The sequence below is a fragment of the Hymenobacter lapidarius genome (assembly GCF_001816145.1).
GTDB classification, from domain to species: domain Bacteria; phylum Bacteroidota; class Bacteroidia; order Cytophagales; family Hymenobacteraceae; genus Hymenobacter; species Hymenobacter lapidarius.
Genome location: NZ_MDZB01000092.1, coordinates 1 through 55,130 on the forward strand (window position 1 = coordinate 1; position 55,130 = coordinate 55,130).

The following is a 55,130-nucleotide window of genomic DNA, read 5'->3' on the forward strand; positions in this document are numbered from 1 at the left end:
ACGAGGGAGGGAAAGGAGATGGGTCGCACCTCAAATTTCCCGCTTTTGTGGGAGTCTTTTCCTTTCTGCCTCGCCCTGACTACTTCCTGAACAGTTTCAATAAATGTCGTGACTGTTAACAAGAAATATATTGGATAAATTCGCGCGAACCTATTCTTCATATATTTCTTCGCCCAACCTAAGCTTGGTTCAATACGACCAGCATAGCGGATTGTTATCAAAAAGCCGCTTAAGACAAAGAAAATAGTGACACCGATATGCCACTCTAGAAAAAACTTCAAAACGATTGTGCTAATAATCTCATGACTTTCTTCTTTTTGAAAATCTTGAGCGATATGAAAAAGGACCACCATATAAGCCGCAATAGCCCTTATTCCAGTAAGCGAAGGATAATAAATAGCCTTTTGTTTAGATAAATCATTGCTAACAAAAGAATAATGATGGCTTTTCATAAAACGATTGGGGCTTAGGAAGCAAAGCGTCCTAGAGGGGCTGTTGACGAAGTAATTTAAGGAGCAATTTATAGAAGTCCTCGTAGCGATGATTGAAGCGAAATTCGGACTCTTTCAAGTGCAGCAAAAAGGTGTGTTTTGGTACGCCTTTGAACTGGTGAAGGCGGGCTTTGGCAAAGCTCCAGAAGGACTCGATGCCGTTGATGTGCGAGGCGCCCTGGACGAATTCGTCCTGGCCGTGGCGGACGCGGAAGTGGCGGTCGAAGCCCACGTCCACCAGCCCGTCGTAGCCGCGCCAGCCGTCGGTGTTGACCATCGCCGCCGCGTTGATTTTGCCGCGAATAATGGCTTGCAGCGTCTTTTTCGAGCAATCCGGGACAATTTCCGTGTACACCTGCCCGCCGCGTTTGAACAGGCCAAAGACAATGGTCTTGCCGCCCGCGCCCCGGCCCCGTTTGCCGCGCACCCGCCGCGGACCGAAGTAGCTCTCATCCAGTTCGACCGCCCCCGCCAACTCGGCCGGCACCGGGCTCCACGCCACCAACCGGTGCGCAAGCGCAGGTAGATTTCGTTGACCGCTCGCAAGCTCAAGCCCGTGAGCCGGGCCGCGTCCGAGGCCGTCAAATCCAGGGCAAAGAGCCGCAGCAAGTAGCGGAATTTGACCTCCGAAATTTTGCTGCACTTATAATAGCGATTATCTGATTGCATAACAAGAAGTTACGCCCTCTTTTCTCACTTTTGCTTCCTAAGCCCCAACGATTTTAGTACTTGGTGTTACGCACGCCCTGTGGCGGCTTGATAACATACCTAACATAGAAATGAATTTTACTTTGATTAAATGCTTTTATTTCAATCTACCACCACGCCCATACTGGCGTAGAGCTGCTTGAAACGCACTATCCAGCGCTGCCAGTTGGCGTAAGTGCAGCGCGGGTCATTAGCTTGGTCAAACACCGGACGCAGGTACTCGGGGTCGAAGTCGCGCGGGTAACCGGCCATCGCGTCGAAGCGGCGGTGCAGCCAGGCTTCATTCAGGTAATGATTGCCGGCAAAAACATCGAACTCCACGTCGGCAAAGCTGTTAGTGGCCGAGGTGATGAACGAGGTCTGCGTCAGCTCCTGCTCGGCCTTGGCAAAGCGGGCGGGCCGGCGCTTGGTCCAGGTCATAGCGCGGGCCAGCTGGTGCACCTCGTTGGCCTTTTGCTGCTCGGCGGGCCACAGGTGCAGCCAGTAGTTCTTGTCGAACATGGCCGAGGCCACCGAATACAGCCCGTAGAACGGCAGCTGGTAATAGATGCCCTCGGGCACCAGCCCCAGCCGGTGCAGCACCGACTGCGACTTGAACGTGTTGAGCAGCAGCATCCGCGTGAACCATTCCGGCCCTTTGGGCAGGGCCGGCACGTACTCGCGCAGGCCCGCCACGCCCCCGGCCAGCTTGCCTTCAAAGCTGCTTGGGTCGCCGCCCCAGTACATCTTGGCCAGCACTATCTGCCGCTCCCGCATGTAGGCCGTCATGGCATCCACATCGAAGGGCTGCGTCACCCATATGTCGTCTTCTAGCATGCAAAAGATGTCGGAGGCCTGCTTCACGCCATTCAGCCACAGCTTGGTGGGAATGATGCGCAGGCTGAACGATGCCGTGCCAGCCACGTGCGCGGCCAGTTGCGCCACTTTGGCATCATACAAGGCCGAAGGCTCGATACGTACGCTAGGGTGGCGACGCGTTATCTCATCTAGGTAAGCCGGCGGGGTCCCATCGTCGAGCACCACCACTTCGTATTCGCCCCGCACTTGGTCGGCGATGCTTTGCAGGCAGCGGTCGAGGTAGTAGGGCCGGTTGAAAGACTTGACGAGTAGCGTAGTAATGGGCATAACGAATAGGTCTGAGCCAATGGCAGTGGGTGCTGGGCTGGGCTTACTTCACAACGCGTTCGAGCAGGGCCGCGAAGCTTTGAGCATACGCCTCACGGGTATGGTATTGGCGGCCAAAGTCATACACGGCCTGGCTGCGGGCGTGTAGGTCGGCTTCGGGTAGGTCGGCCACTTCCTGGATACTCTGTACCAGCAGCGGCACAATCTCCAAGGGGTCCTGGCTGCGGATGACAATGCCGTAGGCTTCGGCCGAGCGAACTGCTGCCGACTCGGTCACCACCGGAATCAGCCCATAGTGCGTGAGTTGAGCCACCGAGCCAGCCCCTCCCTCAGTGGAGCTGGCGTACACTGTACCTGCGCAGGTATTTGCCAACTCCGCAAACTTAGCGCCCCCAACATCCATCCAGCCCATGTAGTGCAGGTTGGAATGCTTAGCCAGCAATGGTTGCAGCCAGTTCCAGAAATGAGTTTCGCGCTCAGCGTTGCCGCAGATATATAGGTGCAGGTCGGGGGTCTGAACGAAAGCTTCCACCACGACATCCAATCCTTTCAGCAGGTGCCCGTGACTACCAAGCCAAATGAAATTTTTGCGCGCTTTACCGTAATCCTTCTGACGGTAAGCTGGTTCGTAAACTGCTGATATATTGAGTAAATGCTTGGGAATCTTACGGTTGAAACGCTCAGTCTGAAAAGGCGCGCCGAAATACGTCATGTAGTCAGCCGTCTGGTCAGCGAAATTGGCGGTTATCTGCCGCTCTGGGGCCACGTATATATCATGGCGCTCATAAAATGACTCAATACGGGATAGCTCAGCGCGGTTATGAAACAGCCAGTGATTGCCGGTGCAGTAGAATATTCTGGTCAGGTCAGGACGGAGATTTCCCATTGCTCCGATGCGGTCCTGTTCGTCAATAACCAAATCGTACTGGTCCCAATCGACATGCAATACCCCAGCATTGAATGCATCGTAGTAATCCACGATATACCCGGCTTTGTTAAGCTGCCGCACCATTTCGGTTGACTCCCAGTACATGGTGTGCTCATTAAGCCGGGGAAACTTCTCGATATTTCCCGCCACATAATACGGAATAGCCCGGTGCACATAGCTGATGAGCGCCCGCTTACCCTTAGAGCCGATGCGCTCACTTCCAATGTTCAGTATTTCATTCCCATCGGGCCTAAAGATAGTATCCGCTACCGAGCGGAGGCCCTGCGCAACGCGAAACTGTAGTCCTCTGATAGTAGGCATAGAAAAATTTCAGGTATGTTTTTATCAAAAAGAAGTTAAATCAGTTCATTTCAAATGCCACGGCTGGTGAGAAGGTTTTTTCCGGCCAGTGAGGCATCACGGATATGCGCTATAGGTATGAATCGAAGCCGACGCGTACAAGTGCCAGCCGCAACGAGTAGAAAATGGCCAGCATTACACTCAGGATGAGTATAGTTCGCAGTGCAATACGGGCAATAGGCAGACGGAGCAAGTATAATATGTGAAGGTCTGTGCCAAAAGCACTTAGAAAGCTTCCCGCGCCGAAGAGCAGCATGGCTATCTTCACATCTTTAAAGTAGAGCCCAATACCAAGTCCTAACCCTCTAGCCAGCAAAGTGCTTGTATTTGAGATAAGTAAGTAGCGCTGCTTGTTAAGTACCGCATAAATACCCGAAGTAGATAGAGAAGTAAGCTTAAGTATGTAATAATAACCTAGAAAAGCAGTAAATAACCCCGCACCTTCCCATCGAGCTCCAAAAGCAAATTTAAAAATCCAATCACCGAATATGGTGATAAAGCCGAAGGGTATTACACCTAAATAGATGAGCTTGTTATATAGATCCAGCGTTATTACTGGTAACCTCGCAGGCTCATTATAGTGGACCTCTACCGCCTTTTGGGCAAAAACTGGCCCAATTGCATTACCAATCAGATTAATCGGAATTTCCATAAGGCTGACAGAGAACGAGTATAACCCGACAGCGGTGGTACCAAATCCTGTGGTAAGCGCAAATATGGGCAGTTGTGACGAAATAGTATTCAAATAATTCGCAGGCAAAACGTACAAAGGAAAATTTTTATACTCAAGGGCCATTTGCTTTATTTCCTGCCAATTAAAGCTCGTCCAAAGTTCCCTGACATTTTTCTTTATCCCACCAAAGAAAAGTGCTAGCATGGTAACAGTTCTATTGAAAAACTCCCCAAAGAGCAACCCCCCTACTGCGCCGCCTGATAATAATCCGTAGCCGATAGTAAAGATTTTGCTGGTCAGAGCCGTTGATACATCTACTCCCGCGCGTTTAGCAAATGCTTTGTCACGGGTATACCATGTAAACATAATCGCATTCAGATTAAATAAGAGCAACATAAGTGGTACTGCATACATCCACCTACCTAAACCCTCAATATTGAGAAAAGCACTGAGTGCCGGGGCTGCCACCTTTAAGGCAATACCAATTGCGATGACTGACCCGATTGTTAGTATCAGGCTTATGTGTACCAACGCTAAGAAATGTTGCCTTGAACGTGGTAGTAGCATAGCTCCTGGATACCCCAAGGTAGTAAGCGTATTTAGGTTGCTTACTAAAGCACTGAATATTGCAAATTGCCCATAGCTCGCCGGCGGATAAATGCGTGACATAAAAGGCGTAAGCACAAAGCCAATAGCAGCCACCAGTGTTGTGCCAGATAAGGTGACAGCAAAATTACGCGCAAATGAATTGCGCTGCGCCAGTGCTAAAATATTATGCTGGAAAAACTGTCGAAACCGACGCTGCATATTATTACAGGATTAAATAAGCAGTACGGTATGCGTTATATTACTGATTTCCAATTAAGCGCTTATAAATCTGTTATTGTTAAGCTACGGGTGCTGCTCGTACCTCCAGTTCACCTTGTGCTCGCCCTTCAATAGGAAAGCGTCGCGCTCAAATAACTCCACGTCGGCCCGGACCATATCTTGCACCAAGGCAAACAGGTCATACTTGGGTTCCCAGCCCAGCTTGGACTTGCATTTGCTGGGGTCGCCGATGAGCAGTTCTACTTCGGTGGAGCGGAAATAGCGCGGGTCCAAGCCTGAGTACCACTTGCCCCACGGGCACCTGGTACTCAGGCTTGGCGCAGGCCACTACTCTGTCAATCTCCTCTACGCCTTCTCTCCCGAAAGCTAATTCTATACCCACCTCGGCAAAGGCTAGGCGTACGAACTCGCGCATGGTGGTGGTGATGCCAGTGGCAATCACAAAGTCCTCGGGCTCGTCCCGTTGCAGGATGCGCCACATAGCTTCCACGTAATCTTTGGCGTAGCCCCAGTCGCGCTTGGCATCTAGGTTGCCCAGGGCAATACTGTCGTGCATTCCCAACACTATCTGGGCCACACCGCGGGTGATTTTGCGTGTCTCGAAGGTTTCGCCACGTAGTGGGCTCTCGTGGTTGAACAAGATGCCATTGCAGGCAAACATACCGTAGGCCTCATGGTATTTCACTTTAATCCAGTAGCTGTAGAGCTTGATCACGGCATAGGTCGAGCGGGGGCAGAAGGGCGCGGTTTCGGACTGCTGCACCAGCTCGGACAGCTCGGACAGCTCGGACAGCTCGGACAGCTCGGACAGCTCGGAGGTACTGGCTTGGTAAATCTTGGTTTTTTTGGTGAGGCCCAATAGGCGCACGGCTTTCAAAATGCGCAGGGCACCAATGTCATCCACGTTGGCTACGTACTCGGGCGTATCGAAGCTGACCTTAACGTGTGACATAGCTCCGAGGTTGTAAATCTCGTCGGGCCGCACTTCTTGAATGATGCGAATCAGGTTGGTCGAGTCCGAGAGGTCGCCGTAGTGGTTGGTGAGGGGCGGGTTTTTGTTGTCGTGCCCATCGGCCAGCGGGCGGTCGATGCGGTCCGTGTTAAACAGCGACGAGCGGCGCTTAATGCCGGGCACATCGTAGCCTTTTTCGAGCAGCAGTTCGGTCAAGTAGGCCCCGTCTTGGCCGGTGATTCCGGTGATGAGGGCAACTTTGGCCATAGTAGTGTGAATTCAGCTAAGAAGAAAAAATCAGGAGAACCCGCCGCTAGGCCAAGGCTTTGGTCAGGTTTTGTTGCTTGAATAAAAAATCGGTGGGGTGCGCCGCGTTGTAGGCGGCCATAAACTCGTCGGCCACTACAAAAGCGGCGGCCAGTCGGGCTGCTTCGTTGGGCGTGGCAGCGGGCGCAACGTAGCCCGTCGGCAAAGTAGCATTGCCCTGGTACTGGGGCCGTTGCAGGGCATCGAAGAGGGCACGCTTTAGCGGACGCAGCGGGCGCTTCAGCCACTCGGCGTAGGGCACGCGCTGCCGTAGCAGGCTACCCAGGTCGTTGCCATACTGCTTGTCGTAGTAGTAGCGCATCCGGTCCGATTCCTGTGTGCTGGCATCGGCCGCCTTGCCTTGGTTCATCACCCTGAAGTTACTCTGCGGGTTTTCCAGCCGGGTGCTGATGACCGCCGTGCTCCAAGCTAGGCTCACGCCCTTCAGGCTGGTAATCCGGTACGTGAATTCGGTATCAACCTGCACCACCCCGGTATGAAACAAGCCCGTAATTGCCAACGAGCTACGCCGGATAAGCAGCGGCAGCCCAATCATCCAGACCACTTCCCGCTCATTAAGCCAGCGTCGGAAGTTGTCGGCCACATCGTCATATAGCGACGCCGTTTCCAACCGCTCCATGTGAATCAGGCCGCAGTTACCCGTCAGCACATCCACCGCTGGGTTGGCTTGCATGAAGTCGCACGCCTCCCGAATGGCCGGGTAGCAAAAAGCATCGTCGTCGGTAACCAGCTTCAGCAGCTCACCCCGCGCCATTAGCATGGCCTTGTTAAAGCCGTGCGCCTCGCCCTTGTCACGCTCACTCACAAACTGCTGAATCTGACCCGCTTCAAATAGTTCCCGCAGGTACTGCGGCGTCCCGTCGTTGCTGCCCCCGTCACAGACCACAATCTCCTCGTCGGACTGCCGGGCCGCCACCAACCGCGCCACCACCTCCCGCAGATATGGCAGCTTGTTATAGGTCGTCAGAACGTAGGAAAGTTTGTAATCGGCCATCTTTTGATGCTTAGTACTTGGTACTTGATGCTTGATCAGGCGGTCATGCTGAGCTTGTCGAAGCACCGCTGCCGTGTCGTTTAACTATTGATGCAGTGTGCGATAGAGATGCTTCGGCAAGCTCAGCATGACTGTCTGACTTATTATTTAATCTAGTAAAGTATCTAATACCCCATTTTCTTCGCGTACTCCAGCATCTTCTCGCGGGGCCGCACCTTCACGGGCCGGGCAGGTACTCCCACGTACACGGTCCAGGGTTCGGTATCCTTGGTTACCAGGGAGCAGGCCCCAATTACGCAGCCCTCCCCTAGCATAACGTTGGGCATTACCACCACGCTGGTGCCGATGCCGGCGAAGCGCCCGCAGCGAATGGTGCCGAAGTCCACCGTGTCGCGGTACTCGTCGGGCGCGGTCACGCTCGTGAAGCCATCGCCCATAAACCGGTCGGAGCCGCAGATGAAACGGCTGCCCGCCGCGATGGTCACGAAATCCTCCACCACCAGCTTACTCTGCGCTCCGCCAATGATGGTGAGATAGGGCGACAAGTGCACATAATCGCCAATCTCGGCGGCCGTAGTCAGGTACACGCCCGAGTCGATGGCGACGTGGCTGCCCACGCGCACCAAATGTGGCCGACGAATTTCTACATTGGCACTAATAAACACATCATCACCGCAGCTTTGCAGCAGGGCCGTATCGTACTGCGCCGAGCGCAACGGTTGGGAAGGAGCGCCGGCCATTAGTACGGGAAAACCGATTCGTAATACTTAACCGTTTCGGCGATACCATCCTGAAAGTCCGTAAACTTGAACCTAGGGAATACCTCCCGGAACTTGGCATCGTCCATTACCTTCTTCCGGGCACCGTCGGGCTTGCTCGTGTCCCAGGTCAGACGGCCCTGGTAGTCAAACTTGTCCTGGATTATGCCGACCAGTTCCTTAACGCTCAGGCCGTTGTTCTGGGCAAGGTTGGTGGGCTGGGACAGGCCGGGGCGGTCAGGGTTTTGCAACACGTCCCAGACAAGCCGGGCGAAGTCGGGCGCATACAGCCACTCGCGGATGGCCACGCCGGTGCCCCACACGGACAGCTCGAGCTGCTGGGTATGCCTGGCCTTCACGAACTTGGCAATCAGCGCGTTTAGGGCGTGGGCTTTGTTCGGGTCGGTCGAATCATAGGGGCCGTACATATTAGGTGTAAGCAAATGAATGCTTTTCACACCGTACTGCATATCGAAACACTCGGCGGTGGCCCACAGTAAGCGACGGCTTGTACCGTAGCTCAGCACCGAGCGGTGTAGGTGACCATCCCACCACTCACTCTCGCGAAAGATGCCGGCCGTAGCCGGGTAGGCACAGTTGGCAATCGGATTAATGACTAATGCCTGCGGACACTCCTGGGCCACCGCCTCGTACATGCCCAGCACCATGCGCGAGTTGTCGGCCACCACGGTGGCGGCCTGCTGACTCACGTAGTTAAGGCTGCCCACGTGGGCAGCGCAGTTGATGATGTGCGTGGGCTGGTGCTCGCGTAAAAACGCCGCCGTAGCCGCCGGGTCGCGCAGATCGAGGCCCTGCGTGAGCGAAGTACCCACGAAGTCCACCTCATGGCTGCTGAGCATGTCGGCCACGTTGCGGCCGGCGAAGCCCGAGGCTCCAAACAATACTATTTTCATAATCGAGCTTACCAACCCTGCCGAATAACGTCGATGATGTAAGCAACTTGCTCACTCGTCAGATCATCGTGCAAGGGGATGTGAATCTGAGTTTCATCAAAGCGGCGCTGCTGGGTTAGTTCCATGCGTTTACCGCCGAAAAGTGTATTATGGTCGATACCGTCGTGGACCACTGAGGCAGCTATGCCGCTTGTCTTTAGTTTGCGAATAAACGCCAGTCGGTCTTCGACGTGGAAGCCGTAGAGCCAGTCGGCGCTCTGGCGGTCTTCTTTGCGGTCGAAGGGCGTGAGGCCTGCTATGTTGGCCAGTCCTTCATTGTACTGCTGCACCAGCCCACGGCGGCGAGCTAGACGGTCGGCAAAACCGGTGATGTTGGCTAGGCCCAAGGCGGCGGCGTAGTCGCTCATATGGTACTTATAGCCCACGTCAGTGAGGTCGTACTCACGCTCCCCCACCTCGTTCATCGGCGAGTTGGCGCGGTCAATACCGAACCAACGGCGCTGCCACCACCAGAGCTACCGCCGCCCATAGCGCGGCCGATGGCTCCGGAAACGCCGTGTCCGCCGCCCGCCGCACCCGCCGCGACGCCGGCACCCGCCGCCGCCGCTGAGGCAGCCATGCCGACCACCGAGCCGACGAAGCCCTGAGCCGCCGAGGAGCCGATGATAAGGCTCGTCAGGTAGGGCACCATGAGGTAAAGCATGATGAAGGCCACTGATACAATCAGTTGCTTGGTATCCGTTTCTGCCGACGTGGGGCTTAGGGGGCCGGAGAAAACCCCGCCGAACGTGGTATTCGTGGCCGTGTAGAAGGTGTAGAGCAAGTCCAGCAGCGCAAACGACAGGCCCCACAGTTGCACGGCCAGGAAGTTTTGCAGCCACTTCATCGCGAGCTGGCCGAACGCCGGCACCACCGAGAGGCAAATGGAAATCGGCCCGCAGACAAACAGGAAGCCCAAGATGAACTGCTGAATGAACTGCATGATTTGGCGAATCAGCAGGACCACCTCCCCGGTAATGAGTTGCAGCAGAATGTTGGTCAGGCTGAACGAGGTAATGGTTTTTAGCAGGTTGCTTATCTCATCCGTGGCTTGTTCGACGACTGTTTTTTGGGACAGGGTTTCGCCCGCGCTGATGGTAGCGCCCATCATGGAAGCCGCCGTAGAGCCATCGGGAAGCGCAAAGAGCCGGGTGAAATTGGCCACGCCCGAGCTGAGCGTATCCACCAGCTCCTTGTAGAAAAAGAGCAGGAAGAATATCCAGACCGCCTTGATAATCGGCCCCCAGTCCATTGCCAGGCTGTTGCCGCTGACAAAGCCCCGCCCGATGGTGTAGAGCAAGGCTATGAGCATAAACGTGGGCGTGATGAAGCGGCAGGCGCGTAGCACGATTTGCAGCGTCTGGTCGCAGGCAGTCAGAAAACCCGGGTCCGCCCCGTAGGCGACCATTAGATAGCAGCTGCTCATTTGGCCAGAACGCCCTTGCGGGCCTGTTTATCTTCGACAAACTGGTCGACCGCGTAATCCAGGCGTTGAACCTTGACCTCCTCATAGACCGTGTTGCCCTCCTCGTCCAGCTTCAAGCGGCCGGCTTTGTCCAGCACGGGCTTTCGATTGGTCTGCTGGTAGAACTTCACCAGCTTATTGAGGTAGTTGCGCTCGACGGGCTTAGAAGTCAGAATAGCATCCAGTTGAGGAGAAGCTTCTACCCCAAAGATTTTGCCCTTCGCGCCCTGCTTAATGAAGATTTCGCGCAGGGAATCCGTGGAACGAACCGACTTAATCAGGTCCATTTCGTGCCCCGTCAGGCCGAGCGGAGGTTGCAGTTGAGCCAGTGAATCCGGGTTAATGTGCCGCAGGATGATTTTAGTAGCCGAGTTGTTGATGATGGCCGGCCCAATCTTGCTGCTGGTAATCTCGGTGATGCCCTGCGTGATGATGGTGACCGAGCCGTTCGTTTTCCGAATGGTGCGGTACATGGATTCGATAAATTCCGATAGCACGCCGCTTAGCATCGTCCAGGCTTCATCAAGCGCGATATACTTGGTCGCATCCGGGAACTTGCGGAACAGGTCCAGGCTCAGCTCGGTAATGAGCATGGCCACCACCGGGTACAAATCCGGGTCGGCCTGCACCTTGGCCAGGTCGAAGCAGATGAGGCGGTACTCGGAAAGGTCCACGTCGCGCTGCGCGTTGAGGACCTTCTCGTAGCGGCCACCCGTCACGTATTGACCCAGCACCAGGAAAAACTGGTGCATATCAATGTATTTCAGGTTCTTTTGGTATTGCCGGCGCGCCCCGTCCAGGGGGTCCGGGGTGATGCCGTCGCCGGCCGCCGCCACCACTTTTTGCATGTCCTCGTCGTAGCGTTCCACGAAGCGGTAGAAGCTCTCCATACCGGGAAACTCCTCGTCCTTCTGGCCCAGCTTATCATCCTCGTTGAGATACACGTAGTATTCAATCAGAAAACGGCTTAGGATGGTACGCTCCGACTTATCCAGGCCCGTGTCCTTGCCCCCCTTCCAGAGGGCCGCCAGCAGCGCCAGATGGAAGTTGGTTTTTTCGTCGCCGTAAATCCATTTGTTGGCACTGTCACGGGGCACCACGAACGGGTTGAACTCAATCGGGCGGGCCGGGTCGTACTCGAAATACGTGTTATCAAAATCTTCCCCGTTGAGGGATTGCAGCACGTTGCGGTAGGTGCCGCCCACGTCCATAATGATTTGCCGCGCCCCTTTCTCGAAGCGTTGCACAATCAGGTTGCCGAACGTGTAGCTTTTGCCCGAGCCGGAGGGACCAATAACAATCGCGTTCTGGTTGTCCAGCGCGGTGTTGAAGAGGTTTACCTGGACCAGGTTGCGAAAGCGGTCCGTCAGGAACTCCCCTACCGGGTCGGTTTTGTAGGTCGCGGTCCAGTGGGCGTAGCACGCGCCCCGGTCGGCCGAGCAGGTCAGCCAGCGGTCCGGTACCTGGTAGCCGTTACCCGGCAGCAGGCCGAAGAATACCGGCAGGGCCAGGTAGCTTTCAACCACGCTTTCCGTGCCGAACATGTAGCGAAAGGCCGCCGTGGCCTTCTCGATGTTTTCCCGTCGGCTGTTATCGTTCGTGTCCCACAGCATCACCGACAGGTGCAGGCCCACGATTTGCTTGTTTTCGGCCCGGACTTCCGCGGTAAACTCCTCGACTTCCGCCGCCCGCAGCGCGTTATCCTGCGTGGATAGGAACGAGAGGGAGCCGTTTAGCTTGCGGTCCGTGTCCAGGCTGCTGAGCTCGGCGCGGGTGTCCTGAATGAGCATGGCTTGCGTCAGGACGTGGGGGCACTGCAAAACGTGGGTGAGCGGGTAGAGCATGGGCGCGGTCACCCCGTAGCTGTTCTTTACCGCCGTGTGGGCTTCGCTGCCCTGGCCCACCATCGAAAGGATATTCACCTTGTGCTCACCGACGCTCAGCGAGCCCATGTCATTCCCGATTTCGCGCTCCTGCCGGGTAGGCTGACCGTCGAAATTCAGGTTAAAGTATTGGAGGTAGAGTTGGTGAATTTGAAGGCTGGTCATGCGCTCAAACGTCACGCCGCCCAGGTTTTTGATGCCTTGCACAAATTCTACGGCACTGGTTTCGGCCACCTCCAGGGTTTGCACGAGCTGCGCGAAGGGATTCTTAATGATGGATTCCCCGGCCCGCGACACCAGCGCGTTTACCGCGTTGGTCTTGGTGGCTTTCACCGCCACCGGGGCGAAGGAGATAAACAGGTAGGATTTTTGGAACAGCACCAGCCGCTCGAAAAAGTGCTTGTTCATCTTGCCCTCGAAGTAGGTCTGTTGGGTTTTATCTTCCCGATAAGGCCGGTCGTAGTAGATGTCGGTTTTCTGAACCACTGTGCCCACCGGCAGCGGGCGCATGACGCCCACGAGCGAGGTTTGGAAGGTGTCGTAATCCTCGACGGTCCAGCTCTCCATTTCGGCCGGCTCGACCAGGAAGCCAATGGCTACCCGGCCATCCTTGAAAACAACCTTGTTCTCCTCAAAGGAATGTACCGGCATTACCGCGTCAAACGCGGCCGTTTTTGGTTTTTTTGCCATCAGTAGGAGTTGGTAAAGGCCCCACGGCCAGGCGGCGGGGCTGAATGAAGGTGTAGGAAAGCCATCCCATCAGGAAGCCGGGTGCTTGCGTCCTGGTGAGGTAGCGCAAGCCCATGATGAGGCCGATTTCCCCCACTATGACGATGAGATAGACCATGCGCGGAATCTTTACCGCCATGCCTAAAAAGCCGAGCAGCAGCACGGAACCGATGAACAAGCCAACCAGAATGCCCAGGTCCTGGAGGTTCATCCCCAGGACCTGAGCCGGTCGCTCAATGCTTTTATAAGAGCGCATGAGGGCTGCTTAGTGGTCCAGCCCGCCGCCCGTGCTGCCACCTACGGCACTTACCAGGTCGTCCTTGAAAAGCTGGAAGCCGAACCAGAGAAGAACGCCACCCACCAGCCAGCCGAGCGCACCCAGCGCATCCGGCGCACCTTGCACGAACTTCATGACCACCCGAATCAGGCCGATAATGAGAATAATAGCGAAAATGACCTGCACAATGCCGATGACCTTTTCCTTTACTTGGGTCAGGGCGGCCTCGGCGCTTTGGGCCTTCGCGGCACCCATCGAGAGGGCCAGCACGGTTAGCAGGGCATAAGCGCGCTGCTCCAATTTGGAGGGTTGGTAGGCTTGACCGGCAACCACCAGGTTAGCAGCCAAGTTGAGGGGATTCTTGAACATAAAAAAGGATGAAAGGGGTTTTGGACGGGGTGCTTATCTCCCCAAAAAGCGGGTTTAAACCGAAATAATTAGGATTTGCGAACCCTGGCGAGCGTGAGCTGACCGACCCGAAAAAAGCCGATAAGCAGCATCTCTCCGAACAGAAATTCAGCCACGACGACCGCCGCCGCTTGTACTTGCACGAGTGTTGACATTGGGAAAAGGGGTGAAGGGTGAAATGCAGAAAAACCCTATTAAAGCGGGGCGTTGGTTTCGGTAATCAGCGCAGTGAGGGCCGCTTTCTGGCCATCGGTGCCGGCCTGAAATGCCGCCCGTTTGCGCTTGCGGAGTTCCGCCGCCGCTTGCCGGTTAGCCGCGTCGTTTTTCGTGCGCGTTGCTTCGGTCAGGGCATTGTCATAAATGGCTTGCGCCACCTTCTCATCATCCAGTGGCACACTCGCTACCACGGGTTGTGAAGCAGCCACGGCCGCAGGTGCAGAAGCCGGCACATCGTTGCCCACTAGCGCCAGTACATCAAAAGCGCCGGGGGCGTGACGGGAGGAAGCCAGCAGCGATGCCGATTCTGGCGCTTCTGGTTCAGCAGCCGGGGCCTGCTCATCGGCCGCAGGGATTGCCGCTTGGGTTTCTTCCCGTTCGGCAGCTTGGGCCGCTTCGACGCGGGCTGCCTCATCGGCAATTGCTTGTTCTTCCTTGGCGCGGAAATCCTCTTCCGGCATGAGCCGCGAGAGCGGATTATCCGGGGTCAGCGCTGGTGCCGCTGTCGCCGGCTCCCGCACCGGAATCACCGGGGCCGGGCCATAGTGAAAAGACCAAACTGATTTGTGGTTGCTCTTCGCTATCAGGTCCACTTTCTTAGCTCTGCTCTTGATGCGCTTCCAGGCTATCCCGGAGAGCACTCCCACTAGAAAGAGCGCTAGAATAATGAACAGGGCCATTTTCATATCGGCCAGCTTACGGCATATGTTCTGTTAAAGTTCTAAAAAATCTCTTATAAGATTCTTTGAAACTTCTCAAGTATTTCTGCGTTAGTAGCGATTAACCGGCTTAGGGGTTGCTTTCTCGCTTGATTTCTGACCTGGCTTGGGGTATAATTATGGGTTTTGCGGTTAGGTATTTGCAGCGATTGGCTGCAATTCGTGTCTTTGTGGATTATCCTTCTTTTCCAATCCACTCACGCACACGTTCACCCTTACAAAACCCGCTTGCCCCATGGTACCATCTCCTAATATTTCGGCCCCGTTGGGCTTCCCTGACCTAAAGCTTTCCGTTCCTTATGCCGATGTTTTACGCTACGCCCAGTTTCGATTATTAATGCAGGCCAGAGGGGAGCTGAAATCGTTTTGCGACCAGCATGAGCTTCCCTACACCAGCATCGTTGGCCTGAAAAACAACTCCCTTAAACGCGAAGAGCCCCGCCTGCTGCAACGGTTACTCCGCAGCCTTGCCGTCGCCACTGAGCTAATCAGGATTCCGCCCACTAGCGTGACCCCACGCTTTCTGTTTCCCAACCTGGAGGCGCTGACCACTTTCAAAGCGCAGCTTAAATGCTTTGACAGCGGCACCCCTACCCTACCCGATTCCGAGCCCGACGCATCGGAATCCCCCGCCCCATAACCACGACCGGATAGTTTTCTTGGTAGCAAAGCGGTTCCGCCCACCGCCTCGCTTTCCGCCCGGAGCTACTGGTCATTTAAGACCACCCGTAAGCCTCCCGCGATGAATGCCCCTACCCGAGAAAACGACCCCACCGAGCTTGACCGATTCAAGCGTGACATTGACCTTGTAGACTACGCCTCGCGCACCGGCTACGAAGTGACCAAGGAAGGCCGTAACGGGCACTGGCACCAACTAGAAAAAGACGGGGAAAAGCTCATCGTTACCCGCAAGGATGACCATCAGGTGTACCTGAACGTGGGCGACGACCGCGACAAGGGCAGCGTTATTGACTTCGCCAAGACCCGAGGGGGCGACGGTTCGGGTCTGAATCTCGGCCAGGTGCGCCAGGAGCTGCGCGAGTACCTGAACGACGGACCGGCCCCGGTCCGCCAGTACGCCCCAGCGCCTGATGTTTCCCGGCTCAATGCCTTGCCCGTGGGCGACCCCGGCCACGAACGCCAGCAGGAGGAGGACCGCAAAACCCGCCTCATTACCGAAGTGCTAGGCGTCAGGGGCGAGCTGACCGACCGCAGCTACTTGCATGGGCGCGGCATCGACGATACCACCATCGACAGCCCGGCTTTTCAGGGCCGCATCTTTACGGCCCAGCAGAACGAGCACAAAAACACGGCCTTTCCGCTCTATAATGAGAACGGGTTGGCCAGCGTCGAGCAGAAGAACGAGCACTATAAAAACCTGCTACACCTGCCCAAAAACGGCATTTGGGTATCGCACCCCACGGAGGGGAAAGAAACGCCGGTAGCGCGCATTGTCGTATCCGAATCGGCCGTAGATTCCCTTTCCCATTACCAGCTCAAACACGAGAAGGACGCTAAAAACACGCTTTACATTGCCACCAGCGGCACCCCCACGGAAGTGCAGGTAGCCTTGATTCAGCGGGTAATCGATAAGCAAGAGCCCAAAGAAATCGTGCTGGCCAATGACCGCGACGCCGGAGGGCGGCAGTTCAACATGAATTACATGAATGAACTGCACCCCGCCCGCCCACTGGTGCCCGTAGCCGACCAGGAAGCCTATAAAGAAGCCAGCCGGCCGGTGGAGTGGCATGCTACGTCGGACAAGTACCACACAGGCCTAAAAGTGAGCTACCACCACGACAGCGCCGAAAACGGCGCAGCCCAGGTGCAGCAGCTCACGGACCGGGTAGCGAAAATGAACGGCACCGGGGAAGCCGGGCCGACCATTGAGGTAGAGGTTCAGCGCAGCACCGAGCGGGAAACCGTCCTTCGCTTGTTGGTGGCCAAGGCCGATACCGCGCAGCTCGAAGTAATCAGCCAGGAGCTTTACCGCCAGCGGGAGCAGCTCCGGCCCGAGCAGGAGCGCGGCCAGGAAACCTTTATCCGTGTCGATTATCCGCAGGCCAAAGATTGGAATCGGGACCTGGAGCTAACCGCCCAGGGCCTGAGCGCCGAGCAAATCCGCGCCCAAGCCGTGCTCGATGAGCAGCAGCGCGCCGCTGAGCGGGAGCAGCGCCGGCAGCAGGAGGAGCAGCAGAAGCGCGACGAGCAGGAAACCCGTCGCCAGAACGACGAAGCCCAGAAACAGCGGGAGCGGGACAACACCCCGGAGGCGCAGAGAGAGCGCCAGCAGGAGGACAAGCGGTTTAATCAGGCCGTGATGGGCGCGGCCGTGGCCGACGCCGGCAGCCCCGACGACGGGCGGCAATTCCGCTCCTACCGCAGTGAGCAGGAAGCGGCCGAGCATACCGCGCAGTTTGTCCATGCCAAAGATGCCGGCCTGGTGTTGCTGAAAGAGTACATCAACGACAACCCCGCCCCCACCGGCCGCAAAGTCGATGAAGCCGAGCAGGAGGAGCTTCGCGGCCGTGCCCGCTACGCCGCGCCCGCCGCCGCCATCAACTTGCCCACCGGCCCGCCCGCCGAGGAGAAAACGGCAACGTGGAAAATTGACGAGGTAGCCGCCAATACCACCGGCCGCGCCGAGGCGTGGAAGGAAATCCTGGATAATTCCGGCTACTCGATGCAGACGAGCGAAGTTCGGAGCACCGTCGATGAGCAGGGCATCCGACGGGCCGAGTTCGACATGAAGTATCGCAACGACCAGCCGGATATTGCCATCATTCACGCCATCCTTACCAATACCAACGCCCGCGCCGAAGCCGGTGATGAAAAGTATGCCGGCGTGAGCGTCGCCGAAAGTGAGCCGGACCGCGCCGCTCGTCAGGCTGCGGCGGAAGCCGCCGCCATCCAGCCCCACAGCCGGGACCGCAGCCAGGACGTGGCCGAGAAGCCCGCCCCGGCCGAGGTGCAGCTAACCGCCGTGCCCGCCGCGATGCCCACGGCGACACCGGCCGCCGAGGTGCAGGTGGCCGCAGCACCGGCCGCGCCTGCCGCTGTTATATACCTCAATGTAATGCCGATGCCGGATGGCACCATCCACGACCGCGACACCAGTACCCACGCCGCGAGTTACAGCATGTATGAAATTCAGGTGGATGCCCAAAACCCAAATAAGGCCATCATTATGCCCGCCGCCAACGCGCACCCGCAGTTGGTGAGCAATACCAACTTTGCCGTGCGGCCAGTCTATGATTTAGTTGCGCAGCCGCAGCCCGGCGATGCTTACGTGGCCGTAGCTACCCCTACCCAGGCCGAACGCACCCCGGAAGGCTGGAAAATAACCGAACGCGGCCAAGCCGGCTTTTCGCCCGACAAGCCCATCGAGCGCAGCCTGGTCCAAAGTGAAGTTACCACCGCTACCGCCGCCAATCAGGGCAGTGAAAAGCAGGTTATTATCAAGGTGGACGAACCGGCCACCCCGGCGGGCGAACGGGGCCAGGCCGAGGCCGTGAAAGCCGCCATCACCGGCAGCGGAGCCAAAGCCGGCGACATTCAGAGCACCACCGACGCCGAAGGCATCCGGCACTCGGAAATGAAGGTATCGTACCGCACCGACCAGCCCGAGCTTGCCAAAATCAGCCAAACGCTCGACGCCGTGGCCAACCAGAAAGGCAGCCAGGTTATTGAGCACAGCAGCGACCGGGCCGAGCGGAAAGACATTAGCCGGGGCCAGGAAATAAGCCTCAATCGGACCCGCACCGCAGAAATCACCCGGTAGCCGGGCGCTTCGCGCCCGCCCACCGCGCCGAAAACGGCGTTACCCCTGCCTGTTTCAAAAAGCCGCCCCGGATTCCGGGGCGGCTTTTATAGTGGCCAGCGGGGGCCAGGCAACTTTCTCTCCCTGTCGCCCCTATTTAGTGGTTTGCAGCTTTTCAGGGCTGTTTTCTGAAGCAGCAGTCGTGCCGGTAGGTGGCAATTAATAGGTTTTGTAAGCCCGTTTTCGAGGAGTTGGGCGTGTCCCTTCGGGCCAGGCTATCCAGGGCTACGGCTTCGCCTCCGGTCCTACGGACTAAACCCTTCCTATCCTTCACGCGACCGCCCCGGCCCACGCCGCCCGGCATCCGGCCTGCTGCCTTTGCTTCCGTTGGGCGCGCCGGCTGCAGGCCGGATACCGCGCCGCGCAGGCCCCTACCCTATTCAGCAAAAGGGGGCTGCGGACCAACTGGCCCAAAAGCCAGACCATCCGCAGGCGCAAGAGCAACGATTGGGGCGGTAGGGGAAAAAGGCGGCAAAATGAGGCAAAGACAGGGTAAATAATGTGCTTAAAATACGTAAAAAGATTGTATAAAATGCAACTTACTAGGGCCGTTATACGTTTAACAAGTATAACAAACAAACAGAATAACAGCTCTTTAGCCATGAAAAAGACCACTAAAACCGCCGCCAAGAAATCTGCCAAAAAAGCCGCTGCTACTCCCCGGCCCGACGTGTACCAGATTGTAACGGACCGGATTATTTCGGCGCTAGAGGGTGGTATCATCCCGTGGCGCAAGCCGTGGAACGCGGTTTATGGCCTCCCCCGTAACTATTCCACGGGCAAAGTATACAGCGGTATTAACCTGTTTTTGCTCCATTTCAGCGGTGCCCTGCCGTTTTTTATGACCTTCAAACAGGCGCTGGCTTTGGGCGGCAACGTGCGGAAAGGGGCCAAAGGCCACCAGGTTGTTTACTACAACATTTCCACGCGGGAGAACAAGCAGACCGGCAAAGAGGAGAAAATGCCCTTTTTGAAGTATTACACCGTGTTTTCGGTGGAAGATATTGAAGGCATTGAGTTCAACTTGCCGAAGGTGGAGGAGCGCGAATTTACCCCCAGCGAAGTAGCGGAAGGCATCGTAGCTGAGTGGGCCGAAAAGCCCGCCATTACCCACTTGCACCAGCGCGCTTACTACTCGCCCAGCTTGGACTTTGTGAATATGCCCAAGCCGGAAACCTTCACCACGTCGGAGGGCTACTATCAAACCCTATTCCACGAGCTGACCCACAGCACCGGTCACAAGTCGCGCCTTGACCGTACCGACCTGACCGCAGGCGAGGGCAAGCAAAGCCTGAGCTACGCCCGCGAGGAGCTGACCGCTGAAATGGGGGCATCGTTCCTGAGCGCAGCGGCCGGCATTGCCACCGAGCAGACCGAGGAAAACGCAGTAGCCTACATTCAAAGCTGGTTGGAGCGGTTGAAAAATGACAAGCAGCTAGTGGTAAAAGCCGCCAGCAAGGCCCAAGCCGCCGCCCGCATGATTCTAGGCACCACGGCGGAGCCGGAAGGCGAAACAGAAGCGCCGGCCGCCCCGGAGGCGACGCCAGCCGCCGCGACAGTGGCCAGCGAACCCGCCATCATCCTCGACGACACCGACCGCGAATTTTTGGCCGCAGAGCTGAGCTGGTTAGCCAACGCCTAGCCCTAGCCCTAGACCTAGCTCTAAAAACCATGAAAGCCAGCGAAGCGCCCACCATTCAAAGCCCGACATGGAACCAGTACCGGAGCCAGATTATTGCCGCGATTGCCGATGTTGAGGTGCTGATGCAGCAGCTTGATAAAGGCATCAACAGCGAGGTAATGACCGAGGAGGTAGCCCAGCGGCTAGGTATTCAGATTGACACGGCCGAGGCTTACGAGGCACTACTGAAGCTCGTTAAAGCCACCCGCCCGATTGCCGGCGAAAGGCTGCGAATGACCAGCCACGAGCAAGGCGGACAATTTGTTCTCCTGCTTTAATCTCTTTCATTAAAACCCCTCCCCCGCCGGCCGGGCCTGACCAGCCCGGCCGCTTACCCCATCCCTTAACCAGTACCCCATGTTAAAATCAACCCCATTCGCCACCAGCAGCGCCCCGACGTGGGCCGCGCAGGAGGCATACCTAGCCATTGAACAGAAACCCCGCGACGAGGCCGAAAAGCGCCTGCTAGAGCAGGCGCGGGCCTACGTGCAGGCCCACGCCCACCAAGCCGATTTGCGCGACCTAGCGCTGGCCCTGCGTGAGCTGATGGGCGCCGGCTACCTGGTCGGCGGCGGCGGCTCCCACGTCTGGATGAAGCGCGCCCAGGGCGCGGGCGACCAGGCAGTCCCGGAGCGGCTGGCCATCGTAGCCGACCGGCTGACTACGGCCTTTCGGGATTGGTTCGAGTCGAAGCTGCCCACCGGCCCGCGCCGGAGCAGCCGCCCCGAGCAGAGCCACGTTTGCCAAGTGTAGCCCCTCCCCTACCCTCTTTGCCTGAGCGCAGCAGCCGTGCCGGTTGTTGCGCTCTCTTTTTTCCCAACCGCCCCAAAAAAGAAAGGACAGCCCCGTTAGGAGCTGCCCTTATTTGGCGCATTGGATGCCACTGTGCCGGATTGCAAGAATAAACGAAGTGCCGGCGACCAAACCGGCCAGTTACCCTTAACCAGTCCTGCAAACTACGTTAGTTCCCAGGGACTAATTTGCCGGTTTTCCGTAGGTGGGTCTCGTAGTGCCGGTGCGCCGCGTGTAAATAGGTCAGAATGTTGGTGGGCATATCCGTGCCGGGGGAAATATCGGGCAGCAGCCGCCGTATTTCCTGCCAGTCAGATTGGAGCATTTTCATGCTTTTCACGGCGGGCGACGCGGGCGCATCAGCCGGCGCAGGCTTGCGCCCACGCGGCCGACTTGCCGCCGCAGAAGCCACCGCTACCGGAGCCGCCGCCACCAGGTCAGCTACTGGCTGAGGCGAGGCAGCGGCTACCGGCAGTACCGGGGACGCCTCAACGAGCACTGGAGCTGGCTCCTCGATGGGCGCACGAGCTGGCGTTGATTCGGGCGCGGGGTCCGCAGTAGCCGGGGCAGGTACAGGCAATGGTTCAGAGGTCGCCGCAATGGCCGTTTCTGACGCTATTTTGGTTTGCTCCCCGCCCATGCCGGCGAAAGCTTCGCGGCGGTCCTCCTCACTGACCGGGATTCGCGGGCGGGGGGGCAGAATTTGCGGCTTGCCATAGAGGTTCTTAGCCATTATTTCGTTTCCGTTTTGGTGGAGGTGATAGCGGTAGAATCTTCTACTTCAGCAGAAGCGCCGGCGCTGGTTTTGCGGTTGGGGAGGTCCAGGCGTCGCACTAGCTCATCGCAGACCTTGCGGATTTCGTCCGAGCTATCCTTGGTACCGCCCGCGTAGTTGCGAAACGAAGGCGTTAGCAGGCTATGAAGAGTTGAGGCGCGGGTATAAGCCAGGCGATTGCTGAGGTAGGAATCAAAGCGCGAGAGGCCCAGCCCGTCTATGTAGTCGTCCATTTCCTTTTCTTCCCTACGGCCCGCTATTCGCTTGGTCGAGATGCCGAAGTATTGGAAATCAATTTGGGCCTTGTCAGCGGCTTTTTTCAGAGCTTCCAATATGCCCATAAATTCAGCCGTGGAAGCGCGGTCCAGATAATCCGATACCAGGGGCACTATTACCGCGTCGCAGCCGGTGAGCGCGTTAAAAACATCTTCCCCATCGGCTCGGCCGGGTATGTCGATAATGATGAGGTCATAGTCATTATCGGGGTTGTCGATAAACTCAAAGATGTTTTTCAGCCCCATTGGAAATACATCGTAGGGGTACCTGGCGTTGGGGTCGGCTTCGAGCATGACTTGCATACTTTGGGCGTCTACCTGTTGGCGGGTTTTGACAATGCTTTGCTGATAGTCACAATCAAGAATTGCGATTTTCAAGCCGTATTCGGTGGCAAGGGGAACTGCCAGAACGAGGGCCAGAGTAGATTTACCAGAGCCGCCTTTTTGGGTGGCAAAGCTGATAACTTTTGACATGGATTTTACTGGTTAAAGGGTGAGGTAATGATGCCGCCGAGTGGTCGGTTCGGAAGAAAAACAAAAGTACGCGAAGAGTAGAAGAGTAGACGAGTAGAAAAGAATAAAAGAAGAACAGTAGAATGGTAGATTAGTAGAAAGCAGATGAGTAGAATAGTAGAATAGTAGAATAGTAGACGAGTAGAAAAGAGGAATAGAAGAACAGTAGAAGGGTAGACGAGTAGAATAGCAAATGAGTACGACGACGAAGTAGACGAGTAGAAAAGTAGAAGAACAAAAAAGTGTAGAGGGTGCAGAGGTGAACAAAAGTAGAATAGTAGAATAATAGAATAGTAGAATAGTAGAATAGTAGAAAAGAAGAAGAAGACACTGCGAAGGAAATGGCGTAAGGTGGTCGTATTAATTGAAGTAGAATAGTAGACGCCGAAATAGAAGAAAGGGGAGGGTGATTTCAGGGAGGAGATGAAGCAAGGACCAATTAATAGAAACAGGTAGTAGAAAAGTAGAATAGTAGAAGGAAAATAAAAAAGCAATAAAAAGGCCGTGGGAGGTAATTAAGTACAGATTTGGTAGAATAGTAGAAGATAATAGCCGTAATTTTAGTCGTTATTCGGTAGAAATAGCAGTATAAACCTAATCATAATCCCCTGACAATACGTAACAATGATTATTAGCGAGAAGAACAACACAAACGCAATGCTAAAGCCTTGACGTTGTGTTATTTAGATTTTAGCAAAGCTAAAATTGTGTGACCAAGATAATTAAGTTGTTGATTAATAGTATGATTTTGGTCACAAGGCAAGTGTAGAGAGTAGTTTTAACCCTAGTTTTAGTCTGGAAATGGAAAGACCCAAACGGCAGCAGATTCGAGTAGCGCCCAGTAGCCACGCCAGCGCGACAAAGGCCGCTGCGGCGTGTGGGCTTAGCCTTAGTGAGTACACCGAGGCGACGTTGGGCTACTTCACGAGCCGCCAGCTCAACCCCGTGGGAGACGTAGCCCGCGAGGGTGAGCTAATCATGCTGCAAGTGAAGAAGCTAGGCGACCGGATTTTTAGCTACATGCAGGAGGAGGAGCGGAGCTTGCTCGTGCCGATGCTAGAGGAAATGTTGCGGTCCCGCGTTACCCTTGACAGGGTGCTCCGCATGAATGAAATCCTGGTTGCCAACTTGAACCGGCAACTAGGAACCATGACAAAGGAGCAGATAGAATCCCAGCGCGAGGCGGGCAAACAGCTCCGCGCACAGAACGAAGAAATGATAGAGCGCCAGGTACAGGAAGCAATTGCCGGCGCAAAAAAAGCGGGGCCAGGAAAGCCCAAAGCCGAGGGGCAAGCGGGCAAAAACGACGCGGAATTAAGCCGGTAGAGCGCGTATGTACGTCAAGCTAATCAACCCCGCGACGCACGGCCAGGCGGCCTACAACAATAGCGGGAGCAGCGCGCAGACGCTGAATTATTTGAAGCAGGAGACCGGCAAAGACGGGCAGGAAGCCGCGTTTTTTAACTCGGAGGAGGATGGGCTGAGCGCCGCCGAGCTGATGGCTGATATTGATTCCAACGTGAAGGGATTGCGGGCCGAGGACGCCAAGTTTTACTCACTGGTGCTAAGCCCCAGCGAGGCCGAGTTGGCGCACATCGACAACGACGGGGAGAAGCTGAAAGACTACACCCGGAAGGTGATGGAGCAGTACGCGCAGAACTTCCAGCTAAAGGATGGAAAGCAGCTTGGCAGCGAGGATATTGTTTGGGGAGCCACCGTTCACCAGGAGCGCAGCTACCGGGGCACGGACCCGGAAGTAGCGGCCGGCAACGCCAAGGTCGGCGACCAGCGGCCCGGCTTGCAGACCCACGTTCACGTTATCGTAAGCGCCCGCGATGCCGGCCAGAAAATCAGCCTGAACCCAGCAGGGCGGCGCAACCGCTTTGACCTGATGAAGTGGCAGGCCGGAGCGGGCAAGCAATTTGAAAAGCAGTTCGGTTACACGGCCCAGGCCCACGAAAAGCTGCGTCCGAAGCAGCGCGACGCCAGCCGCGACGCCGCCCGAGCGGTCAAGATTGCCGAGCGGGTTGGGGGCATAAACGGCCGGGTGGGCAAGGAGCAGCGGCTAGACCCGGCGCGGGTGCAGCAGATAGCCGAGGGCCGGCAGTACGATAAGACCTTTTACCGGATGCTGAGCCGGGTGGAGGAGCGGTCGAAGTCGGGCTCCCCCATTGACAACGCTTACCACTTGCTGAGCACGGGCAAGGAGCGGCCGGAGCCGCAGCGGTCCGCTAGCACCGTGTTACAGGCGGTGCAGCAGGCGGTGAGGTCGAACACCGGCCGCGACGAGCAGACCGAGAACATAGCCGAGAAAAAAGGGCGCAGGAGCGCCGAGCTTGACATTGAAATGTAGGGCAAAGCAGCCCGCTACCGTTAATCCATTCCCCACAGTTCCCTTTCTACATGACCAATTCAGCACCCCGGCCAGCGGCCGGAACGCAGAACGCCGGGCTGATTTTCGGCTTGGTACTGCTGGCCATCATCGGCGGCGATTATTACGTGCTGATGCACGGCCCCGAGATAGCCCAGGCCCGCCTTGCCCAACGCACCACGCAGCTAGCCCAGCAGAAGGCACAGCGCGAGGCGATGAGCGTGGTACCCGGTGCTGCGCCCAGCGCGGCAGCGGCCGAGAACCTGACTCCCAAGCAACGGCTGGCCGCGACGATGGCGCGCATTGCCGAGCAGAAGCGCCAGGAGCGGATTAGGAAGGCCCAGGAAGCAGCGGCCCCGGTAATAGGGGAGGGGGCGGCAAAGGGCGCGGTGGAACTGACCAAAACCACCGACCAGGAACTAGTTAAAGCCAAGACCGGAACCGACGCCCTGGCCAACGCTGGCAGTGGGATAGGCAATAAGTTTTTACTGAAGGTGGCCAGGTTCTACGGCCCGTTCGGCGTGTACTTGCGGGCACTGCTGCTGCTGGCTGGGTTGGCGTTGGTATTCATCCAGAAAGCCCCCCAGGGCAAGCCCGGCCAGGCCAAGCGCCGCGCTATCGACCCGCAGGCGCTCCGCATCGTAGCGGGCCTGAGCGGGCTAGTGTTTCTGGTTGCCGGCTATATGCTGCTGAGCATGGGCGGCTACTCGACGGGCTTTATTGAGTTTGGCTATCCAGGGTCCGCCGTCGCGGTGCTGGCCAGTGGGGGATTGGTCGGTCTGCTTTGGGCCACGACCAAAAAGCCGGCCTTTGGCCTGAGTACCGAGCGCAAGAAGGTGGAAACCCCGGACGCCATCTACTTCCCGACCGCCGACGGGGGATGGATAACGATAGCCAACCCCTTCCGGGGCACACTGGTACTCGGGGGAGCCGGCGCGGGCAAGACCTACTCGATAGGGGAGCCCCTGATTGAGCAGTTTGCCTATAAGAATTTCGCCGGCTTGGTGTACGACTTCAAATTCCCGGTTTTGGCCGAAGCGTTGCAAAAAGCACTGGTGCTGGCCGAGCGTCAGCACATGGCTGAGAAAGAGAAGAAAGACAAGTACGCGGCCAGTGCAGCGGGCCAGCTCCAAGCGAAGGTGAGCGCCAAGCTGTTTCAGCCCGAGCAGCAGCCAGAGGAAGAAAAGCCGGTGCAGCTTCACATCATCAATTTCCGCGACCTGACCCGCAGCGAGAAGGTGAACCCGTTGCGCGCCGCCGATATGCCGGTAGTGGCGTTTGCCGAGGAGTACAGCCGGGCCATCATCAACAACCTGAACCCGTCCAGCATCCGCAAGATGGAGTTCTTCGACATTAGCGCGGTGGCTTACCTAACCGGCATCATCTGGTTTTATAAGAAGCACTACCCCCGGTATTGCACCATTCCCCACGTCGTGGCCACGGCCATGTACCGGGAGTACACCCACGTCCTGAGTATGCTCGAAACCGATATAGAGTGCGGCGACCAGGTACGCAGCATTATTTCAGCGGTCCAGACCAAAGCCGACAAGCAGGTGGGCGCGGTACTCGGCACCTTGCAGGTCACGCTGACCCGGATTAACAGCCCGGAAATTGTGTGGGTGCTGACCCCAAACGAGGCGGCAGGGGAGGGGTTCTCGTTGGATTTGAACAACAAGAAAACCCCCAAGCTGCTCTGTGTCGGTAACGACCCGACGCTAAAGGAAACTTTTTCGCCCGTGGTGAGCTGCGTTATCACGGTCGCCCTAAAGCTGATGAACCAGCAGAACAAGCACCGCAGCTACGTTTTCCTGGATGAAGCCGCGACTATCTATGTGCCCGGCCTCGAAGTGATACCGGCCACGGCCCGGAGCAACAAGGTGGCGATGGTGTACATGACGCAGGACTTAGCCCAAATGACGGATGCCTACGGCAAGGAGAAAATGCAGGTGATGGTATCAAACCTGAACAACCAGTTTTTCGGCAAGGTGAACTCGCTGGAAACGGCCAAGTTCATTTCGGAAATGGTGGGCCGGGAGGAGAAGGAAATGGTAAGCACCAGCACCGGCACCAGTCAGGGGAGGGGAGCCCGCAACAATTCCACCAATCAGAATACCAGCTACCAGGAGCGCAGCTTGGTGCGGGTGCAGGATGCCATCGGCTTGCAGCAGGGAGAATTTATCGGGCAGACGGTGGAAACCGGCAGCACCTTTTTTCAGGGTACTATCTCGCGCACCGACGCCACCAGGGAGCGGTTTCCCCTGCATCCGATGGTGACCTTTGGCGGTCCCGGCGACGACGCGGAGGCCGCGCTTTCCAAGGCCGTGATGGATAATTTTCTCTTGGTCCGGCAGCAGGTAATGGATACGATTAAGGAACACCCCAATACGTTAGCCGGAGCCAGTCAATAAGCGTATTTTTACCAAGGCAAGCACCCATAAACCGTAAGAAACTGCACTTTTTACAAGTATTTCTTGTAGTAGGTGTAAGCAGTCTTTTCATTTAATTCCCTTCCCATGAACTCCCTAGCCAACATCGGTGAAACCGTCCAAAGCCCGGAATTTCAGGCCCGCTTCGATGACGTTGTGAGCGGCACGGCCCGGCGCAATCACTCGTACATCGTCTACAAAGACGCGCAGAAGCGCACGGTACGGGAATACCCGGCCACGGAGGAGATTTTTGAGGTCAGCGCGGATGATAAGACGCTCACCCTGCTTTCGGTGCACGGGGTGCCGGTGGCCCCGGCAGACGCCATCGTCGTTGAGGCGACGCCCTACCGCTTCCCGCAGCCCGTGTTAGCCGCGCATTAGGCAAGCACCAAGTAGATGGAGAAAGAGCCACCCAAACCAGTAGTTTATATGTTTGCCGGTCCCAATGGGGCCGGCAAATCTTCTATATACGAGGCCAGCAGCAAGGAATACCCGCAGGTAAACGCGGACGTGATTCAGAAAGAAAATCCGACTTATAGCCAGGGCCGGGCGGCGGGTAGAGGAACTGATGAAAAAGCGGACGACGTTCGCCACGGAAAACAACTTCTACAAGGCCAGTAACCTCAATACCGTTACCCGATACCAGGAGGCGGGCTACCGCGTCGAAGTAATCTATGTTAGTCTGGAATCGGCCCAGAACTGCAAAAGGCGGGTAGCCAACGGCGGACACAACATCACCGATAAGCAGGTTGAGGAACGCTTCAAGGGGGAACTGGCCACCGTCCGGGACCATTACCAGGTGCCCGACAAGGTTACGCTCCTAGACAACACTAGTCCGAGTTTGGCGCACAACCTTAAACCCTTGCTGACCATCGAGCAGGGCAGGATTGTTCAGGAAGCCCCGGAGCTGCCGCAGTGGGTAGCGGACATTAAAAACCATATCCGGCAGGTAGAGCAGCAGCAACAGAGCGGCGCGCAGGTTGCGGCGGCTACGCCCCAGGAGCGTTTCAGTGCCGCCGCCGCCCACGTCGCGGCCGGGCTGAGCGCCACGGGCCGGGCATCCGATGCTCAGGCCGCCGCCGAGTTGCAGGCGGTGGCCAGCGTGGTAGCGCGCACGGCTTACGTCGGGGGGCCGAACGTGGCACGGGTAGAAAAAGCCGCTCTGGCCGCAGACCAGGTGCCGGGCCTCGCCGGCAGCGCCCAGGTGGCCGAGCTGCGTACTTCCAGCAAAGCCTTGGAACAGCCGATGCACGAGCGGCCCGGAGCCGCCGCCAGCACCCCGCAGCGCGACGTACCCGGCCGCGAGGGGGCGGCATTGAACGGTAGCCGAAGCAGAAGAAACTTTTAGGCTCCCTGGTAAACACCTTAGCATTAGCAACTAAAAGTAGGGCTCAAAACGCCTGAAAACGACTTTTCAGGCCGTTTTTTCGTTATAGTAGTATCCATTTCCTACACCCAAAAGTCATGAACAAGACCTTCTTTGCGCCCGCTCCGGCCGGCCTCGACGCGGAGCAGCTTGCCGCCCGTGCGCAGCGGGAGCACGACAGCAACAATGCCATTGCCACACTGATGAGCAACGGCCCGGCACCCGGCCCGGAGAGCCTGGCCATCATGCAGCGATTCGTGGATGGGGAGCTGACCATTGAGCAAGCCATTGAAGAAACCGACGCCATGCTGCTTGCCCGCTACGCCCCTAAAGCCAGCAGCGAGGCACCTATTGAAGCGGTCCGGTAATGGCAGTGCTCAACGACAGGTTCAGCGACGAGAACGGCGTTCGGCTGAACAAGCTTGGCATCACCGACAAGGACCAACTGGCCCAGGCCGAAACGGAATCTTCGCTTCCGCGCTTGACGCAGCTCAACCGGGAGGGCGGCATCCAGGGCGGGCAGTACGACCAGGCGCACTTGAAGCAGGTTCACGAGCGGCTATTCAGCGGCGTGTACCAGTGGGCCGGCGAAACACGGGCGGACCGCGAGTTTCAGGGCCACAAGGACACCAACGTAACGGGCTTCAAGGAAACCATGACCTACGCGCCTCACAAGGAAGTGCCAGAGCGACTGGATGCCATCGGCGCGCAGCTCAACAAGGAGAACAACCTGAAGGGACTAGCGCCGGACAAGTTTGCCGAGCGGGCCGCTTACTACCTCGACCAGTACAACCACACCCACGCTTTCCGCGACGGGAACGGCCGCACGATGCAGGCCACCTTTACCCAACTTGGAAAGGCGGCCGGCTACGACGTGAATTTTAACCGGGCCAGCCCGGAGATTCTGAACCGCAGCCGGGACCTGGCCATCGTGCGTCAGTACCCCCCGGCCGAGGCCGGGAAGAACTTGCAGCCGCTGAAAGACATGTTTAAGCAAGTCATTACCCAGACGCCAGGAGCCGAGGCCGAGAAGTTGCGTGACCCCAGCCAGGCCCCGGCTCGCACCCCGGAGCTGAGCCAGGTTATGCGGGCGATGGATGCGCGGCGGGAGCTGGAGGTTACGGGCTACCGTTCCGCCAACATTATTGCCAATATGCCAGGAGCCGGCAACCGGGAGCAGGGGGTACAGCTGGCCCAGCGGGTAGAGGCCGTGAACCTCGACCCCAAAGTGCTAAATGGACCGGGCATTAATGAAATGCAGTTGGCTGCGGATAAGATTATCAAGCACCCCGGCTTGAAAGATACCCCGCTCGATATAGCCGATGGCAAGCGGTTAAAAGTCGCCTCGATGCAGGTCATGCAGTTGGCCGAGGGCAAGGAGATAGTGGCTCCGCAGCAGCAAAAACAGCCGGCCGCGTTGGTGCAGGAAAAGTCCGCTCATCCCGCCGCCCAGGTCGTTAAGACCCATGAGGAAGCGCAGCTCGTCTTTGCCAAAGCCGCCCGCGAGGTAGCCAAGGAGCTAGAGGCAAACGAACGTCATGCTGAGCGCAGCCGAAGCATGACGTTCTTAGTGGATACAGGTGATTTGCATAACTACTTATCAACCGGCTACTGCTGATTCGCCGCCTCAGGCGTGTTTGCCCGGCGACCAGCCCTGGCCGGCGAGGTACTGCTGGCCGGCGGCCACGGCTCCGGATTCCAGGGTGGTGCCCATTGAGTCGTTCCAGCGGTTTAGAAAGCCGAACAGGCTCACCACGCCCAGAATCTCTACGATTTCGCCCTCGTTCCAGTGGGCCCGTAGCGCGTCGCTGAGCTCATCGTTGACGGCATTGGGTACGGCCGAGGCGGCTACGGCGAAGGCCAATGCCGCCCGCTCAGCCGCGCTGAAGGCGGGGTGGGTGGCAAACTCCCAGATGTGGTCGAGCTGCTCCTGCGGAGCGCCGTAGCGCTCGGCCGCCAGAATGGTGTGGGCCTGGCAATACTGGCAGCCCGCCGCGTGGCTGCTCAGGTAGCCGACGAGCCGCTTCAAGGCACTGGTGACGCGGCCCTGGTTGGCCATCACGGCCTTGTTCAGCTCAATAAAGGCCGTGGCAATGGCCGGCCGGTGCTGCATGGTGAGTACGCTGTTGGGGCAAAAGCCCAGGGTCTCGTTGAAGAACGTAGCCAGCTGCGCAACTTCAGGGTTGGCAGTGGGGCCCAGGGGCGTGACGAGGGGAGCGGACATGGACGGGCGGGCAATGGGAAGTGGAGCGTGAACGAAGCCACAAAGCTGCACCAAATACCGGGAGCCGGGCCCGCCCGCGGGGTGGGCGGCGCGCCCAACAACCTTGGTAGCCACTAAGGTCTACTGCGTGGTGGGGGCGTGGGCGTAGCAGTAGTGCTGGTAGAAGGCGGCCATCAGGGGCAGTAGCGTAGGCAGGCTGGCCGGGCTGACGGCGCGGAACGTGAGGGGTATGGGCGAAAGATGCGAGCAGGGGAAGAAACGGGGCAGTTCCGGTCAGCCTCATCCCATTAATACGGGCGCGCCGTCCGTCAGGACCGGCGCGCCCGCTGCTGCCCCCGTCCGCCACGCGTACCAGACCAGCGTGGCGTGGCCCACTACCAGCAGCAGGTGAAACGGCAGCAGGCCATAGTCGCGGTAGTACAGCCCCGCGCCCAGCCCGGCCAGAAAGTAAAGCATGAGCAGGCTCTCGGCCCACGGCCACGCGCCCCGGCTTCGGGCGGGTAGCGCGGTGAGCGACCCGGCAGCGGCACTGCCCTGCTTGGGCGTGCGCACAAACGGCGTGGCCCGGCCCCAGAAGCCCTCCGCCACGGCGCGGGCGTTGTGCAGGGCCAGGCCCATCGACACGGCCAGAAACAGCAGAAACTGCGGCACAAACCAGCGCCCCGTGGCACGGCCGCCGGCCAGCCGCCAGGTGGTGTAATAGTAGTAGGTGAGGGGCGCGAAGGTGAGCAGAAAGCCCGCCGCCAGCTGAAAAACCGGCCGGAACTCGGGCCGGTGCGCCCGCACCCACACCAGCGGCACGCTCAGCAGGGCCATCACCAGAATCACGGCAAATACGCTGCTGTTCAACAGGTGGAAGGTGGCGTGCAGGCGGGTGGCCAGGGGCAGGCTGGCCGAGCGCCACACCCGCCCCAGGTGCTTGCGGGCGGTTTCGGCGGCGCCCTTGTTCCAGCGGTACTGCTGCGACTTGAGGGCCGCCAGGTGGGCGGGCAGCTCGGCGGGGGCCACAATGTCGGGGCGGTACACGAAGCGCCAGCCGCGCAACTGGGCCCGGTAGCTCAGGTCCAGGTCTTCGGTGAGGGTATCGGCCTGCCAGTTGCCGGCATCCTCGATGCAGGTGCGCCGCCACACGCCGCCCGTGCCGTTGAAGTTGAGGAAATGCCCCCCGGCCGCGCGCCCCACCTGCTCCACCAGAAAGTGGGCGTTCAGCCCAAAAGCCTGCAGGCGGGTGAGCAGCGACTCGGTCTCGTTGAGGTGGCCCCAGCGGGTTTGCACCACGCCCACCTCGGGGGCGGCGAAGTAGGGGAGGGTGCGGCGCAAAAAGTCGGGCGTCGGCACGAAGTCGGCGTCGAAGATGGCCACGAACTCGCCGTCGGTTTCCGTGAGGCCGTGGGCCAGGGCCCCGGCCTTGTAGCCCTGGCGGGTGGCCCGGCGCACGTGGCTGATGCGCAGGCCCCGGTCCTGGTGGTAGGCCACGCGGCGCGCGGCCAGGGCCACGCTCTCGTCGGTGGAGTCGTCGAGTACCTGAATGTGCAGGCGGTCGGCGGGGTAGTCGAGGGCAGCGGCGGCGTCGATAATGCGCGCCACCACGGCCAGCTCGTTGTATACGGGCAGTTGCACCGTAACATAGGGCCACTGGGCGGGCGGCGCAGGCGCGGGCCCCGGCGGGACCAAAGCCGTGCGGCGGGCCAGCCGGGTCAGCTGCCACTGCGCCAGGCTGAAGCCCAACATAAACACCAGGCACAGCCCATACAGGGCCACGGCCCCTCCTTCCAGAATCAGCATATTTAACAAAAATAAGCGTAATCAGCCGATGATTTAGCTTAAGATTCGCAACGAATCGGCGTGAATCAGCTGGGAGCCTTGGTAGCGGCCTTCGCGGGGGGCGTTTTCCAAGTTGAGCACGCCACGCGGGCAGGCCGTAGAGCACATGCCGCAGCCCACGCAGAACGCCCGGATGATGGCTCCCCGCGCTGGAGGTACTGCTTCACATCGATGCCCATTTCGCACACGTTGGAGCAGTTGCCGCACGAAATCCACTGGCCCCCGTTGGTGGTGATGCGGAAGCGCGAGAAGTGCTTTTGGAGCAGGCCCAGGTAGGCGGCCATGGGGCAGCCAAACCGGCACCACACCCACTACCCCATCAGCGGATAGAAACCCACCCCAATCACGCCCGAAAACACGGCCCCCATGGCAGAGCCATAGAGCCGCAGCGGTTGGGTAACGGCATTCAGGGCCGGCACTGCCCCCGAAGCGCCCGCCCAAAGCAGGGCCGTGAGAGCCACAATCAGCCCCAACACCGTGTAGATGATGCGCAGCAGCTGGTCGGTGCTGGGGTGCTGCCAGCAGAAGGTGCCCGTGCCGGCAGGCAGCTCGGCCGGCACCCGCCCGTAGGTGTGGTATTCGAGGTTAAAGAATTAGTTGAGTTGAACTACTGGCCGTGCCGGTAGGGCGTGGGCTGGCCGCAGATGGTGTGGGCCACTGTTGCGCCTAGCAGGTTGCTGGTGTACCAGAGTTGCCCCAGCAGCGCTTCGGCAACTGGCTGGGCACGCGCCTGCGCTACGGCGGCACCCACACCGACCTGGGTCCGTTCCGCGCCCTCCATACTGCTGCCCTCCACCGTCTGCACATGGCCGACAACACCTACGGCTGGACCGTGGAAATGCAGGTAAAAGCCGCCCTGGAGCCCTGGGTCCGCCCCGACGGCCCGGTACCAGGCCGGGCAGAGCTGGCCAACCCGCTGCACGAGCTGGTATCGTAGGCCCGGCGGGCCAGTGCCCGCAAACTTCCTGCTGCCCGCCATGTGCACTACCTGGCCCATGCGGCCGGGTGGTGTTTCTTTGTAGATTGAGCACCGAAGCCATTGGTCGGTTGACCGCCGCTTGCTTCACCCTAGCCAACCTTAGCATGTCCCTAGCTGCACCCACTTCGCTGGCCGAGTTGGCCGGACTGTTTCTACGCCTGGGTACCACCGCCTTTGGCGGGCCGGCCGCCCACGTGGCCCTGATGGAAGAGGAAGTGGTGCGCCGCCGGGGCTGGCTCACCCAGCAGCAGTTTCTGGATTTACTGAGCGCCACCAACCTGATTCCCGGCCCCAACTCTACGGAGCTGGCCATTCACATCGGCTACGAGCGCCGCGGCTGGAAGGGGCTGCTGGTGGCCGGTACCTGCTTTATTCTGCCGGCCATGCTCATCGTCATGGCCTTTGCCTGGGCCTACGTGCGCTTCGGCACGCTACCGGCCCTCACCGGCATCCTCTACGGGGTAAAGCCCGTGATAGTGGCCGTAGTGGCGCAGGCTCTCTGGAGCCTGGGCAAATCGGCCCTGCGCACCTGGCCGCTGCGGCTGGTGGGCGGGGCGGCTCTTGTGCTGGGCCTGCTCGGCGTGAACGAGCTGCTGTTGCTTTTTGCGGCAGGCCTGGCGACCGGGGCGTTGCGCTGGCCCACGCTGGCCCACAAAACCGTGCCGCCGGCCCTGCTCAAGCTGGTGGGCGCGGTGGCGGTGCTGGCGCTGCTGCCGCTACTGGTGGGCCTGGGGTCGGGCAATACGGCTACCGGGGCCGCCGCTCCGTTGGGGCTGCTGCCGCTGGGGCTGGCTTTCGTCAAAATCGGCTCAGTGCTGTACGGCAGTGGCTACGTGCTGCTGGCCTTCCTCGACGCCGACCTGGTGCAACGCTTCCACTGGCTCACCCAGGGCCAGCTGCTCGACGCCGTGGTGGTGGGGCAGGTGACGCCGGGGCCGGTGTTCACCACGGCTACCTTCGTGGGCTACGTGCTGCTGGGGTGGCGCGGGGCGCTGGTAGCCACGCTGGGCATTTTCCTCCCGGCCTTTGTTTTTGTGGGGCTGAGCATCAAGCTGGTGGCCCAGCTGCGCCAGTCGCCGCTGGCCGGGGCTTTCCTCGATGGACTGAATGCCGCGTCCTGGGCCCTGATGGCGGCCGTTTCGCTCACGCTGGCCCGCACCGCCCTGCTGGACCTGCCCACGGTGGCGCTGGCACTGGGCAGCGCATTTCTGCTGCTCCGCTACAAGGTCAATTCGGCTTGGCTGGTGCTGGGTGGGGCGGCGCTGGGCTATGGGCTGCAACAAGCCGGCCTGCTAGGGTTTTAGCGCTTCATTCTTTTGGTTTAAGCCTTCAGGCTGCGCATAACGGCCTTTCAAACACGGTTGCTTTTGTTTTATTGAGTGCCCGCTCCAAATTAAACAGGCAATATATTTGGTGCAACCTCTTGTTAACGAGTAAAAAAAACAACGGCTAACGGCTATCAGCTGAAAGCTAATGGCTGAGCACTTGCTTACCATTCTCGCGCTACTTCGGCAGGAACAGGCCGGCCACGTGCAGGCTCCGGAGCAGGGCACTTTTCTTGCTTTGATGGGCCTGCATCCGCCGCATGATGCCGCCCAGAACCTGCACAGCGGCTATTACCCGGGGGCCTTTGTTGAGCATAACGCACTCGGCCCGGTTGCCCATGGCGGCATCGGTTATTTCGGCCCGGGAAGGCGTGCCGCCGCTGGCCAGAGTTTCCAGCACCTGCGTGGCCCAGATAACGGGCACGTGAGCCGCCTCGCAAAGCCACAGCACCTCTTCCTGCACCTCCGCCAGGCGCTCAAAGCCGCACTCCACGGCCAGGTCGCCGCGGGCAATCATCACGCCGCAACTCTGGGCCTGCATGGCGCACAGCAGCAGCGCCGGCAGCTGCTCAAACCCCCGCCGGGTCTCAATCTTGAGCACAATGGGCAGCACCCGGCTGGTGAGCTGCCGCAGGTGCTGCCGGACCAGCTCGCCGCTGATTCGCTCGCTTTGGGGAAATGCCAGGCCGGAGCAGGCACTGATAAAGCTATCCATAGCAGCAGTGGCTTAATTCATAATCCGAACCCGGGACCGGAGTCAAGTAGTTGCTCACAAGCAAGCATATGCGCTGGCCCCACCGCTTTCCGCAGTCGGACCAGCGCCAGAGCCGTGATGGCCAGGGGCAAAGGGCAGCTAGGCGGTTTGCTCCCGAATGGCCCGGATAATGCGGTCGGCGGTCTCGTCGCTGGACACGCCGTAGCCGTTCACCAGCGTGCCTTTCAGGTTGAAGCGGGCAGAGGAAATGGCGTAGAGCACGGCTGAATCGGCCGGGTCGCTGGGGCCTTCGAAGCGGAAGTGCTGGTCCACCACAAACTCATGGGGAGCCAGTTGAATAGCCGAGCGTTGGCCGGCCAGGTAGTCTCCTTTCAGATTGAAGTCTTCGGTGTAGCCCTCGGCTTTGAGGTGGGCCAGCGTTTCCGAAAGCGTGAGGAGCGTGTGCATGGTCATAGCGGCGGGGAAAAAATTCAGGTCCGGGAGCAATACAGCTTACACTTACTGCTGCACTACCGATTAAAAGGCCGGGAGTCCCGCGTCAGGAGGCCGGCAGCAGACCGCTTATTACGGTGTTGGCATAGCCGGCAGCGGCGGCAAAGCTAGGCGCTTCGGCAACGGCCGCCGCCGCGGCGGTGGGTAGCACCAGCACCGGCACCTGCGCCTGCCGCAGCACCTCGTCGATAACGCTGCCGCCGAACAGCTTGCTTATCCATCCGTGGCCGGGGTCGAGCAGGACCAGCACGTCGGCCGATAGCTCCTTCACGGCCTGCTGCAGGCCGGCCGCGGGCTCTGCTGCCACCACCCGGTGTAGGGTGCTGCCGGCCAGGGCCGGGGTGAGGCCGCATTCCTGCGCAGCTGTGAGGCCGGCGTGGCCAGCATTGGGCTCATCGGTCGGGGCAACGGTAGTGGGCACCACGGCAGCATCCAGCGCCGCCAGGAGCGGGCCCAGAGCCAGGGCTTGGGGCGTGAGGGCAAAGGCGTGGTCGCGCACGGCCAGGGCCAGGCAGCGGGGCGGGCGCAGAGCCGCCACCGGCAGGTGCTGGGGCACCAGCAGCAGCGGGTAGCCCGTTTGGTGGGCCAGCGGCAGGGCGCGGTTGCTGAGCCATTCGTCCAGCAGGCCATCGGTGGCCGTGAGGCCGGCCACCATCAGCAGCGGCTGGTGCCGGGCCAGGGCCTCCTCCAGGGCCTCGTCCCAGGGCTGCGCCACGGTGGTGGCGGTGGCGGGCACGGGCATGGCGGCGGCTACTGCTTCCAGCGCGTGGCGCTCCCGCAGCAAGTTCCGGGCGTTGGTGGCGTGCATCACCTCGCCCACCCGCGCCGTCATGGGCGGAACGGGGGACATGTGCAGCAGGTGCACTTCGGCCCCCAGCGGGGCGGCCAGCACGGCGGCGTAGGCCCGGGCCTGCACGGCGGCAGGCGAGGCATCGGTGAGAACGAGCAGGTTGGGTCTCATAGCGAAGCGAATTGGGATGGAAAGAAGGCCCAGACGCCGGCACGCCTGGTGGCAGAGCGCGGCTTCTCGAATGGTCAGAAACTCGTCGAAGTTGCCCTGGGCGGTGACGCCAGCCAAGCAAACAGCGCCAGCACGAAGCCCCCCGATACGGGGACGGTTCCGAAGTTGCTGCCCCGCCGCATTTCGGAGTAGAAAGGGCCGGTGCAGGAAGACACGGATAGTAGCGAGGGGCCGGCGCAGCAAGGAGTTTTTCATGAAAAAAAGCCGTGTAGAAGGCCCTCAATAGAGGCGGGGCGCTAAAAGAAGGCAGCAAGTAGGCACAAGCAAAAGTCTCCCTTAGCCGCCGGCCGCGGCATGATGAGAATTGCCCGAAAGATTGATTTTCATCAAGCGCCGGTCAGCTATCCGTTGCTTCTACGAAGCAGGAAACAAAAAAACAAAAAGCCCCGACTGCCAGCTAGCCGGAAACCGGGGAGGACGCGCAGTGCGGCTTATCGGCGGGGCAGCGGTACCGGCGCTAGTCGCGTGGAGAGGTAGTGCAGGCGCACCCCAACCAGCGCCCCAACAAGCAGCGCCGAATACAGCAAAGCGGGAAACAGCATACAAGTGGGAAAAGAGGCTTGAAACAACCAGGGGTGAGGAAAAAAATGAATTTTGGCGAGCCTGCTGGTCAGCTCATCGGCGGCATGTAGTCGGGCTGGTCCGGGGCGTTGGCGGGCAGCAGCAGCACCGGCACGGGGCAGCTGTGCAGCACCTGCGCCGTGACGCTGCGATGAAACAGCCGGCCCAGAAAGCTGCGGGGCCGGGCAATGAGAATCAGCAGGTCGGCCTGCTCCTCGGCCACGGCGCGCAGCACTGCGGCGGCCGTGTCGTGGTCGGCATCTTCGTAAAGTGCCCCCGGCGCGGCCTGGGGCAGCAGCTTCCGCAGCGGCCCGCCGAGCTGGGCGTAGCGGCCGGGCTGCTCAACCCCGGCCGACGCCTTGCGAACGTGCATCACCGAAAACGTGGCCTGCCAGCTCGCCAGCAGCGGCGCCAGCGCCAGAGTGCTGGCATTAAGGGCGAAATAATCGTTATCGACGGCCACCAGCACGCGGCGCGGCCGGCCGGAGGGCAGGCTGGCTTCGGGCACCAGCAGCAGCGGCCGGTGGGTGGCGCGCAGCACGGGCAGCACGTGGTTGCGCAGCAGGTGGTCGAGTCCGTTCTGCTCGGGGCTCAGGCTCATGGCCAGCAGCAGCGGGTGGTAGCGCGCAATGGCTTCCTGCACGGCATCGTGCATGGGGGCCACCAGCACCGTGGCCTCGGCGGCCACGGGCAGGCGTTCGGCCATGGCCTGGAAGGCATCCTCGGCATCGGACTGCAGCTGGGGGAAGTAGGGCATCGCCACAAACGCCAGCTCGGAGGACAGCAAGGGCACTTGGTAAACGTTGACCAGCGCCAGGCGCACGTGCAGCAGCTCTCCCAGCACGGCGGCGTAGTGGGCAGCCCGCTCGGCCGCAGCAGAGAGGTCGACTAATACGACAAAGGAAGGCTGCATAGTATATTAGGTTGAATAATACAATATACAATATTAATAATATAATTTTCGGTGAGCACCCGATTTGGACCACTTCCTGACTACAATCGAGAAGTGCGATTACGACCGCCAAGCCGCCCTGTATCTTGACGTGCTAGGGGCCACGCGCCTCCTCATCATCGGCGTACAAAAGAAGACTCCGCACGAGGTGTGGCGCGTCGAGTTGACCACTACGCCCGGCCTCATCGAGCAGGGCCGCAAGAGGTACAACACCCTGCTACGCCACCACGCCCGGCAGGCCCATCAGCTGCCCGAGGCCCCCGTGCCGTTTGGAACGCCCGCGCCGTTGGCGCTGGCCGCCTAAATTTTCCGCGCGTTCTCTGGCTCGAAACCAGTATCCGACAGCTGCACCCCGACATCCAACGCATCTTCATCGGGGCGCGGACCGTATTGGGAGAACGGGACAATAGAGCTTGGCGCGGTGCGCCAGCCGTTCCCTTGCTTCGGCCGCCGCGCTGGCGGCCAAACCCCACGTTTTGGCCATTTCTTGATACCATTCCGACCAGGACTGTATGAACCCCACTTATCAAAACCAAAAACTTACGCCTTGGGCCCCAGCGGCGGTCTTATCTCGTTTCCGCCCTTGGGTGGCAGTCGGCCTGCTGTGGTGCTCGGCCTGCAACCCGGATGGGACTAGCCAACAGGCCGATACTTCGGCCACAACCAGCGGCGGGTTGGAGGAAGTCACAGCTGACCAGAAAAAGCGGGCCGACGCCGAGTTCGAAAAATCATTGACCGAAGTGAACCCGCGCTTGGCCGAAGCCATCCGCAAGGGCGCCACTATGGAGGAAATTGCGCAGCTCAAGGAGCCCATCGCCACCACCCCCGAGGACGCCCTGCGGCAGTTGAAGGTGGGCAATGCCCGCTTTTTTGACGGAACGGCGCGCCGGCCGGGGCTGGGGGTGAACCAGCGGCGGGCCCAGGTGCTTTCGCAAACGCCCTTTGCCGTGGTGCTGGGCTGCTCCGACAGCCGGGTGCCCATCGAACTGGTGTACGACCAAGGGCTGGGCGACCTGTTTGTGGTGCGGGTGGCCGGCAACCTCGCCGACCCGGGCACGCTGGGCAGCATCGAGTATGGCGTGCAACACCTCAAGTCGCACATCGTCGTGGTGATGGGGCACGAGGGCTGCGGGGCCATTGACGCGGCGCTGCTGCCCGCCGCCAAGCAACAGCAGGAGCCCGTCAACATCCGGCACCTGCTGGACCGCATCAGCCCCGCCCTGGCGGGAATACCCGAAATCCGGGACCCCAAATCGCGCAAGCGGGAAGCCGTGGTCCTGAATATCATGTACCAGAAAGAGCAGCTGAAGAAAAACCCCGTGGTGGCAGCCGCTATAAAGTCCGGCAAAATTATGGTGGTAGGGGCCTACTATAACATCAGCAGCGGCATTGTCGAATTCTACCAGGACCAGGGCCAGAACGTCTCGGCCGCCTTCTAGGCCTTGCTGCGCCGCTTGGCTGGGCGAGGTCCGGGAAACGGGAGCGCATCAAAAAGGGTGGGGCAGCTGGTTGTTTGGCCCAGCTGCCCCACCCTTTTTGATGCGCCCCTAAACGGATGTGGAGGGGGTACTACACTTTGGGTAGCTGTTTAGCCTCGTTCCCGACTTGCCAAATACACTTAACTATTTAGCAATAAGCACATTTAAGCAGGAGCGTTGACTTGGTTAGTCTACAAACTGGCGGCGCAGCTTATCGCTCGCGTCGCGCAGACCAGCCGCCCACGAGGAGCCGGTCCCTTCGGCAAACAAGTCGTTGCCGGGGATGCCCAGCCGCCACCGAACCGTTTTATTGTCGGTTGGATTGCTACCTTCTTCGCGCAGGTAGATGTCGGCAGCAACAATATCGCTCCGGAAGCGCATCACGCGGCGCAACTCGCTTTCTACCTGGCTAAGCAGCTCGGGCGTTTCGGAAAAACCAACCGTTTGCAGGTCCATCTTGATTGAATCGACGGTGTAATTCATTGGTGGAGGGGTTTTAGTGAAAGTTGAAAAAATACAAACAATGGGCCGGCTAGCGGTAAGTGGTCTTGTCAATATCCGGCTTGTCCGTGTTGCGGTTGGGGTTCATGACCCGTACCCCGGCCGCCGGGTCGTTGGGGCCGTCCGTGTACGTCTTTTTCAGCGCCAGCGTCTTGTCAAGCCCGTCTGCATCGCAGATTTTCTGTATGGCGGCCTTCGATTGGCCTTCCCCCGAGGGGTCGCCTTTTTGAATCGATGTTTTTCCCTGGGACGCGGTTTATGGTTTGGACATGCTGGTGACGCTCAAAGTCAACAGGCAATTCATCTTAAAACCGGTACAGGGCCGCAATCGTGACGGGTTGCTGATTATCCAATAAGTTCACTTCTTCCAGCGCGTACACCTCGCCGCCGTGGCGCAGGGTGAGCAGGGCAGCCTGGTCGATGAGCGATTCGTCGCCGTCACGGGCTTCGTCGTGGAAAGTTGCCGTCAGGGTTTCTTCGTTGAATCGGCCCCAGACCTGCGCGTCCTGCCGCAGAAACAGCACCTCGACACGCCCCGTCACCGCCGACTCCAGGATATGGCGCAGGTCGTGGGAAGTCAGGGCGCCCCCGCTGCTGTTCTGGTACTGACTGATGCGCTGCTGACAAGTTTTTCCGAAATAATCGGTGAGTTGCTCGTTGGCCTGCCGGTGCATCTCTTCGGGCTGCACGTGGTCGAAATTGCCAGTCAGCCCGCCCTCTTGCAGGTGGGGATACGAGTTGATGGACCGGTAGATGGGCTGGTAGTAGGCAACCGAAGCCAATAGCAGCGGCACTTTTTGGGTGCCCATAAGGCCCATGATGGCCTTATCGACAAGCCGGAAATAATCAGCCAGCAGGTGGTTCTTGTTCTTCTGGTCTTCGTTCGAGTCGTCGCTGGTATACATCGCCATCCCACTGCCCCGGCCCTGCGCGCTGGAACCAAGCCCACCTCCGCCCGTGGAACGCCCCTGCAGCTCTTCCTCGAAGTCGTAGTATTTGGTCACTTCTTCCAAACCGGCCGGCATTACGCCGGCTGTGTCGACGACGGCCATCGAATACGCGTCGGCATGATACAGGACAACTTCCTTTTTGCCGATTTGCAGCAGGTAGTAGCGCGCGGCGGGCTGTACGTAGGGCAGCAGTGGCCGCATCTGAAACGTGGATGCCAGGTAGTGCACATCCGCCAGCGGCAGGGGGCTGTCGAAGGTGGCAAAGAAGTCGGGGCTGCGAAACAGCGCCAGCCCTTCGGTGCGGTGGCGCCAGAACTGCGGGTCGTCCAGGAGGGATTCCAGGGGCTGCATCAAATCGTCGATGTCGTTGCTGCGCAGCGCCTGCGCTTTCAGCTCAAGCCGAATCGTTTGCAGATGATTCTTCAGCACGATGGCGTCGCGCCCGTCGAGGACCTGCTTGCCCCGGCGATGGGTAGGAATAAAAATGGAAATCGAGTGGGGGTGGGTGCGACTTGTCAAATCTAGTAAAACCTCTTTGTCAAAATTCGAAGATGTCATGGCAGTATATTGATTAAGAGCAAGATAGAGTAAGCAGCTTTTTGCTGCGCAGAAAGTCAATGCAGCGGTTTGTGGCAATGCGAAATAGCCAGGGGCTGAATGCGTACTCGGCCCGGAAGCGCGGCAGAAACTGGAAAGCTTTGGCAAACGCCTCGATGGTGATGTCCTCGGCCTCGTCGGCGTTGCGCACTATTCGCAGCACAAGGTGGTACACCGACCGGTGGTAGCTGTGCAGTAGCAGCTCATACGCTTTGTCGCTGCCTGCCAGCGCCGCCCGAATCAGCGCCAAGTCCTGCAGGGCCCGTGCGGACAGCTTGCGGTTGTTTTCGGGGTCGTTGGTGGGCAGGGGCATGGAGTGGCGGTTAGGTGGTCCCCGACGCTGCGCAGCAGCGGGGGGCGGAGCGAGAAACGAGCGGTTTCCTCAGTGCCAGAGGATGCACATAGCTGGTCCGGTATACGCTGATTGCCGGGCTGTTGCCGATTAAAAAACATTAAAATCCCCCGCTCTCGGCAAGCCAGGGCCTCGCTGGCACCCGCCCTCCTGCGGTTAGCGGTGTTTGTGGCCGGGCTCGTAAATCAGGCGGATGAAGGAGCTGAGGCCTTCTTCGCCCCGGTTAATTGGAATGCCGCCCACGATGCCCACCAGCAGGTTGTCGGCCACGCCCACGCGCATCTGGGGGCGGATGGTCATGTCGAACCCGGTGCCCGACCAGAGCTTGTTGAACTCCGCCCCCAGGAAGTTGCGCGTGCCGGGTATCATGTAGTGCAGGCTGGTGTTGTGCTGGTAGCTCCAGTGCGTGGGCCCAGCAAACTGCTGGCTGGCAATGGGGCCGGTGTAGATGAGAGAATGAAAATTGCTGCCCCAGCGTTTGGCCGCCACCAGAAATGGGCTGTAGCCGTTGCCCGTGACGGGGCGCCGGCCCAGCCGGTCAAAGCTGTTCATTTCCAGTTCGTTGATGTAGCCAACGGCCATGGACGTCTGGTGCTTTGCCGACACGTAGAACGAGTACTGAAAGGCGGTTTTTAAGCCGTTGACCCGGCTGCGCGGCCGTTCGCGGCCGTTGTTGCGCGAGTTGGAATTGAACGTCAGCGGAACTTCCACTTCCAGCCCGAGGCGGTTGACGGGGGCCCACTCGTATTCCACCAACACCTGGTGGCTGTCGTAGCTCAGGTTGTCGGTCAGGCCCAAGCCCACGTTCCATTCCTGCTCGCCCTTGCGTGCGCCTAGGTCCCGAATCAGGTCAATGTACAAGGGTTCGGCGTGTAGCACCTTGTCGGGCTCCCGGGCGTCCTCCACCTCCGTAATGTATTGGTCGTCGGCCCGTTCGGACTGCCGGATACGGCTGCTTGAATCCGGTGCGGTGGGCTGTTGCGCCCGGGCCAGCGTCGGCAGCAGCCATACCAGCAGGGTGGCCAGGAAAATACGAATGCCCGGGTGCGGCGGCGACTGCGGGTCTGGTTGAGAAAATAGGTGGGCCGGGGAATGGAAATGCAACAACATGGGGTAAAGTAGAACGCGCGGAATAAGCCGGAGCAGGTAATGCCGCCGCTCCGTACCGTCCCGCAAAGCTCCGGCCCCGGCATTACAACGGGATGAATACCACATTAAAACTCATTAAAAAGCGCCCTGGCCGGCCGTGGGCAGGGTCAGCACCGCTGCCGTACCGCTGCCGCCGGGTGCCGGGCGCAGGGCTACCTGGCCGCCGTGCAGCTCCAGCACTTTGCGCGCCACGGCCAGCCCGATGCCGTGGCCGGGCCGGTGCTGCCCGCTGGGCCCACGGTACAGCGGCTCAAAAGCCCGCAGCTGCTCCTCTGCCGTCAGGCCCGGCCCCTGGTCGTTCACGGTCAGCCGTAGCAGCCGGCCGGTAGCGTATTCCAGCGTGACGGCCACGGGCGGCCGGAGAATTTCAGGGCATTGTCGAGCACGTTGAGCACGGCCGTGGTCAGCAGCTGGGCGTTGCCACGCACGGCGTAGCCCTCCTCGGCCTCGTCGGGAATGGCGCCCAGGGTGAAGTGCACCGGCTGGGCGGGGTAGTGGGCCCGGCAGTAGGCCAGGGCCTGTAGCAGGCACTCGTCGAGCTGCACGGTTTCGCCGGTGAAGGTGGACTCGTCGGCGCGGGCCAGGGCCAGCAGGCCGTTGACCAGCGCGATGAGCTTGCGGATTTCCTGCACGGCCACCTCGATGCTGCCCTGGGCGTCGGGCAGGGTGCGGTCGTAGTCGGCGGCCGTTTCCAGGGTGCCCAGCAGCGTGGTGAGCGGCGTGCGCAGCTCGTGCGAGGCGTGGGCCACAAAGCTGCGCTGCGCGGTAAAGGACTCTTCCAGCCGGTCGAGCATCTGGTTGAAGGTGGCGGCCAGCTCGGCAATTTCGTCGGTGCCGTTGCCCTCGCTTAGGCGCAGGCTCAGGCGCTCGGCCGTGATGCGCCGCACCTGCCGCACCACCGCGCGCATGGGTGCCAGGGCCTGCCCGGCAAAGTGGCGCCCGGCCAGTACGCTCAGGGCCAGCGCCCCCACGATGCCGGCCAGCAGAATCAGGCGCAGCCGGTTGAGCAGCTGGAAGCCTTCCACGTCCACGCCGCCGGCAAACACGGTGTAGGAGCGACCCTCGTTGCGGAAGGCAATGCCCACCGTCTCGCCGTCGCGTCCTGAAAGCGCACCGACTGCCCGGACTGTACATTGGGCCGCTGGGCGCGGTGCAGCCGCAGGCTCTGCGCGTCGGCGCTGGTGTAAAGCAGCCGCCCGTCGGGGCCGAAGACGCTGAGCTGCTCGGCGGCCACGCCCGGCACGTCGCGGGGCCGGAAGGCGCGCAGGTAGGCGGGGTTGAGCTGCTGCTGGCGCACCAGCAGCCGGGCCGACAACCCGGCCTCGGCCTGCAGCTGCCCGGCGAAGCGCTGCTCGCGGGCCGTGGCAAACAGCCACGACACGAACCCGGCAAAGAGCAGCTGAATCAGGAGCACGAGCAGAGTGAAGCGCAGGGTGAGGCGGGCCCGGATTAGCATCAGTCCTCGCGCATTTCGTAGCCCATGCCCACCACGGTATGAATCAGCTTGGTTTCGTGGTCTTTGTCAATCTTCTTGCGCAAATGGCTCACGTACACGTCGATGACATTGGTAGTGGTGTCGAAGTTGAGGTCCCAGACCTTCTGGGTGATGTCTGCCCGGGACACAACCTTGCCGCGGTGCAGCATCAGAAATTCCAGCAGCGCGTACTCGCGGGTGGTGAGCACAATGCGCTGGCCCGCCCGGGTCACCCGCTTGGCGTCGAGGTTCACCTCCAAGTCGCCCAGGCGCAGCACGTGCCGCTCGGCGGTGCCGGCGGCGGCGTTGCGGCGGGTGAGGGCGCGGGCCCGCAGCAGCAGCTCGCGGAAGGCAAAGGGCTTGGCCAGGTAGTCGTCGGCTCCGGCTTCAAAACCCTTCACTTTGTCATCGAGCGAGTCGAGGGCCGTGAGCATCAGCACCGGCACGTTGGGCTGCGCAGTCCGGGCCTCGCGGCACAGCTCGAAGCCGTTGACATGAGGCAGGTTCACGTCGAGGATGACCAGGTCGTAGCGGTGCTGGCGAAGCATCGACTGGCCCACCAGCCCGTCGTAGGCCACGCTCAGCTCGTAGCCTTCGTGGAGGAAACCCTTGCGAATGAACTGGGCCAGGGCCTGCTCGTCTTCAACCAGGAGTACTTGCATGGCGGGGTGAAATAGGTAGCCGGACATTTCCGGCAGTGGATGCACCAACAAAGAACGCCCCCCGCCACCTGCGGAGGGATTAAATCTTGTTAAAAATGGCGGCGGTCCGGGGTTTCGGGCGCTGGTTGCCTGGGCGGGGCGAACGGCTGTTTTTTGCTCGCCCTAAGGGCTATACGTGGCCTTTCCTTGATTGATGTTATCGCAAACCAGGCCGCCAGGTCAGCAAATGCCGGTTGGCAGGCTGGGCCAGGGCGGAATACCTTGCCCCGCCCCGGCCGTACGAACACAGAGTTTGCTTGCCCTGCCCGCAGGGGTGCCCCCGTTGCTCATCTCTCGCCCATGCTCATTGCCGCCTACACCTGCCTGCCCCTGGCGTTGCAAGCGCACGTCGCCGCCGACCTGCGCGCCGAAGTCTACGCCCACACCGCCGCCGCGCCCGCGGGTTACGACCAGCAGTGTCAGGAGCTGCTGAACGCCCTCAACCCGGTGCTGACCTGGGACCCGGCCGCCAACACGCTGGTGCTGTCCATCGACGGCAACGAGGTGCCCCGCCACGACGCCGTCAAGACCGCCCTGTATCAGCCCCGGGCCCATGAGTTTGACGCCGCCGGCTGGCTGCTGCGCCACCGCCTGTTTTAGCCACGGCGCCCCGCCGGGGAAAGCCCAGCCGCCCTAGGGGGTGCCGGCCCCGGCTGGCCGGCACTTACATCAGGTAGAATGCTTCGGGAGCCACCGGTTGGGGAATTTCGCGCTCCTGCAACAGTTGCTTGAGGTTAATCTCCACGGTGCGGGCAATGGCCGTGACCGGGGTGTCGGTGGGCTGGTTGTTGAAGGGGTCCTGCAGGTAGCGGGCGGTGCGCTCCAGCAGAAAAAAGGTGGAAGCAATGGCCAGCAGCACCGGGATTTCCCACAGCCCAATGGTTTCCACCAGCCCCAGCGAGAGGGTGAACAGAAATAGGTAGATGAGGAAATACACCAGCAGCCGGTAGCTGGCCGGAAATACCGTGCTCTTAATGCGTTCGGCCCGGCCCATCGAATCGCACAGGCGCACCAGGGTGGTGTCGAGCTGCACCTGCTGAAAGGGGTTGAGGGCTTGCTGCTCGAAAAGCGACTTTATCTGGCGGGTGTGCAGGGCCAGCAAGCCCAAAGACTTGTTGGTGTGCGCGCCCAGGTAGGCCAGCTCCGCCGCGGGCAGGTAGGCGGCAAGCGTGGCCAGCGGGTCGAGCCCGCGCAGCGATTGGCCCAGGCAGTAGCACCAGGCAATCTGGCGGTAGGCCACCGCCCGCAGGGGCGAATCCGCGTCGTCGGGACGAAGCAGGCTGTCTGGCACGAAGCCGCTGACTTGGAGCACTAACGTGCGCGAGTCGTTGACGATGCTGCCCCAAATCTTGCGGGCTTCCCACCACCGGTCGTACGACTGGCTGATTTTAAAGGCCAGCAGCAGCGAGATGGACCCACCCAGAATGGTGGGCAATTGCAAGGGGATTGGCGGCAATTGCTCCCCAACGAACTGTTTTAGGACCTGAAAGAATACGGAAATGAGCAGCACCCGCAGTACATCCGGCAGAATGCGCTTGAAGATGTAGGAAATCGGCAGGTTGATGTCGAGGAGCATATGGGCGACTTCTAGTAGAGTATCAAAAAGGCTGAGGCAATCGGTCAGTGTTTAAGGCAAGATGCGAGGAACTGCTGGTTGGGTTATTGCTTTCACCAACAACTACGACTTTAAGACTTTACGAGTTAACCCAGCTCAGCACCCGCAGGGTTTGCCGGTCAAAGGGGTAATGGCGCCGCCGCAGTACCAGCGGCAAAGCCACCTACGCCCAGCGGGCCAGCAGGACCACCGCAAGCCACCGCCCCCTGCGCCCGTCCCCCGGCGCGGCCAGTACCGCGGCGGGCGTCGCCAGCTGAACGGCCGCTGGCACATCCACCTGCACGCGGGCCGCCACATTGGGCATGAACTCCTTGGCGTAGTTCTGCCGGCATTCGGCCGCATCCAACTCGCACACGCCGCCCTGGTAGAAGCTGCCGAGCAATAGCGTAAGCAAGCGCAACAAGTGGCGGGTGAACATCGACGGCTGGGAAGCTTCCCCCAAAGGTATCCAGAACCTGACCGGAGCCTGGCACAAAATAACCGGCCCCCGTAACGGGAGTCGGCGATTCGGTACGGTTTTAGCCGCCTCCACTGTCCCAGGAGCAGCAACCCCTTTTAATCTTTCACTTGCTCAGGTGCCTTCTCCAAGGCCACGGCAAGTGCCTCGGATGCAGGCGGGATGATGGGCGTACCCGTCAAGGCTTCCCCAATAAGCGGGTTGGGGGGCAGTTCCTGCCCGCCGTTCCCATCCGGCCCATGGCTGAAGAGCACCGCTTCCTCGCCGGGCGTGCTTTGCGCCAGGTGGTCTACCAGCACTTCCTGTCCGCTGTTGGCGTGCAGCGCCAGGCTACTACCGCCTGGTTGGCCAGCGAAGCGCTGTTGATGGGCAAAATGCCCAGCGGAGCGGCTACCACGGCGTTGATGTAGGTCAGCGTCTCCATGTCCAACTCCGACGCGGCAAACACCACCTCAAAGTGGGGAGCGCCCGGCCAGCGGCAATGCCGCTGGCCGGGTTCAGCGCCGGAATGTTCATCGTCACATCCGCGCCGGCCCCCGTCACTTCATAGGGGAAGTACATGGTCTGGCCGATGCCCCGTTGAAGTCGAAACCGAGCAACGGAGCCGAATTGCTGGCGTCAAAGACGCGCTGGTCCCGGTCGTTGGTGTCGCCGAGGCCGATGCCTGGCGGCGGGCGATGGCCATGCTCAGCCAGTTCGGGCTAACCCCAGCCAGTCGTTCCAAAGTGAGTGCCCTGGGGGAGGAAGGCGAGCAAGACCTGTTTGATTCCTTCCAACCGTCATCACTCCGAACGCGGCCGGTGCGCGCGCCCCTTTTTGTAAAACTGCCTTTATTGCGCAGAACCCAAAATCACGAAATTGTCAGCCAAGTAGCTGCCCAATACGGAGCCTGCGTAATTTTCTGGTTTCTTCCTCGTTGTTGCCAGTGATAACCCTTTGGGTCCAATTTTGCCCGGGCGACGGGCGTGTCAGGGCTGAGGGATAACAATATAAATTCATAACAGTTAATCATTCATGAGTAAGGAGTATACCCTGTGGAAATCCGAACTGCGGGAGGCCCTTTGCCGCTTGCGCCACATTGATTTTCACCTGGGCCACGGAGATGTAGGCCCCGAAAGCCACGGGGACAACTTTCGGGAAGCCCTGGGCCTTTTATACACAGACGGCCGGTTCGAACAGTTTTTCGCGTTACGAGCACGGCAACAAGCCGGGTTGAGCGAGGAAACCGAACAGAAGCTACAGGAGCTCAAGGCGCTCCTCGACGGCTTTGACGAACCCGACACCGATGCCGGCATCATGGCCGACCCGCAGTGGCATAGGATTTTGCAGAAGGCGCGGGCAATGGACGGCCTCCTGGCGCCGAATTGAATCACGATGAACCTTAAGGGATGCCCGCCAACAGTTACTTGAAAGGCTAACGGCTGTTTCTCACTTGACCGAGCACGACCAGCCCGGACTCCAAAACAAGAAAGCCTCGCGCCCTCGACTGAGGAACGCGGGGCTTTTGCCTTTTGGCAGAGATGGCAACTACAACCTTTCGGGCTGAAACAAAGACAAGCAGGCCACCGGAAAGCACCCACCCGCGCTGTCCACCACCGGGCGGGAAAGTGAAGGCGTGTACCCCTACGCGTACCCTTGAAATATAAAAAAAAGCTCTTTACGATACCGTAAAGAGCTTTTCGTGGTCGTGTAAGGAGTCGAACCTTAAACCTTCTGATTCGTAGTCAGATGCTCTATCCAATTGAGCTACACAACCATTTCCCGTGATGGGACCGCAAAGGTAAGAGCAAAAAATGCGGCTGCACAAGCCAGGGGCACATATTTCGCAAATATTTTTTTACAAAACACGCAAACCGCTCTAAATCAGGCTTGGTTTGAGGCCGCGGCGGCGCCTTTGTTGAGGGCACGTTTCAGGGCTTGGTTGAACAGGTAGTAGAGCCCGAAGAACGAGGCCGCCACCAGGACAAAGAGCAGCAGTTTGCCGGTGGTGCCGGTACCGGGGTCTTTGAGTAGCGCGAAAACGTCCTGTGCCTTGGTGCCGAGCCAGTAGAAAAACAGGCTGCGCGGTAGCATGCCCGCGATGGAGGCCAGCAGAAACGGCCAGCGCCGCACCCGCATAATGGCCAGCACAAAGGTCATGAGGGCAAACGGGGTGACGGGCGACACGCGGGTGAGAAAGATGAGCTGCCAGCTGTCGGTTTTCAGTTCTTTCATCACCGCGTCCACCTTCGGGAAATGGCTCAGGAAGCCAAGCATCTTGCCGTGGTCGAGCATGGTGGCTATCTGGTAGCCAGTGAGGGCCGCCAGTGCGTAGGCCACCACCATGCCCGGAAAGCCGCTCCAGCCCAGGTAGAAGCCCGTGACCAGCACCACCGCCGTGGTATTTACCAGGGAAAAGGCCATGGCCACGCCCACCAGCACGAAGTAGAGCAGGCTCTGGCCGGTGGTGAGGTTCTCCAGGAACTGCTGGTTTTGGTAGAGGATGAACGTGAGCGACGAGCTGCCCACGATGGGCACCGCCACCAGCAGCAGCATGGACAACAGGGTAGAAAAGTTCTTTTGGAAAAGCTCGCGCAGGAATTTCATAAGGCAACGAAGGTAGGGGCGGGGCCGCTCCGCCGGAGCCGGGAAGCTCCACGGCGGGCGGCCCGTCCCAGACCTGTACGCACCGCGTGGCTTGTTGGCTGTTTGGTGGGGCAAACGCGGAGGGCAGCATGCACGTCATACATAGCCTGCAACCAGGCCAAGAGCCGAGCATAACCTTAGCCCCGCGTTTGGGCTTTGCCTTGGCCGGGCTCCGTAACTTGCCGGCCCAAAGCGGCTGGCCCCGGCCGGCTGCTTGCTATTTCTCGTCAAATTCCCGCTTCGTTTCTTATGAAATTCGCCACCAAAGCCATTCACGCCGGCGTGCACCCGGACCCCGCTACGGGCGCCATCATGACGCCCATTTACCAAACCTCGACCTACGTGCAGTCCTCGCCCGGTAAGAACATGGGCTACGAGTACTCGCGCACCCACAACCCCACCCGTACCCAGCTGCAAAACGCCATGGCCGCGCTGGACAACGGCAAGCACGGCCTGGCCTTTGCCTCCGGCATGGCCGCCATCGACTGCGTGGCCAAGCTGCTGCAGCCCGGCGACGAGGTGATTTCGACCAACGACCTCTACGGTGGTTCCTACCGCATTTTCACCAAAGTATATGAGCCGCTGGGCATCAAATTCCACTTTGTGCCCATGCACGACATGGAAGCCGTGCGCGCCGTGGCCGGCCCCAAGACCAAGCTGATTTGGGTGGAAACCCCCACCAACCCGCTGCTCAACGTCATCGACATCGCGGCCGCGGCCGCCGTGGCCAAGGAGTGCGGCGCCCTGCTGGCCGTGGACAACACCTTCAGCACGCCCTACCTGCAAACGCCCATGGACCTGGGCGCGGATATCGTGATGTACTCGCTGACCAAGTACATGGCCGGCCACTCCGACACCGTGATGGGCGCCCTGGTGGTGAACGACGACGAGCTGCACGAGCGGCTGAGCTTCTACCAGAATGCCTGCGGCGGCACGCCCGGCCCCCAGGACTGCTTCCTGGTGCTGCGCGGCCTCAAAACCCTGCACATCCGCATGCAGCGCCACTGCGAAAACGGCCGCGCCGTGGCCGAATACCTGCGCCAGCACCCCAAAGTGGAAAAAGTGTACTGGCCCGGTTTTGAGAACCACCCCAACCACGCCATTGCGGCCAAGCAGATGCGCGACTTCGGCGGCATGATTTCCTTCGTGCTGAAGGGCGACCGCCAGGAAGACGCCATTGCCGTGCTGGAGAAATTCCAGTACTTCACCCTGGCCGAGAGCCTGGGCGGCGTGGAAAGCCTCAGCGGCCACCCTGCCAGCATGACGCACGCCAGCATTCCGGCCGAGCAGCGCCGCAAGTCTGGCCTGAGCGACTCGCTCATTCGCCTGAGCGTGGGCATTGAGGACGCCGAGGACCTGATTGAGGACCTGGCCCAGGCCATTGGGTAACCACGAAAGCGTTTGGTTTGAACGAGTGCCTCGGAGAGCTTCTCCGGGGCATTTGTGCTGATGGGGCCTTCGGTTCGGCGGGATTTGCGCCCGTTTGCGGGGCAGAGTCACCGTTGGCAGGAAATGCCTTTGGGGCCGGTAGGGGCGGGGGTAGGTTTGTGCGGCTGGCCGAGGTGCGCCTCTTCAAAATCAACGGCAGCTACACCCAGATTTACTTCGACCAGCACCGCCCGCACAATTCCACGCACGCTGGCCCAGCCCGAAGCCCGCTTCGACCCCAAAGTGTTTTTCGGGCCAACCGCCAGCAGATTGTCAACCTGAATTTCGTGGCCGGCGTCGAGCCTTGGTTCAGCCACAGCCTGCGCCTGACCCTGCGCGGCGGCGCCGAAGTGGTGGCAGTGTCGCACCAGCAGTCGGTGCGCCTCCGGGAACTGCTGAGCTTGTGAAGTGAAGGGTTGGGGAGGTCCCTGTAGGGTCAGGTCTTTAATGGATGGCTGCCGTGGGCTGATGGGGCGACTTGCGGACTGGATTTATATGAAAAACGCCGGACTGCCGTTGTGAATGGCCCCCGGCTTTTACATTTAGCCCCGACTTCACGCCTAATTCCGCTTAATATGCGTTGCCTTTTTCTGCTATTTCTACCACTTGCGCACCTTTCGGCCGCTCAGGCGGTGGCGCCTTCGCTGGCTCATACCATCATGGTGCGCGGCACGGCCGAGCAGGAGCTGGACCCCGAAAGGTTGGATTTGCTGCTCACGTACCGGTTTTCGGACAACGTGAAAGAAAGCGGCCGCACCCAGGAGCAGGAGCAAGGCCTGCAGCAAGTGCTGAAACAGGCCGGCATCGCGCCTGAAAAACTGGTGCTGGAAGAACTGAGTGCCAGCGGCTACGGCGGCATGTCAAAAACCGTCAACGCCACCGTAGCCCTCATCAAAGTCTACCGCCTGACGTTGGATAACCCCAAAATCCTGAACAGCCTGATTCCCCAGCTGGTGCAGACCGGCGCCGACAACCTGCGGGTGGTTAACCTGGAAAGCAGCCGGATGGACGCCACTAAGCTGGAGGTAGCCGGCCGGGCCGCCGCCGCCGCCCGCCAGAAAGCACAAATTGTGGTGAAGCAAGCCGGCGGGCAGTTGGGCAACGTGGTAACAGCCGTAGAGGTCCTGCCTTACAACGCCGGCGACAGCCAACTCGCCGAATTTCGCACAGCCGCTTACGCATCGAAAAACAAGGCCGGCGGCGATGGCAGCGGCGGCGACATAGCCACTCCCAACCTGCGCAAAATCAAGGTGCAGGCGGTATACGACGTGGTATTTGAAGTGAAGTAGCTGCTGTTGCGCGGTTGCATGCCCGCCCTACCACTGCGTGATGTCAGTAAAGTAATTCGGGGGCTAATGCGCCTATGATTGTCTGGGGGGCTGGTGCTTCCTGGACTTCCTGTGCACGTGCTGGAAATGAGTTGACACAAAGGGCGCGTGCAAATAAGAATTCTGTTTCCAAACCAGCAGTAGCGGGAAGTCGTTACTGGTATTATTTACTGTGCTTCCCGGTTCTGTGCCGGTGTTATTTTTATGCGCTCACCTACTACCCTGCGCCGGTGGTTCCGCATAGTGCCCGTTGTGGCCCTGCTGGGACTGGCCGGCTGCGATATGCTGGAATTCAGCCCCAGCGACCACCGCGTGCCGGAGGAGTTCACCCGCCTCACCGAGAAAAACCTGGCCAAGCTGCAAGCCCGGCCCCTGGCTGCCGGCGACACCCTGCGGTTTGTGTTCACCGGCGATTCGCAGAAATTCTACGATGAAGCCGAGGAGCTTGTGAAAAGCGTGAATCAACAGCCGGGCATCTCGTTTCTGTTCGTAGCCGGCGATATTTCCGATTTCGGGCTGGCCCGTGAACTGCGCTGGGTGGACGAGAAGCTGCGCCGCCTCAAGGTGCCGTACCTGACCGTGGTGGGCAACCACGACCTGGTGGGCAACGGCCGCGAAGCCTACCAGCACGTCTACGGACCGCTGAACTACTCCTTCGTGTACGGCGATACCAAGTTTGTGCTCATCGACACCAATAGCCGCGAGTACAATTTCAACCACCAGGTGCCGGACATAAACTGGCTGCAAACCCAGCTCGCCAGCCTCGACGGGGCCCGGCGGCAGGTGGTGATGGCGCACGTGCCGCCCGACAACTCCGACTTCGACCCCACGCTGGAAATCCCCTTCGCGCGCGCCCTGGGCACTGCCCCCAACGTGGTGCTGGGCCTGAGCGGCCACAACCACGCCTACCGCATCGGCGAATACTACGACGACGGCGTGACCTATGTCAATTCCGACGCCTTTTCCGAGCATTCCTACGTGGTGGTGACCATGTGGGGCGACCGGCAGTTTCGCATCAAACGAGTCGAGTTCTAATGAAACGCTTCTTACTTGCCGTCCTGCTGCTGCCTGGGCTGGGAGCCCACGCGGCCACCCTGCCCGATACCAGTGCCGCTGCCGTGCCTCCCGCTCCCCGCAAGTGGTGGCGGCCCACCCACCTGCTGCTGCAAACCGGCGGCGGCCTGGGCCAGGTAGCCGCCGGCGCAGGCTACGCGCTGGCCAAAAACCGCCTCGAAACCGATGTGCTGCTCGGCTACGTACCCCGGAAATACGCCGGCTCCACCCTCAGCGTAGCGTCGCTCAAAGTCATGTACTCGCCGTACCGCCTGCAAGTGGCCCCCAAGGTGCAGGTGCTGCCCCTGACGGTGGGCGCGTACGTCAGCTATGCGCACGGCATCATCAACGACGGGGTGCGGGGCCAGTATCCCAGGGACTACTACTGGTTTTCGAGGAACACCCGGGTGGGGCCCCTGCTGGGCGGCCGGGTTACGTATCTGGCGCCGCCACTGGCGGCCACGGGGCAGCCCCGCAGGCTCTCGGCCTACTACGAGCTGGGCACCAACGACCTGT

Annotated in this window: 57 protein-coding genes, 1 tRNA gene and 3 pseudogenes (1 of these 61 running past the window's edge); 24 read left to right on the top strand and 37 right to left on the bottom strand. The window is 59.8% G+C overall.

All coding sequences use genetic code 11. The features are described 5' to 3' along the window. The 16 genes and pseudogenes from BEN47_RS06550 to BEN47_RS06620 form a co-directional block, all read right to left on the bottom strand. A partial coding sequence (locus tag BEN47_RS06550; RefSeq protein ID WP_139147353.1) for an acyltransferase family protein occupies nt 1–452 on the bottom strand: 452 nt, incomplete at its 3' end. Nucleotides 453–483: 31 nt separating this feature from the next. Beyond that, nucleotides 484–1,160 (bottom strand): annotated as a pseudogene (locus BEN47_RS06555) (IS1595 family transposase). Between the two features lie 141 nt (nt 1,161–1,301). Then, a complete protein-coding gene (locus tag BEN47_RS06560) occupies nt 1,302–2,324 on the bottom strand; it encodes a glycosyltransferase family 2 protein (RefSeq protein WP_070726476.1) in 1,023 nt (340 codons plus the stop codon). Between the two features lie 43 nt (nt 2,325–2,367). Further along, on the bottom strand, nt 2,368–3,573 hold the full coding sequence (locus BEN47_RS06565; RefSeq protein ID WP_070726478.1) for a glycosyltransferase: 1,206 nt from the start codon (nt 3,571–3,573) through the stop codon (nt 2,368–2,370). A gap of 109 nt (nt 3,574–3,682) precedes the next feature. After that, nucleotides 3,683–5,092: an oligosaccharide flippase family protein gene (locus tag BEN47_RS06570; protein ID WP_083322185.1), complete on the bottom strand. Its 1,410-nt coding sequence runs from the start codon at nt 5,090–5,092 to the stop codon at nt 3,683–3,685. A gap of 84 nt (nt 5,093–5,176) precedes the next feature. Beyond that, nucleotides 5,177–6,332 (bottom strand): annotated as a pseudogene (gene gmd / locus BEN47_RS06575) (GDP-mannose 4,6-dehydratase). Nucleotides 6,333–6,378: 46 nt separating this feature from the next. Then, nucleotides 6,379–7,386 (bottom strand): glycosyltransferase family A protein, encoded by a 1,008-nt coding sequence (locus BEN47_RS06580; protein WP_070726482.1) that lies wholly within the window; start codon nt 7,384–7,386, stop codon nt 6,379–6,381. Nucleotides 7,387–7,550: 164 nt separating this feature from the next. Next, a complete protein-coding gene (locus BEN47_RS06585) occupies nt 7,551–8,126 on the bottom strand; it encodes an acyltransferase (protein WP_083322186.1) in 576 nt (191 codons plus the stop codon). Next, a complete protein-coding gene (locus BEN47_RS06590; RefSeq protein WP_070726604.1) occupies nt 8,126–9,058 on the bottom strand; it encodes an NAD-dependent epimerase/dehydratase family protein in 933 nt (310 codons plus the stop codon). Before BEN47_RS06590 ends, BEN47_RS06585 begins: the two co-directional genes overlap by 1 nt. Before the next feature lie 8 nt (nt 9,059–9,066). Next, nucleotides 9,067–9,522: a DegT/DnrJ/EryC1/StrS family aminotransferase gene (locus BEN47_RS06595; RefSeq protein WP_070726484.1), complete on the bottom strand. Its 456-nt coding sequence runs from the start codon at nt 9,520–9,522 to the stop codon at nt 9,067–9,069. Further along, nucleotides 9,519–10,505, bottom strand: coding sequence for a hypothetical protein (locus BEN47_RS21355; RefSeq protein WP_070726486.1), 987 nt, complete (start codon nt 10,503–10,505; stop codon nt 9,519–9,521). The genes BEN47_RS06595 and BEN47_RS21355 overlap by 4 nt, the downstream gene beginning before the upstream one ends. 14 nt (nt 10,506–10,519) lie before the next feature. Further along, entirely contained in the window at nt 10,520–13,135 is a 2,616-nt protein-coding gene (locus tag BEN47_RS06605) for a VirB4 family type IV secretion system protein (protein ID WP_125921544.1), read from the bottom strand. Beyond that, nucleotides 13,104–13,430 carry a hypothetical protein gene (locus BEN47_RS06610; protein ID WP_125921545.1) on the bottom strand — a complete coding sequence of 109 codons (327 nt, stop codon included), beginning with the start codon at nt 13,428–13,430 and terminating at the stop codon, nt 13,104–13,106. Before BEN47_RS06610 ends, BEN47_RS06605 begins: the two co-directional genes overlap by 32 nt. 9 nt (nt 13,431–13,439) lie before the next feature. Beyond that, the gene (locus tag BEN47_RS06615) at nt 13,440–13,820 is read right to left on the bottom strand and encodes a hypothetical protein (protein WP_070726494.1); all 381 of its coding nucleotides are present in this window, start codon (nt 13,818–13,820) and stop codon (nt 13,440–13,442) included. Between the two features lie 68 nt (nt 13,821–13,888). Then, on the bottom strand, nt 13,889–14,014 hold the full coding sequence (locus BEN47_RS22445) for a hypothetical protein (RefSeq protein ID WP_262490382.1): 126 nt from the start codon (nt 14,012–14,014) through the stop codon (nt 13,889–13,891). 39 nt (nt 14,015–14,053) lie between these two features. Further along, nucleotides 14,054–14,761: a hypothetical protein gene (locus tag BEN47_RS06620; protein WP_070726496.1), complete on the bottom strand. Its 708-nt coding sequence runs from the start codon at nt 14,759–14,761 to the stop codon at nt 14,054–14,056. A 268-nt stretch (nt 14,762–15,029) separates the two neighbouring features. On the opposite strand from BEN47_RS06620, the gene BEN47_RS06625 reads away from it, so the two are divergent. The 5 genes from BEN47_RS06625 to BEN47_RS06650 all read left to right on the top strand — a co-directional run bounded on the left by BEN47_RS06625 (nt 15,030) and on the right by BEN47_RS06650 (nt 21,048). Continuing rightward, nucleotides 15,030–15,434 (top strand): hypothetical protein, encoded by a 405-nt coding sequence (locus tag BEN47_RS06625; RefSeq protein WP_125921546.1) that lies wholly within the window; start codon nt 15,030–15,032, stop codon nt 15,432–15,434. Nucleotides 15,435–15,536: 102 nt separating this feature from the next. Then, on the top strand, nt 15,537–18,575 hold the full coding sequence (locus tag BEN47_RS06630; RefSeq protein ID WP_070726500.1) for a toprim domain-containing protein: 3,039 nt from the start codon (nt 15,537–15,539) through the stop codon (nt 18,573–18,575). 640 nt (nt 18,576–19,215) lie between these two features. Then, the gene (locus BEN47_RS06640; RefSeq protein ID WP_070726505.1) at nt 19,216–20,256 is read left to right on the top strand and encodes an ArdC family protein; all 1,041 of its coding nucleotides are present in this window, start codon (nt 19,216–19,218) and stop codon (nt 20,254–20,256) included. A gap of 29 nt (nt 20,257–20,285) precedes the next feature. Further along, nucleotides 20,286–20,573: a hypothetical protein gene (locus BEN47_RS06645; RefSeq protein WP_070726507.1), complete on the top strand. Its 288-nt coding sequence runs from the start codon at nt 20,286–20,288 to the stop codon at nt 20,571–20,573. A gap of 79 nt (nt 20,574–20,652) precedes the next feature. Then, the gene (locus BEN47_RS06650; protein ID WP_070726509.1) at nt 20,653–21,048 is read left to right on the top strand and encodes a hypothetical protein; all 396 of its coding nucleotides are present in this window, start codon (nt 20,653–20,655) and stop codon (nt 21,046–21,048) included. Between the two features lie 208 nt (nt 21,049–21,256). Here the strand turns inward: BEN47_RS06650 and BEN47_RS06655 are convergent, their stop codons facing one another. Both BEN47_RS06655 and BEN47_RS06660 read right to left on the bottom strand, forming a co-directional pair. Then, nucleotides 21,257–21,820, bottom strand: coding sequence for a hypothetical protein (locus BEN47_RS06655; RefSeq protein ID WP_070726512.1), 564 nt, complete (start codon nt 21,818–21,820; stop codon nt 21,257–21,259). After that, nucleotides 21,820–22,611, bottom strand: a complete 792-nt coding sequence (locus tag BEN47_RS06660; protein WP_070726514.1) for a ParA family protein — start codon at nt 22,609–22,611, stop codon at nt 21,820–21,822. The genes BEN47_RS06655 and BEN47_RS06660 overlap by 1 nt, the downstream gene beginning before the upstream one ends. A gap of 840 nt (nt 22,612–23,451) precedes the next feature. Between BEN47_RS06660 and BEN47_RS06665 the strand changes: the two genes are divergently transcribed. From BEN47_RS06665 to BEN47_RS06695, 7 genes are all read left to right on the top strand, one after another. Next, entirely contained in the window at nt 23,452–23,976 is a 525-nt protein-coding gene (locus BEN47_RS06665; RefSeq protein WP_070726516.1) for a BfmA/BtgA family mobilization protein, read from the top strand. A 7-nt stretch (nt 23,977–23,983) separates the two neighbouring features. Next, complete coding sequence (locus BEN47_RS06670; RefSeq protein WP_070726518.1) at nt 23,984–25,003, top strand: DUF5712 family protein; 1,020 nt, start codon at nt 23,984–23,986, stop codon at nt 25,001–25,003. Nucleotides 25,004–25,053: 50 nt separating this feature from the next. After that, a complete protein-coding gene (locus BEN47_RS06675; RefSeq protein ID WP_070726520.1) occupies nt 25,054–27,429 on the top strand; it encodes a TraM recognition domain-containing protein in 2,376 nt (791 codons plus the stop codon). Between the two features lie 105 nt (nt 27,430–27,534). Further along, on the top strand, nt 27,535–27,828 hold the full coding sequence (locus BEN47_RS06680; RefSeq protein ID WP_070726522.1) for a hypothetical protein: 294 nt from the start codon (nt 27,535–27,537) through the stop codon (nt 27,826–27,828). 187 nt (nt 27,829–28,015) lie between these two features. After that, nucleotides 28,016–28,795 carry a hypothetical protein gene (locus BEN47_RS06685; protein ID WP_070726523.1) on the top strand — a complete coding sequence of 260 codons (780 nt, stop codon included), beginning with the start codon at nt 28,016–28,018 and terminating at the stop codon, nt 28,793–28,795. A 116-nt stretch (nt 28,796–28,911) separates the two neighbouring features. Continuing rightward, the gene (locus tag BEN47_RS06690; protein ID WP_070726525.1) at nt 28,912–29,181 is read left to right on the top strand and encodes an antitoxin VbhA family protein; all 270 of its coding nucleotides are present in this window, start codon (nt 28,912–28,914) and stop codon (nt 29,179–29,181) included. After that, nucleotides 29,181–30,431, top strand: a complete 1,251-nt coding sequence (locus BEN47_RS06695) for a Fic/DOC family protein (protein WP_070726527.1) — start codon at nt 29,181–29,183, stop codon at nt 30,429–30,431. Before BEN47_RS06690 ends, BEN47_RS06695 begins: the two co-directional genes overlap by 1 nt. A 9-nt stretch (nt 30,432–30,440) precedes the next feature. Here the strand turns inward: BEN47_RS06695 and BEN47_RS06700 are convergent, their stop codons facing one another. From BEN47_RS06700 to BEN47_RS20170, 3 genes and pseudogenes are all read right to left on the bottom strand, one after another. Then, the gene (locus BEN47_RS06700) at nt 30,441–31,037 is read right to left on the bottom strand and encodes a carboxymuconolactone decarboxylase family protein (protein ID WP_070726529.1); all 597 of its coding nucleotides are present in this window, start codon (nt 31,035–31,037) and stop codon (nt 30,441–30,443) included. 279 nt (nt 31,038–31,316) lie between these two features. Then, on the bottom strand, nt 31,317–32,822 hold the full coding sequence (locus BEN47_RS06705) for a cellulose synthase family protein (protein ID WP_070726531.1): 1,506 nt from the start codon (nt 32,820–32,822) through the stop codon (nt 31,317–31,319). A 33-nt stretch (nt 32,823–32,855) separates the two neighbouring features. Further along, nucleotides 32,856–33,244: pseudogene (locus tag BEN47_RS20170) on the bottom strand (4Fe-4S binding protein); the annotation flags it as partial. Between the two features lie 308 nt (nt 33,245–33,552). On the opposite strand from BEN47_RS20170, the gene BEN47_RS06720 reads away from it, so the two are divergent. Further along, nucleotides 33,553–33,798 (top strand): glycosyltransferase family protein, encoded by a 246-nt coding sequence (locus BEN47_RS06720; protein WP_070726537.1) that lies wholly within the window; start codon nt 33,553–33,555, stop codon nt 33,796–33,798. Between the two features lie 146 nt (nt 33,799–33,944). Further along, a complete protein-coding gene (gene chrA, locus BEN47_RS06725; RefSeq protein ID WP_070726606.1) occupies nt 33,945–35,144 on the top strand; it encodes a chromate efflux transporter in 1,200 nt (399 codons plus the stop codon). A gap of 199 nt (nt 35,145–35,343) precedes the next feature. Here chrA and BEN47_RS06730 read toward each other — a convergent pair whose 3' ends face one another. The 4 genes from BEN47_RS06730 to BEN47_RS06745 all read right to left on the bottom strand — a co-directional run bounded on the left by BEN47_RS06730 (nt 35,344) and on the right by BEN47_RS06745 (nt 38,867). Then, nucleotides 35,344–35,880, bottom strand: coding sequence for a pyruvate kinase (locus BEN47_RS06730; protein WP_070726539.1), 537 nt, complete (start codon nt 35,878–35,880; stop codon nt 35,344–35,346). A gap of 138 nt (nt 35,881–36,018) precedes the next feature. Then, nucleotides 36,019–36,327: a hypothetical protein gene (locus tag BEN47_RS06735; protein WP_070726608.1), complete on the bottom strand. Its 309-nt coding sequence runs from the start codon at nt 36,325–36,327 to the stop codon at nt 36,019–36,021. Between the two features lie 91 nt (nt 36,328–36,418). Then, nucleotides 36,419–37,333 (bottom strand): universal stress protein, encoded by a 915-nt coding sequence (locus BEN47_RS06740; protein WP_158010890.1) that lies wholly within the window; start codon nt 37,331–37,333, stop codon nt 36,419–36,421. Between the two features lie 670 nt (nt 37,334–38,003). Continuing rightward, nucleotides 38,004–38,867, bottom strand: a complete 864-nt coding sequence (locus BEN47_RS06745; protein ID WP_070726543.1) for a universal stress protein — start codon at nt 38,865–38,867, stop codon at nt 38,004–38,006. A 64-nt stretch (nt 38,868–38,931) separates the two neighbouring features. On the opposite strand from BEN47_RS06745, the gene BEN47_RS06750 reads away from it, so the two are divergent. Then, nucleotides 38,932–39,210, top strand: coding sequence for a hypothetical protein (locus BEN47_RS06750; RefSeq protein ID WP_070726546.1), 279 nt, complete (start codon nt 38,932–38,934; stop codon nt 39,208–39,210). A gap of 283 nt (nt 39,211–39,493) precedes the next feature. Continuing rightward, nucleotides 39,494–40,345: a carbonic anhydrase gene (locus BEN47_RS06755; protein WP_204378284.1), complete on the top strand. Its 852-nt coding sequence runs from the start codon at nt 39,494–39,496 to the stop codon at nt 40,343–40,345. Nucleotides 40,346–40,570: 225 nt separating this feature from the next. Here the strand turns inward: BEN47_RS06755 and BEN47_RS06760 are convergent, their stop codons facing one another. The 8 genes from BEN47_RS06760 to BEN47_RS06795 all read right to left on the bottom strand — a co-directional run bounded on the left by BEN47_RS06760 (nt 40,571) and on the right by BEN47_RS06795 (nt 46,069). Continuing rightward, nucleotides 40,571–40,867, bottom strand: coding sequence for an HPF/RaiA family ribosome-associated protein (locus BEN47_RS06760; RefSeq protein WP_070726548.1), 297 nt, complete (start codon nt 40,865–40,867; stop codon nt 40,571–40,573). Nucleotides 40,868–41,190: 323 nt separating this feature from the next. After that, nucleotides 41,191–42,393: a baeRF7 domain-containing protein gene (locus BEN47_RS06765; RefSeq protein WP_070726550.1), complete on the bottom strand. Its 1,203-nt coding sequence runs from the start codon at nt 42,391–42,393 to the stop codon at nt 41,191–41,193. Between the two features lie 13 nt (nt 42,394–42,406). Continuing rightward, complete coding sequence (locus tag BEN47_RS06770) at nt 42,407–42,745, bottom strand: sigma-70 family RNA polymerase sigma factor (protein ID WP_070726552.1); 339 nt, start codon at nt 42,743–42,745, stop codon at nt 42,407–42,409. Nucleotides 42,746–42,940: 195 nt separating this feature from the next. Beyond that, nucleotides 42,941–43,894, bottom strand: a complete 954-nt coding sequence (locus BEN47_RS06775) for an HAEPLYID family protein (RefSeq protein WP_204378285.1) — start codon at nt 43,892–43,894, stop codon at nt 42,941–42,943. A gap of 114 nt (nt 43,895–44,008) precedes the next feature. Next, on the bottom strand, nt 44,009–44,284 hold the full coding sequence (locus tag BEN47_RS21360; RefSeq protein WP_070726554.1) for a sensor histidine kinase: 276 nt from the start codon (nt 44,282–44,284) through the stop codon (nt 44,009–44,011). Then, nucleotides 44,239–45,018 carry a histidine kinase dimerization/phospho-acceptor domain-containing protein gene (locus BEN47_RS06785; protein ID WP_158010892.1) on the bottom strand — a complete coding sequence of 260 codons (780 nt, stop codon included), beginning with the start codon at nt 45,016–45,018 and terminating at the stop codon, nt 44,239–44,241. The genes BEN47_RS21360 and BEN47_RS06785 overlap by 46 nt, the downstream gene beginning before the upstream one ends. Then, a complete protein-coding gene (locus BEN47_RS20870) occupies nt 44,922–45,389 on the bottom strand; it encodes a hypothetical protein (RefSeq protein ID WP_070726558.1) in 468 nt (155 codons plus the stop codon). Before BEN47_RS20870 ends, BEN47_RS06785 begins: the two co-directional genes overlap by 97 nt. Continuing rightward, nucleotides 45,389–46,069, bottom strand: a complete 681-nt coding sequence (locus BEN47_RS06795; protein WP_070726615.1) for a response regulator transcription factor — start codon at nt 46,067–46,069, stop codon at nt 45,389–45,391. The genes BEN47_RS20870 and BEN47_RS06795 overlap by 1 nt, the downstream gene beginning before the upstream one ends. Before the next feature lie 339 nt (nt 46,070–46,408). Here BEN47_RS06795 and BEN47_RS06800 point away from each other — a divergent pair, with 339 nt between their 5' ends. Next, the gene (locus tag BEN47_RS06800) at nt 46,409–46,708 is read left to right on the top strand and encodes a hypothetical protein (protein ID WP_070726561.1); all 300 of its coding nucleotides are present in this window, start codon (nt 46,409–46,411) and stop codon (nt 46,706–46,708) included. Between the two features lie 64 nt (nt 46,709–46,772). Here BEN47_RS06800 and BEN47_RS06805 read toward each other — a convergent pair whose 3' ends face one another. Next, a complete protein-coding gene (locus BEN47_RS06805; protein WP_070726563.1) occupies nt 46,773–47,684 on the bottom strand; it encodes a bestrophin family protein in 912 nt (303 codons plus the stop codon). Between the two features lie 202 nt (nt 47,685–47,886). After that, on the bottom strand, nt 47,887–48,117 hold the full coding sequence (locus BEN47_RS06810) for a hypothetical protein (protein ID WP_125921548.1): 231 nt from the start codon (nt 48,115–48,117) through the stop codon (nt 47,887–47,889). A gap of 302 nt (nt 48,118–48,419) precedes the next feature. Here BEN47_RS06810 and BEN47_RS21365 point away from each other — a divergent pair, with 302 nt between their 5' ends. Next, complete coding sequence (locus tag BEN47_RS21365) at nt 48,420–48,590, top strand: hypothetical protein (protein WP_158010894.1); 171 nt, start codon at nt 48,420–48,422, stop codon at nt 48,588–48,590. Nucleotides 48,591–49,194: 604 nt separating this feature from the next. Next, entirely contained in the window at nt 49,195–49,548 is a 354-nt protein-coding gene (locus BEN47_RS06820; RefSeq protein WP_070726568.1) for a hypothetical protein, read from the top strand. 314 nt (nt 49,549–49,862) lie between these two features. Here the strand turns inward: BEN47_RS06820 and BEN47_RS06825 are convergent. Both BEN47_RS06825 and BEN47_RS06830 read right to left on the bottom strand, forming a co-directional pair. Continuing rightward, nucleotides 49,863–49,936: transfer RNA gene (locus tag BEN47_RS06825), tRNA-Arg, on the bottom strand. A 107-nt stretch (nt 49,937–50,043) separates the two neighbouring features. Next, nucleotides 50,044–50,766, bottom strand: a complete 723-nt coding sequence (locus BEN47_RS06830; RefSeq protein WP_070726570.1) for a TVP38/TMEM64 family protein — start codon at nt 50,764–50,766, stop codon at nt 50,044–50,046. Nucleotides 50,767–51,054: 288 nt separating this feature from the next. Between BEN47_RS06830 and BEN47_RS06835 the strand changes: the two genes are divergently transcribed. From BEN47_RS06835 to BEN47_RS06855, 5 genes are all read left to right on the top strand, one after another. Next, on the top strand, nt 51,055–52,194 hold the full coding sequence (locus BEN47_RS06835) for a cystathionine gamma-synthase (protein WP_070726572.1): 1,140 nt from the start codon (nt 51,055–51,057) through the stop codon (nt 52,192–52,194). A gap of 158 nt (nt 52,195–52,352) precedes the next feature. Beyond that, the gene (locus BEN47_RS06840) at nt 52,353–52,640 is read left to right on the top strand and encodes a LytTR family DNA-binding domain-containing protein (protein ID WP_070726574.1); all 288 of its coding nucleotides are present in this window, start codon (nt 52,353–52,355) and stop codon (nt 52,638–52,640) included. Nucleotides 52,641–52,808: 168 nt separating this feature from the next. Further along, nucleotides 52,809–53,522: an SIMPL domain-containing protein gene (locus BEN47_RS06845; protein ID WP_083322193.1), complete on the top strand. Its 714-nt coding sequence runs from the start codon at nt 52,809–52,811 to the stop codon at nt 53,520–53,522. A 243-nt stretch (nt 53,523–53,765) separates the two neighbouring features. Next, on the top strand, nt 53,766–54,596 hold the full coding sequence (locus BEN47_RS06850) for a metallophosphoesterase family protein (protein WP_070726578.1): 831 nt from the start codon (nt 53,766–53,768) through the stop codon (nt 54,594–54,596). Beyond that, nucleotides 54,596–55,130, top strand: partial view of a hypothetical protein gene (locus tag BEN47_RS06855; RefSeq protein WP_070726580.1) — the 5' portion only. The gene runs 89 nt beyond the window's last position; the window shows 535 of its 624 coding nt (coding positions 1–535); it begins with the start codon at nt 54,596–54,598; its stop codon lies off the right edge, out of view. The genes BEN47_RS06850 and BEN47_RS06855 overlap by 1 nt, the downstream gene beginning before the upstream one ends.

What these genes read in the sequence shown, in the direction of transcription:
- BEN47_RS06580 (WP_070726482.1), bottom strand. Translation starts at nt 7,386, where the DNA reads ATGGCCGATTACAAACTTTCCTACGTTCTGACGACCTATAACAAGCTG.
- BEN47_RS06630 (WP_070726500.1), top strand. Translation starts at nt 15,537, where the DNA reads ATGAATGCCCCTACCCGAGAAAACGACCCCACCGAGCTTGACCGATTC.
- BEN47_RS06820 (WP_070726568.1), top strand. Translation starts at nt 49,195, where the DNA reads ATGAGTAAGGAGTATACCCTGTGGAAATCCGAACTGCGGGAGGCCCTT.
- BEN47_RS06760 (WP_070726548.1), bottom strand. Translation starts at nt 40,867, where the DNA reads ATGAATTACACCGTCGATTCAATCAAGATGGACCTGCAAACGGTTGGT.
- BEN47_RS06675 (WP_070726520.1), top strand. Translation starts at nt 25,054, where the DNA reads ATGACCAATTCAGCACCCCGGCCAGCGGCCGGAACGCAGAACGCCGGG.
- BEN47_RS06570 (WP_083322185.1), bottom strand. Translation starts at nt 5,092, where the DNA reads ATGCAGCGTCGGTTTCGACAGTTTTTCCAGCATAATATTTTAGCACTG.
- BEN47_RS06845 (WP_083322193.1), top strand. Translation starts at nt 52,809, where the DNA reads ATGCGTTGCCTTTTTCTGCTATTTCTACCACTTGCGCACCTTTCGGCC.
- BEN47_RS06765 (WP_070726550.1), bottom strand. Translation starts at nt 42,393, where the DNA reads ATGACATCTTCGAATTTTGACAAAGAGGTTTTACTAGATTTGACAAGT.
- BEN47_RS06665 (WP_070726516.1), top strand. Translation starts at nt 23,452, where the DNA reads ATGGAAAGACCCAAACGGCAGCAGATTCGAGTAGCGCCCAGTAGCCAC.
- BEN47_RS06740 (WP_158010890.1), bottom strand. Translation starts at nt 37,333, where the DNA reads ATGAGACCCAACCTGCTCGTTCTCACCGATGCCTCGCCTGCCGCCGTG.
- BEN47_RS06565 (WP_070726478.1), bottom strand. Translation starts at nt 3,573, where the DNA reads ATGCCTACTATCAGAGGACTACAGTTTCGCGTTGCGCAGGGCCTCCGC.
- BEN47_RS06770 (WP_070726552.1), bottom strand. Translation starts at nt 42,745, where the DNA reads ATGCCCCTGCCCACCAACGACCCCGAAAACAACCGCAAGCTGTCCGCA.
- BEN47_RS06735 (WP_070726608.1), bottom strand. Translation starts at nt 36,327, where the DNA reads ATGCACACGCTCCTCACGCTTTCGGAAACGCTGGCCCACCTCAAAGCC.
- BEN47_RS06640 (WP_070726505.1), top strand. Translation starts at nt 19,216, where the DNA reads ATGAAAAAGACCACTAAAACCGCCGCCAAGAAATCTGCCAAAAAAGCC.
- BEN47_RS06850 (WP_070726578.1), top strand. Translation starts at nt 53,766, where the DNA reads ATGCGCTCACCTACTACCCTGCGCCGGTGGTTCCGCATAGTGCCCGTT.
- BEN47_RS06775 (WP_204378285.1), bottom strand. Translation starts at nt 43,894, where the DNA reads ATGTTGTTGCATTTCCATTCCCCGGCCCACCTATTTTCTCAACCAGAC.
- BEN47_RS06585 (WP_083322186.1), bottom strand. Translation starts at nt 8,126, where the DNA reads ATGGCCGGCGCTCCTTCCCAACCGTTGCGCTCGGCGCAGTACGATACG.
- BEN47_RS06610 (WP_125921545.1), bottom strand. Translation starts at nt 13,430, where the DNA reads ATGCGCTCTTATAAAAGCATTGAGCGACCGGCTCAGGTCCTGGGGATG.
- BEN47_RS06700 (WP_070726529.1), bottom strand. Translation starts at nt 31,037, where the DNA reads ATGTCCGCTCCCCTCGTCACGCCCCTGGGCCCCACTGCCAACCCTGAA.
- BEN47_RS20870 (WP_070726558.1), bottom strand. Translation starts at nt 45,389, where the DNA reads ATGCTAATCCGGGCCCGCCTCACCCTGCGCTTCACTCTGCTCGTGCTC.
- BEN47_RS06680 (WP_070726522.1), top strand. Translation starts at nt 27,535, where the DNA reads ATGAACTCCCTAGCCAACATCGGTGAAACCGTCCAAAGCCCGGAATTT.
- chrA (WP_070726606.1), top strand. Translation starts at nt 33,945, where the DNA reads ATGTCCCTAGCTGCACCCACTTCGCTGGCCGAGTTGGCCGGACTGTTT.
- BEN47_RS06690 (WP_070726525.1), top strand. Translation starts at nt 28,912, where the DNA reads ATGAACAAGACCTTCTTTGCGCCCGCTCCGGCCGGCCTCGACGCGGAG.
- BEN47_RS06795 (WP_070726615.1), bottom strand. Translation starts at nt 46,069, where the DNA reads ATGCAAGTACTCCTGGTTGAAGACGAGCAGGCCCTGGCCCAGTTCATT.
- BEN47_RS06620 (WP_070726496.1), bottom strand. Translation starts at nt 14,761, where the DNA reads ATGAAAATGGCCCTGTTCATTATTCTAGCGCTCTTTCTAGTGGGAGTG.
- BEN47_RS06660 (WP_070726514.1), bottom strand. Translation starts at nt 22,611, where the DNA reads ATGTCAAAAGTTATCAGCTTTGCCACCCAAAAAGGCGGCTCTGGTAAA.
- BEN47_RS06800 (WP_070726561.1), top strand. Translation starts at nt 46,409, where the DNA reads ATGCTCATTGCCGCCTACACCTGCCTGCCCCTGGCGTTGCAAGCGCAC.
- BEN47_RS06695 (WP_070726527.1), top strand. Translation starts at nt 29,181, where the DNA reads ATGGCAGTGCTCAACGACAGGTTCAGCGACGAGAACGGCGTTCGGCTG.
- BEN47_RS06615 (WP_070726494.1), bottom strand. Translation starts at nt 13,820, where the DNA reads ATGTTCAAGAATCCCCTCAACTTGGCTGCTAACCTGGTGGTTGCCGGT.
- BEN47_RS06835 (WP_070726572.1), top strand. Translation starts at nt 51,055, where the DNA reads ATGAAATTCGCCACCAAAGCCATTCACGCCGGCGTGCACCCGGACCCC.
- BEN47_RS06705 (WP_070726531.1), bottom strand. Translation starts at nt 32,822, where the DNA reads ATGCTGATTCTGGAAGGAGGGGCCGTGGCCCTGTATGGGCTGTGCCTG.
- BEN47_RS21355 (WP_070726486.1), bottom strand. Translation starts at nt 10,505, where the DNA reads ATGGTCGCCTACGGGGCGGACCCGGGTTTTCTGACTGCCTGCGACCAG.
- BEN47_RS06805 (WP_070726563.1), bottom strand. Translation starts at nt 47,684, where the DNA reads ATGCTCCTCGACATCAACCTGCCGATTTCCTACATCTTCAAGCGCATT.
- BEN47_RS06685 (WP_070726523.1), top strand. Translation starts at nt 28,016, where the DNA reads ATGAAAAAGCGGACGACGTTCGCCACGGAAAACAACTTCTACAAGGCC.
- BEN47_RS06595 (WP_070726484.1), bottom strand. Translation starts at nt 9,522, where the DNA reads ATGAACGAGGTGGGGGAGCGTGAGTACGACCTCACTGACGTGGGCTAT.
- BEN47_RS06625 (WP_125921546.1), top strand. Translation starts at nt 15,030, where the DNA reads ATGGTACCATCTCCTAATATTTCGGCCCCGTTGGGCTTCCCTGACCTA.
- BEN47_RS06645 (WP_070726507.1), top strand. Translation starts at nt 20,286, where the DNA reads ATGAAAGCCAGCGAAGCGCCCACCATTCAAAGCCCGACATGGAACCAG.
- BEN47_RS06830 (WP_070726570.1), bottom strand. Translation starts at nt 50,766, where the DNA reads ATGAAATTCCTGCGCGAGCTTTTCCAAAAGAACTTTTCTACCCTGTTG.
- BEN47_RS06730 (WP_070726539.1), bottom strand. Translation starts at nt 35,880, where the DNA reads ATGGATAGCTTTATCAGTGCCTGCTCCGGCCTGGCATTTCCCCAAAGC.
- BEN47_RS06655 (WP_070726512.1), bottom strand. Translation starts at nt 21,820, where the DNA reads ATGGCTAAGAACCTCTATGGCAAGCCGCAAATTCTGCCCCCCCGCCCG.
- BEN47_RS06650 (WP_070726509.1), top strand. Translation starts at nt 20,653, where the DNA reads ATGTTAAAATCAACCCCATTCGCCACCAGCAGCGCCCCGACGTGGGCC.
- BEN47_RS21365 (WP_158010894.1), top strand. Translation starts at nt 48,420, where the DNA reads ATGGCTGAAGAGCACCGCTTCCTCGCCGGGCGTGCTTTGCGCCAGGTG.
- BEN47_RS22445 (WP_262490382.1), bottom strand. Translation starts at nt 14,014, where the DNA reads ATGTCAACACTCGTGCAAGTACAAGCGGCGGCGGTCGTCGTGGCTGAA.
- BEN47_RS06745 (WP_070726543.1), bottom strand. Translation starts at nt 38,867, where the DNA reads ATGCAGCCTTCCTTTGTCGTATTAGTCGACCTCTCTGCTGCGGCCGAG.
- BEN47_RS06560 (WP_070726476.1), bottom strand. Translation starts at nt 2,324, where the DNA reads ATGCCCATTACTACGCTACTCGTCAAGTCTTTCAACCGGCCCTACTAC.
- BEN47_RS06590 (WP_070726604.1), bottom strand. Translation starts at nt 9,058, where the DNA reads ATGAAAATAGTATTGTTTGGAGCCTCGGGCTTCGCCGGCCGCAACGTG.
- BEN47_RS06605 (WP_125921544.1), bottom strand. Translation starts at nt 13,135, where the DNA reads ATGGCAAAAAAACCAAAAACGGCCGCGTTTGACGCGGTAATGCCGGTA.
- BEN47_RS06670 (WP_070726518.1), top strand. Translation starts at nt 23,984, where the DNA reads ATGTACGTCAAGCTAATCAACCCCGCGACGCACGGCCAGGCGGCCTAC.